This is a genomic window from Nonomuraea sp. NPDC049152 (genome assembly GCF_040648355.1).
GTDB lineage: Bacteria > Actinomycetota > Actinomycetes > Streptosporangiales > Streptosporangiaceae > Nonomuraea.
In genome coordinates, this window is the sequence record NZ_JBEZDO010000019.1 from 1 (window position 1) to 45,447 (window position 45,447).

Annotated in this window: 46 protein-coding genes and 2 pseudogenes; 29 read left to right on the plus strand and 19 right to left on the minus strand. The window is 70.1% G+C overall.

Going from position 1 to position 45,447, the window contains the following annotated elements; all coding sequences use genetic code 11:
- The first annotated feature begins 216 nt into the window (after positions 1–216).
- Positions 217–564, plus strand: coding sequence for a DoxX family protein (locus AB0B45_RS30150; protein WP_358137313.1), 348 nt, complete (start codon positions 217–219; stop codon positions 562–564).
- A gap of 70 nt (positions 565–634) precedes the next feature.
- Here AB0B45_RS30150 and AB0B45_RS30155 read toward each other — a convergent pair whose 3' ends face one another.
- The gene (locus AB0B45_RS30155; protein WP_358137316.1) at positions 635–925 is read right to left on the minus strand and encodes a hypothetical protein; all 291 of its coding nucleotides are present in this window, start codon (positions 923–925) and stop codon (positions 635–637) included.
- Positions 926–1,461: 536 nt separating this feature from the next.
- Between AB0B45_RS30155 and AB0B45_RS30160 the strand changes: the two genes are divergently transcribed.
- Complete coding sequence (locus AB0B45_RS30160) at positions 1,462–1,803, plus strand: Lsr2 family protein (protein ID WP_358137319.1); 342 nt, start codon at positions 1,462–1,464, stop codon at positions 1,801–1,803.
- Positions 1,804–1,961: 158 nt separating this feature from the next.
- Here the strand turns inward: AB0B45_RS30160 and AB0B45_RS30165 are convergent, their stop codons facing one another.
- The 4 genes from AB0B45_RS30165 to AB0B45_RS30180 are packed head-to-tail and all read right to left on the minus strand — an operon-like array spanning position 1,962 to position 3,325.
- Positions 1,962–2,141, minus strand: a complete 180-nt coding sequence (locus AB0B45_RS30165) for a hypothetical protein (RefSeq protein WP_358137322.1) — start codon at positions 2,139–2,141, stop codon at positions 1,962–1,964.
- A 17-nt stretch (positions 2,142–2,158) separates the two neighbouring features.
- Complete coding sequence (locus AB0B45_RS30170) at positions 2,159–2,749, minus strand: hypothetical protein (protein ID WP_358137324.1); 591 nt, start codon at positions 2,747–2,749, stop codon at positions 2,159–2,161.
- Positions 2,679–3,101, minus strand: coding sequence for a S8 family serine peptidase (locus AB0B45_RS30175; RefSeq protein ID WP_358137327.1), 423 nt, complete (start codon positions 3,099–3,101; stop codon positions 2,679–2,681). Before AB0B45_RS30175 ends, AB0B45_RS30170 begins: the two co-directional genes overlap by 71 nt.
- On the minus strand, positions 3,098–3,325 hold the full coding sequence (locus tag AB0B45_RS30180) for a hypothetical protein (RefSeq protein ID WP_358137330.1): 228 nt from the start codon (positions 3,323–3,325) through the stop codon (positions 3,098–3,100). Before AB0B45_RS30180 ends, AB0B45_RS30175 begins: the two co-directional genes overlap by 4 nt.
- Positions 3,326–4,160: 835 nt before the next feature.
- Here AB0B45_RS30180 and AB0B45_RS30185 point away from each other — a divergent pair.
- Together AB0B45_RS30185 and AB0B45_RS30190 are read left to right on the plus strand one after the other, a co-directional pair.
- Complete coding sequence (locus AB0B45_RS30185; RefSeq protein ID WP_358137333.1) at positions 4,161–6,254, plus strand: PEP/pyruvate-binding domain-containing protein; 2,094 nt, start codon at positions 4,161–4,163, stop codon at positions 6,252–6,254.
- On the plus strand, positions 6,251–7,498 hold the full coding sequence (locus tag AB0B45_RS30190; protein ID WP_358137336.1) for an MFS transporter: 1,248 nt from the start codon (positions 6,251–6,253) through the stop codon (positions 7,496–7,498). Before AB0B45_RS30185 ends, AB0B45_RS30190 begins: the two co-directional genes overlap by 4 nt.
- A 1,358-nt stretch (positions 7,499–8,856) precedes the next feature.
- Here AB0B45_RS30190 and AB0B45_RS30195 read toward each other — a convergent pair.
- A complete protein-coding gene (locus tag AB0B45_RS30195) occupies positions 8,857–9,447 on the minus strand; it encodes a hypothetical protein (protein WP_358137339.1) in 591 nt (196 codons plus the stop codon).
- On the minus strand, positions 9,444–10,835 hold the full coding sequence (locus AB0B45_RS30200; RefSeq protein WP_358137341.1) for a selenium-binding protein SBP56-related protein: 1,392 nt from the start codon (positions 10,833–10,835) through the stop codon (positions 9,444–9,446). The genes AB0B45_RS30195 and AB0B45_RS30200 overlap by 4 nt, the downstream gene beginning before the upstream one ends.
- A gap of 202 nt (positions 10,836–11,037) precedes the next feature.
- On the opposite strand from AB0B45_RS30200, the gene AB0B45_RS30205 reads away from it, so the two are divergent.
- Entirely contained in the window at positions 11,038–11,565 is a 528-nt protein-coding gene (locus AB0B45_RS30205; RefSeq protein ID WP_358137344.1) for a VanZ family protein, read from the plus strand.
- A gap of 50 nt (positions 11,566–11,615) precedes the next feature.
- Here AB0B45_RS30205 and AB0B45_RS30210 read toward each other — a convergent pair whose 3' ends face one another.
- On the minus strand, positions 11,616–12,044 hold the full coding sequence (locus AB0B45_RS30210) for a hypothetical protein (RefSeq protein WP_358137347.1): 429 nt from the start codon (positions 12,042–12,044) through the stop codon (positions 11,616–11,618).
- A 35-nt stretch (positions 12,045–12,079) separates the two neighbouring features.
- On the opposite strand from AB0B45_RS30210, the gene AB0B45_RS30215 reads away from it, so the two are divergent.
- The 3 genes from AB0B45_RS30215 (at position 12,080) to AB0B45_RS30225 (ending at position 14,324) form a co-directional block, all read left to right on the plus strand.
- Entirely contained in the window at positions 12,080–12,352 is a 273-nt protein-coding gene (locus AB0B45_RS30215; protein ID WP_358137349.1) for a hypothetical protein, read from the plus strand.
- Positions 12,353–12,463: 111 nt separating this feature from the next.
- Positions 12,464–13,702, plus strand: coding sequence for a hypothetical protein (locus AB0B45_RS30220; RefSeq protein WP_358137352.1), 1,239 nt, complete (start codon positions 12,464–12,466; stop codon positions 13,700–13,702).
- Positions 13,695–14,324, plus strand: a complete 630-nt coding sequence (locus tag AB0B45_RS30225) for a hypothetical protein (protein WP_358137355.1) — start codon at positions 13,695–13,697, stop codon at positions 14,322–14,324. The genes AB0B45_RS30220 and AB0B45_RS30225 overlap by 8 nt, the downstream gene beginning before the upstream one ends.
- On the opposite strand, the gene AB0B45_RS30230 is transcribed toward AB0B45_RS30225, so the two are convergent.
- The 3 genes from AB0B45_RS30230 to AB0B45_RS30240 form a co-directional block, all read right to left on the minus strand.
- A complete protein-coding gene (locus AB0B45_RS30230) occupies positions 14,308–14,712 on the minus strand; it encodes a carboxymuconolactone decarboxylase family protein (RefSeq protein ID WP_358137358.1) in 405 nt (134 codons plus the stop codon). The two genes, AB0B45_RS30225 and AB0B45_RS30230, sit on opposite strands and share 17 nt — an antisense overlap.
- 118 nt (positions 14,713–14,830) lie before the next feature.
- Positions 14,831–16,219: a DHA2 family efflux MFS transporter permease subunit gene (locus AB0B45_RS30235; RefSeq protein WP_358137361.1), complete on the minus strand. Its 1,389-nt coding sequence runs from the start codon at positions 16,217–16,219 to the stop codon at positions 14,831–14,833.
- A 25-nt stretch (positions 16,220–16,244) separates the two neighbouring features.
- A complete protein-coding gene (locus AB0B45_RS30240; RefSeq protein WP_358137364.1) occupies positions 16,245–17,087 on the minus strand; it encodes an NAD(P)H-binding protein in 843 nt (280 codons plus the stop codon).
- Positions 17,088–17,402: 315 nt separating this feature from the next.
- Between AB0B45_RS30240 and AB0B45_RS30245 the strand changes: the two genes are divergently transcribed.
- From AB0B45_RS30245 to AB0B45_RS30315, 15 genes and pseudogenes are all read left to right on the plus strand, one after another.
- Positions 17,403–20,897 (plus strand): S8 family serine peptidase, encoded by a 3,495-nt coding sequence (locus tag AB0B45_RS30245; RefSeq protein WP_358137367.1) that lies wholly within the window; start codon positions 17,403–17,405, stop codon positions 20,895–20,897.
- A gap of 173 nt (positions 20,898–21,070) precedes the next feature.
- Positions 21,071–21,661 carry a TetR/AcrR family transcriptional regulator gene (locus AB0B45_RS30250; RefSeq protein ID WP_358137370.1) on the plus strand — a complete coding sequence of 197 codons (591 nt, stop codon included), beginning with the start codon at positions 21,071–21,073 and terminating at the stop codon, positions 21,659–21,661.
- A 76-nt stretch (positions 21,662–21,737) separates the two neighbouring features.
- The gene (locus AB0B45_RS30255; RefSeq protein ID WP_358137373.1) at positions 21,738–22,772 is read left to right on the plus strand and encodes an ABC transporter substrate-binding protein; all 1,035 of its coding nucleotides are present in this window, start codon (positions 21,738–21,740) and stop codon (positions 22,770–22,772) included.
- Positions 22,757–23,593 (plus strand): ABC transporter permease, encoded by an 837-nt coding sequence (locus tag AB0B45_RS30260; protein WP_358137376.1) that lies wholly within the window; start codon positions 22,757–22,759, stop codon positions 23,591–23,593. The genes AB0B45_RS30255 and AB0B45_RS30260 overlap by 16 nt, the downstream gene beginning before the upstream one ends.
- Positions 23,590–24,369, plus strand: a complete 780-nt coding sequence (locus AB0B45_RS30265; protein WP_358137379.1) for an ABC transporter permease — start codon at positions 23,590–23,592, stop codon at positions 24,367–24,369. The genes AB0B45_RS30260 and AB0B45_RS30265 overlap by 4 nt, the downstream gene beginning before the upstream one ends.
- Positions 24,366–25,349 (plus strand): ABC transporter ATP-binding protein, encoded by a 984-nt coding sequence (locus AB0B45_RS30270; RefSeq protein ID WP_358137382.1) that lies wholly within the window; start codon positions 24,366–24,368, stop codon positions 25,347–25,349. Before AB0B45_RS30265 ends, AB0B45_RS30270 begins: the two co-directional genes overlap by 4 nt.
- 9 nt (positions 25,350–25,358) lie before the next feature.
- Positions 25,359–26,525, plus strand: a complete 1,167-nt coding sequence (locus AB0B45_RS30275) for an acyl-CoA dehydrogenase family protein (RefSeq protein ID WP_358137385.1) — start codon at positions 25,359–25,361, stop codon at positions 26,523–26,525.
- Positions 26,522–28,561, plus strand: a complete 2,040-nt coding sequence (locus AB0B45_RS30280) for an acetate--CoA ligase family protein (protein ID WP_358137388.1) — start codon at positions 26,522–26,524, stop codon at positions 28,559–28,561. The genes AB0B45_RS30275 and AB0B45_RS30280 overlap by 4 nt, the downstream gene beginning before the upstream one ends.
- Positions 28,558–30,114 carry a 5-guanidino-2-oxopentanoate decarboxylase gene (locus AB0B45_RS30285; protein WP_358137391.1) on the plus strand — a complete coding sequence of 519 codons (1,557 nt, stop codon included), beginning with the start codon at positions 28,558–28,560 and terminating at the stop codon, positions 30,112–30,114. Before AB0B45_RS30280 ends, AB0B45_RS30285 begins: the two co-directional genes overlap by 4 nt.
- The gene (locus AB0B45_RS30290; RefSeq protein ID WP_358137394.1) at positions 30,111–31,232 is read left to right on the plus strand and encodes a Glu/Leu/Phe/Val dehydrogenase dimerization domain-containing protein; all 1,122 of its coding nucleotides are present in this window, start codon (positions 30,111–30,113) and stop codon (positions 31,230–31,232) included. Before AB0B45_RS30285 ends, AB0B45_RS30290 begins: the two co-directional genes overlap by 4 nt.
- A gap of 90 nt (positions 31,233–31,322) precedes the next feature.
- Positions 31,323–32,186, plus strand: coding sequence for an alpha/beta hydrolase (locus tag AB0B45_RS30295; protein WP_358137397.1), 864 nt, complete (start codon positions 31,323–31,325; stop codon positions 32,184–32,186).
- Between the two features lie 2 nt (positions 32,187–32,188).
- A complete protein-coding gene (locus AB0B45_RS30300; RefSeq protein ID WP_358137399.1) occupies positions 32,189–32,782 on the plus strand; it encodes an NAD(P)H-binding protein in 594 nt (197 codons plus the stop codon).
- Between the two features lie 116 nt (positions 32,783–32,898).
- Positions 32,899–33,861: an ABC transporter ATP-binding protein gene (locus AB0B45_RS30305; protein ID WP_358137402.1), complete on the plus strand. Its 963-nt coding sequence runs from the start codon at positions 32,899–32,901 to the stop codon at positions 33,859–33,861.
- Positions 33,786–34,058: pseudogene (locus tag AB0B45_RS30310) on the plus strand (response regulator transcription factor); the annotation flags it as partial. The gene AB0B45_RS30305 and the pseudogene AB0B45_RS30310, both read left to right, overlap by 76 nt.
- A gap of 25 nt (positions 34,059–34,083) precedes the next feature.
- Positions 34,084–34,908, plus strand: a complete 825-nt coding sequence (locus AB0B45_RS30315; RefSeq protein WP_358137404.1) for an alpha/beta hydrolase — start codon at positions 34,084–34,086, stop codon at positions 34,906–34,908.
- A gap of 3 nt (positions 34,909–34,911) precedes the next feature.
- Here the strand turns inward: AB0B45_RS30315 and AB0B45_RS30320 are convergent, their stop codons facing one another.
- From AB0B45_RS30320 to AB0B45_RS30340, 5 genes and pseudogenes are all read right to left on the minus strand, one after another.
- On the minus strand, positions 34,912–36,321 hold the full coding sequence (locus AB0B45_RS30320; RefSeq protein WP_358137406.1) for a hypothetical protein: 1,410 nt from the start codon (positions 36,319–36,321) through the stop codon (positions 34,912–34,914).
- 39 nt (positions 36,322–36,360) lie between these two features.
- On the minus strand, positions 36,361–37,224 hold the full coding sequence (locus tag AB0B45_RS30325; protein WP_358137840.1) for a haloalkane dehalogenase: 864 nt from the start codon (positions 37,222–37,224) through the stop codon (positions 36,361–36,363).
- An 11-nt stretch (positions 37,225–37,235) separates the two neighbouring features.
- Positions 37,236–37,484, minus strand: coding sequence for a hypothetical protein (locus AB0B45_RS30330; RefSeq protein ID WP_358137855.1), 249 nt, complete (start codon positions 37,482–37,484; stop codon positions 37,236–37,238).
- Positions 37,485–37,557: 73 nt separating this feature from the next.
- Positions 37,558–37,623: pseudogene (locus tag AB0B45_RS30335) on the minus strand (hypothetical protein); the annotation flags it as partial.
- The gene (locus AB0B45_RS30340) at positions 37,620–38,078 is read right to left on the minus strand and encodes an NAD(P)H-binding protein (RefSeq protein ID WP_358137409.1); all 459 of its coding nucleotides are present in this window, start codon (positions 38,076–38,078) and stop codon (positions 37,620–37,622) included. The gene AB0B45_RS30340 and the pseudogene AB0B45_RS30335, both read right to left, overlap by 4 nt.
- Before the next feature lie 273 nt (positions 38,079–38,351).
- On the opposite strand from AB0B45_RS30340, the gene AB0B45_RS30345 reads away from it, so the two are divergent.
- From AB0B45_RS30345 to AB0B45_RS30360, 4 genes are all read left to right on the plus strand, one after another.
- A complete protein-coding gene (locus tag AB0B45_RS30345; protein WP_358137412.1) occupies positions 38,352–39,059 on the plus strand; it encodes a DUF2071 domain-containing protein in 708 nt (235 codons plus the stop codon).
- A gap of 38 nt (positions 39,060–39,097) precedes the next feature.
- Positions 39,098–39,619, plus strand: a complete 522-nt coding sequence (locus AB0B45_RS30350; protein WP_358137415.1) for a hypothetical protein — start codon at positions 39,098–39,100, stop codon at positions 39,617–39,619.
- A gap of 76 nt (positions 39,620–39,695) precedes the next feature.
- On the plus strand, positions 39,696–40,247 hold the full coding sequence (locus tag AB0B45_RS30355) for an RNA polymerase sigma factor (protein WP_358137418.1): 552 nt from the start codon (positions 39,696–39,698) through the stop codon (positions 40,245–40,247).
- A 14-nt stretch (positions 40,248–40,261) separates the two neighbouring features.
- Entirely contained in the window at positions 40,262–41,137 is an 876-nt protein-coding gene (locus AB0B45_RS30360) for a hypothetical protein (protein WP_358137421.1), read from the plus strand.
- A gap of 46 nt (positions 41,138–41,183) precedes the next feature.
- Here the strand turns inward: AB0B45_RS30360 and AB0B45_RS30365 are convergent, their stop codons facing one another.
- The 3 genes from AB0B45_RS30365 to AB0B45_RS30375 all read right to left on the minus strand — a co-directional run bounded on the left by AB0B45_RS30365 (position 41,184) and on the right by AB0B45_RS30375 (position 43,831).
- The gene (locus AB0B45_RS30365) at positions 41,184–42,188 is read right to left on the minus strand and encodes a hypothetical protein (protein ID WP_358137424.1); all 1,005 of its coding nucleotides are present in this window, start codon (positions 42,186–42,188) and stop codon (positions 41,184–41,186) included.
- Between the two features lie 383 nt (positions 42,189–42,571).
- A complete protein-coding gene (locus AB0B45_RS30370; RefSeq protein ID WP_358137426.1) occupies positions 42,572–43,303 on the minus strand; it encodes a DUF427 domain-containing protein in 732 nt (243 codons plus the stop codon).
- Positions 43,304–43,339: 36 nt separating this feature from the next.
- Positions 43,340–43,831 carry a DinB family protein gene (locus tag AB0B45_RS30375; protein ID WP_358137428.1) on the minus strand — a complete coding sequence of 164 codons (492 nt, stop codon included), beginning with the start codon at positions 43,829–43,831 and terminating at the stop codon, positions 43,340–43,342.
- A gap of 136 nt (positions 43,832–43,967) precedes the next feature.
- On the opposite strand from AB0B45_RS30375, the gene AB0B45_RS30380 reads away from it, so the two are divergent.
- Both AB0B45_RS30380 and AB0B45_RS30385 read left to right on the plus strand, forming a co-directional pair.
- On the plus strand, positions 43,968–44,807 hold the full coding sequence (locus AB0B45_RS30380) for a sulfurtransferase (protein WP_358137431.1): 840 nt from the start codon (positions 43,968–43,970) through the stop codon (positions 44,805–44,807).
- 238 nt (positions 44,808–45,045) lie between these two features.
- A partial coding sequence (locus AB0B45_RS30385; RefSeq protein WP_358137433.1) for a carbohydrate-binding protein occupies positions 45,046–45,447 on the plus strand: 402 nt, incomplete at its 3' end.

Below are 45,447 nucleotides of genomic sequence, written 5' to 3' on the forward strand. Positions count from 1 at the left end.
TCCCAGCACACCCGGACCCGCCTATTGGCGGTAACGCTACAAATCCCCTCGATCACACTGCGGCATCACGGGCAGAGGCTCGCGTAACGCACTCTGAGGAAATCGTCCGCCGCCCTGTCACACTCACGCGCCGCGCGGGGTCGACGTATCAGAGACGCAAGACACCCCGCCGGAGCAAGCCCGCACCGGCATCCCCCCTGATGAGGAGCGCTTCTGATGTCCACCACCTATGTCGTCATCACCATCCTGGCCGCCGCCTGGGTGGGTTTCTCGGCCGCCTCCATCTTCTTCCGCGCCAAGTGGGTCGTGGAGCCCTTGGTCGAATACGGTGTCCCCCGCGCGTGGTGGTCCTGGCTCGGTACGGCCAAGGCCGCAGGGGCGGCGGGCCTGCTGGTCGGCCTGTTCGTGCCGGTCATCGGCGTCCTGGCCGGGATCGGCCTGGTGCTGTACTTCACCGGGGCCGTCGTCACCGTGGCCAGGGCGCGCTCGTACTCGCACATCCCGTTCCCTCTGCTGTACCTGGCGCCGGTGGTCGTCTCCATGGCGCTGGGGTTCGCCGCTTGAGCTGCCCGCCCTGTTCATGGGTGTGGAATGCGACCCAGCACACCAGCAGGGCCGGCGCGAAGACCGTCAGTCAGGCCAGCCGGAGCCGTCGGGGACGGTGTGCAGCCCGTGCACCGGGGCGGCGCAGCGGGTCGAGCAGCAGCAGGGCCGCCCCGCACTGGGCGAGACCGAAGGTGACGGCCGCGAGGGTGGGCGGGGTCGCCGCCGTCAGCGCCGCGAAGCCCAGCAGGAACCACAGCGGCGACCACACCAGCTTGGCCGGGGCGTTCACGGTCCCCGGGTCCGCGCCGGAGGCGAGCATCACCACCGCCACCACGCTCCACACCGCCAGGACGGCGGCGACCGGCCGAAACAGCCGCAAGCGGGAACGTGAAGTGCTGACCCTCCTCGGACGCGGCCTGTCCAACGCCGAGATCGCCGCCGATCCGTTCGTCAGCGCCGCCGCCACCGTCAAGGCGTAAGCGACACGGCTGCTCGCCGCGCTCGACGCGCGCGACCGGGTCCGGCTCGTCATCATCGCCTACGAGGCGGGCCTGGCGTCCCGTACCGGACCGGTGGGACAGCGGAATCGTCCGTGCGGCCGCCTCGCTGACGTCAATACCGAGCCGCCCCAGTCGGTTCTTCCTTCAGATCGAGCCGAGGTCGAATACCCGCGGATGCGAACTGGCGCCACCGGCCAGGCGTTCGCGCCAAAGACGACTGGCATGCATTGGCACACGCGATGGAGCGGCGTTCGATATGGTCCGTACTGCTGGCCGGCAGCAGACAACCAGGCCTGCGGGGATAAGGTTCGTACGACATGCGCGTGACTGCCGAAGTATGCCGACCTGCGACGCCCACGTCCGGTGACGAAAGCGTCCGAGTTCGTCTTCACGTATAGATTTGGGAGCATGATCGATGGCTAAGCAGATCATAGAAACCTTCGTCGATGACCTCGACGGCAGCACCGCCGAGAGGACCACCAAGTTTGCCCTCGACGGCGAGAACTACGAGATTGATCTCTCGGCGGAAAACGCCGACAAGCTGCACGCGGCGCTCGCCCCGTTCATCATTAAGGCCCGGAAGGTCGTTCAGCCCCGCAGCGTGCGAGCCGGGCGGGGCGGGACTCGCGGTAGCGCCGCCATGAGCCGTGAGAAGAGCGCCGAAATTCGCCAGTGGGCCAAGGCTCACGGCCTCCAAGTCAGCGAGCGGGGCCGTATCTCCTCCGCAATCGTCGAACAATACGAAGCCGCCCACTAGTCCTGACGATGCGCGGCAGAACAACTCGTCAAAGCCTGACGGCGCTTGAAATTCAAGAGTAGGCATCGCGCGCCACGCGGTCAGCCGTGGTCATCTCGGCGCAGGCCGCGTTCACCGGGCCGAGGCCCGGCTCCACGTAAGGGAGCCGGGCCCGGTTGTCAGCCGACGGCGTAGGCGCGAATGATCGTTTGCGTCAGTGCGGCACCTGCGGTGTCGGTCGCCATCGCACGGAGCGAGACGAACCCGGGCGTGCGCGGGTTCGGCACGGCGGCGGTCCAGCCCGTGCCGGTGCGGACGACCGGGATCCGGTGCCAGGTGGTGCCGTCGTCAGTGGACACCTCCAGCCGGACCGACGTCACCTCCGCTTGAGCGGAGCCGGGGTTGCGTCGAAGACGAGGGACGTGCCGACCTCGAGACCGCTCTCCCATTCCAGCCCGGGGGTCCGGTAGTGGGTGAGAGTGCCGGGCAGCTTGATCTCCCCGACCAGCCATCCCAAGGAGTGGGCCGGCCAGTCGGTGAAGCGGAATCCGGCGAGGGGCCTGCCCGTTGCCGCCACCCCGGAGGCCCGGTAGGTCGCGGTCACCTTCGCCAGGTCCTTCTGCCTGGCGTTGTAGGTGGGGTCCTCGGGGATGCCGTCGGCGTGGCGGTGGACCAGCGCGATCTTCGCCGGCTTGCCCTCGCGGGCGTCCACCGTCACCTGCTGGTCACCGCCATCGACCTTCACCGGCTGGTCGGCGATCGTCGTGATCCACTTCCCGTCGACCTTCTCGGTGGTCTCGGTGAAGAGGTTCCAGTCACCCTCGGGCAGCCGGATCTTGGCCACGCCGTTCTGCACGGCCAGCGGGTGGACGATCCCGGTCTTCGCGTCGTAGACCTCACTGACCCTTGGGTCGACCGGCTGCCCCTGTCTGCCGGTCGCGGTGATGGAGGCTGACCGGGGCGTCACCGCTGTTGGCGTAGGTGATGGTCTTGGTCGCCACCCGCTCGCCCGTGCCGTTCCACGGGAAGGCCGCCCACACGTTGCCGGATGTGGCCGCGACCTGCTGCTTGAGCCCGCGGACCAGGTCGACCAGCCCCGCGCCCTGCTGGTAGAGCGTGGCGTCCCGCACCGGCTTGGCGCTGCCGACGAGCGCCGCCTTCAGCCGCGCGCCCGTCCAATCGGGGTGACGCTGGGCCAGGATCGCGGCCGCTCCCGCCACATGCGGCGTAGCCATCGAGGTGCCGCTCATCGACCGGTAGGGGCCGTCGGCGGTGCCTGACGCCGCGGCGGCCACGACGTCCACACCGGGCGCGGTCACGTCCGGCTTGATCGCACGTCCCTGCCGGGGCCCGGCTCGACGCGGTGCAGGCGGCCGGTGACGATGACGCGGTCGCCGGTGATCAGGGTCACGCTGTTCGCGGCGCCTGCGCCACCTGGTTGCTCGGTGCTCACCTGTCGCGGTTCGTCCGGAGGACCCGAGGGCGGCGTGATCCCGGCCGCTCCAGCCAGGAGAACAGCGATGAGCGACTTGCCTAACGTCATGAGCTACCTCACGCGGGAAAGACGATCTTTCCTCTTGTACGCCGAAGGCCCCGATCGAGTTCTCGCCCCCACCGCCCGAGCATCAGGACCACGCTCAGCGGACCCGCCGAGAATCGTGTCCCGAACCCGCGGCGACGATATCCCACGCATCAATGCAAATACGCTCGGTATACAGGGAAGCGCGTTCTTCCGCTGATCCGCCCCAGGATCTTAGTAGTCGCCCATGGCAAAGGCAAATCACGGCACCTCTTATGGGAATCGCTCCTAATGGGGACTGGGCCGTGGAACCGTCTCCGCGTTATGTCCAGCACAATTACCCAGTCATTAGATGACCGGCTCCGGACGCCAAGAAGCCGATAAACACCCAGGTCAGCGGCAGTATGTTCCGCTACACAGCCTCGGCGGGACCCAGATACGGGCACAGGGATTTTTCCTTCCAGGGCGCCGTGTGTATTGTCGTACCTGGCTCCGGAGCGCAGATGTGATTGACGAGGACAAGGTTTAAGGTTGCATGAGATGGGATGGAGAAGAGTGACGAGTCCGCTACTGACTTGTCGTTTAGTTAATTGACCGCATCGCCTCTATTTCACGCTATCCGCTAGGTAATTCTGGGCACAGTACGAACGGCCCGTCCTTGCGCTCGCCGTAAGGGTTCGACGCGCGCCGCGTCGCCCACGAGCCTCGTGCCGTCGCCGAGCCGATCGAGGGGCGCCCGCCCCGGCCACCGCGGCGAAGGAGTCCCTCACACTGACCATTTGGCAGCGGGGTGCCGCCCGCGCGGTGCGCGTTCGGCGCCCTCCCGCGTGCCCGCACGCGGTTGCCGACAGGAGTTCACATGAGAAGAACGCACATGACGCAGAACGTCGACCGGGAGAGCCCGGTGTTCCGGTCGATCGCCGAACGAGTGACCACCATCGACCAGGCCGTCCCGCGCATGACCGTCGTTCCCGCCACGTTGGACACGCCGTTGACCGTCCCGGCGTTCCTGGAACTGGCCGGCAGCCTGGCCGGCTTCCCCTTCGTGAAGGTCGTGGTGGACCTCGACGAGTCGCGGTTCCACTTCATCGACAGCACCGGCAATCCGCTGCACGTGCAGTACATCGCCGAGCACATCCTCGGCGAGCCCGTCGAGGATGTGCTGCGGGACATCGACACCTTCAACCACAACGTCTACGTCCGTCCCGACCGGCGTTTCCTGCTGGGGCTGATCGCACTGCACAGGCGGCCGGACGAGGACGACGGCGAGGAGCAAGTCCTCCTGTCGCTGGAGACGGTCGAGGCCGACACCATGCCCGCGGACCTGCTGCTGTCCTTCTACCGGTATGTCCGCGAGCACCTCCACCCGTCGGTGCCGCTGTTCCTCAAGCCGGCCAACCATCTGCAGGAAGCCCATGTCGCCGACATCCCGAGGGAGGAGTTACCTCGCCTCCTCGCCCACGAACTGCTGTCGCAGGCGCCGTTCGTGCCGCTCAACCCCGGCACCGTGTACGGCAGGCTCCGGGTGTTCCGGTCGGCGGCCGACTATCGGGCGGCGGCCGACACCGTGGAATGGCACGACGTCATCGTCATGCCGCGCGTGCCCGACGACATCCCCCGGGTGTCCGGACTGATCAACACCGAGCACACCACCCCGCTGTCCCACACCAACGTGCTGGCCACCGGGTGGGGCATCCCCAACGCCATCCAGACCGACTTCCTCGACCGGCTCGACCACTCCGGCCTGGACGGCCGGTGGGTGAAGTACGAGGTTGACCCGGGTGCCGCCGAGGTCCTCGTCGAGGCGGCCGAACCGCCCGCCGCCGTCGACTCGCGACCGCCCTGGACAGCCGAGCGCGTCACGCTGGAGAGACCCGAGACGGGCGCCACCGCGATCACTCCGCTGTCGCGGCTGCGCGTGGGCGACCACTACCGCTTCGGCACCAAGGCCGCCAACCTCGGCGAGTTGTGCCACGTGCTGGAGCACGGCTCCCGCCGCTGGCTCGGCTTCTACCAGATCCCCCGCCCGCCGAGGGCCGATCTGCTCGGCTATCTGGCCCGGCGCCTCGACGTCTCCGGTCCTGCCGACGAGGCCGCGCTGTCCGCCGCCGCCGAGCGCCTCCTCAGGCGGCACGTCGAGGTGCCGCGGGGCATCGCGCTGCCGTTCTCGCTGCAGCAGGAGTTCCTGGAGTCCTCGCCGCGGATCCAGCAGACCATCGGCCGCATGAAGATGGCGCTGGAAGCCGGCACCGACCACGTCGACGCGCTCTGCGCGGAGTTGCAGCGGCTGATCACCGAAACGCGGCTGCCCGAGGACATTCGGCAGCAGATCGATGACGCCATCGTCGCCCACTTGTCGGGCGTCGGTCAGTTCGTGGTGCGCAGTTCGTCCAACGCGGAGGATCTGGCGGGCTTCTCGGCGGCCGGGGTCTACGAGTCCGTCCTCCACGCGCGCACGCTGGACGCGATCGCCGACAGCGTCAAGGAGGTGTGGTCCTCACTGGTGTCGGCGCGCAGCGTGCGGCTGCGGCAGCAGGCGGGCATCCAGCTGGAGGACTGCTACATGGGTGTGATCGTCCAGGAGTTGGTGGACGTTCCCCTCGGCGGCGTGCTGGTCACGTGCAACCCTGCCGACCTGCGGGACTTCCGGAATGTCTACGTCAACATCTCCGCGGGCTCGGTCGTCGACGTCGTCGCCGGGACGGGAGCGCCCCTGCAGCACCTCTACAACACAGTCGAAGGTGGCGGCCGGACGATCTCGCTCGGGTCGGCGCGGTCCGATCTGGACGCCGACACGAAGGACGCTCTCGCGCGCCTGGCGCTGATCGGCCGCCTTCTGCAGTCTCATTTCTCCCCTGACTACCTCTACGGGGTTCCCGTCGACATCGAGTGGGCGCTGGACGGCGAACGGATCCGGCTGCTGCAGATCAGGCCCTACCGGGCCGGGTCATGACGGCGGGCGTCGCGCCGGCCGCCCAGCGGGTCATCAGGACCTTCAACGGGTTCAAGCTGTTCACCGGCCTGCTGTGGTGGCTGCCCGTCTTCTACGTCTACCAGCGCGACAGCGGCCTGTCCGATGCGCAGATCTTCACCATCCAGAGCATCTACTACCTGGCCTTCTGCCTGCTGGAGATACCGACGGGCGCGCTGGCCGACCGCTTCGACTACCGCCGTTTCCTCCAGGCCGGAGCCGCTGTGCTGACGGCGGCCAACCTCGTCCCCGTCCTGTGGCCCTCATACGCCGGATTCCTGACCCACTTCCTGCTCATCGCGCTCGGCAATTCGCTGGTCTCCGGCGCGGGCAGCGCCTACCTGTACGAATACCTGCAGCGCAGCGACTCCGTCGCCGCCTACCAGCAGGCCGAGGGCAGCGGACGCGCCTACACCCTGACCGGCCGCATCGTCTGCCTGCCGGCCGCCGGCGTGCTCATGCAGTGGTACGCCCCCTCGCCGTACTGGCTCTCGGCCGCCTGCAGCGCCGTCGCCGTGGTGCTCGCACTACGGCTGCCCGCCTTGCCCCCGGGCGGCGGCGAGCGCGGCGCAGAACCGCGGCGGTCGCTCCGCGAGCAACTCCTCGCCGGCAGGGTGCTCCGGCGGTCTCCGGTGCTGGTGCTGCTCATGGCCCAAGGGGTGGCGGTCTTCACACTCGTGCGAATCGGCCAGGCCAACCTCTTCCAGCCCATCCTGACCGTCAAGGATCTCCCGCTGGCGGGATTCGGCGTCGTCATGGCGGTGACCACGGTCTTCGAGCTGGCGGGGGCGACCCGCTCGACCTGGCTGCGGCGTTTCGGTGATGTTCGGGCCGTGTTCGCGCTCACCGCGGTCATGGCCGCAGCCCTGGCCCTGCTGGTGCCCGCGGGGCTGACCGGCACGCTGATCTGCCTGTGCGTCTTCTCGCTGGCGTCAGGCCTGATCTTCCCCATCCAGCGGCAGTTGATCAACGGCGCCATTCCGGACTCGCGGCACCGCGCCACGCTGCTGTCCCTGGAATCGCTCGTGGATCGTTCCGTCTGCGCCCTGGTCGTGCTCGCGCTGGGTGGATACCTGTCCCGGGGCGCGATGAACCTGTTCCTGATCCATGTCGCCGTCGGCACGATCGTGCTCATGGCGGCGCTGGCCGTACTGGTCCGTCTGATGCGCCGGCGGCGGCACACCGCCGCGGAGCCGCACACGGCCGCGAAGGAGAACGTCGCGTGAACAAGATTCTCTACGTCTACGCCAAGGGCGGCGCTCCGCTGGAGCACGCCTTCCCGCGCATCGCCGCCTGCGGCGAGCTGCACGTGCTGGCGCTCATGCCGCTGCCGGCAGCGGGCGAGGAGCGTTGGCGTCCGTGCTGCGCGAGCATCACCGAGGCCCACTCCGGCGTCGCCCGGGGCGACGTCGTCACCGAGGAGATCGTGCGGCACGCCAAGGCCATCGGGGCCGACGCCGTCGTGACGCTGTCGGAGTTCGCGGTACTGGCAGTGGCGCACGCCGCCGACCGGCTGGGTCTGGCCGGCGCCGGCGCCGTAGCCGCCGAAGGGGCGCGCGACAAGCGGCTCATGCGTGAGATCTGGGCGGCCGCCGGGGTCCCCGTCCCCGGATTCCGGCGGGTCTCCTCCGAGGAGGACCTGCGTACCGCGCTGACCGAGCTCACGCCACCGGTGCTGCTCAAGCCGGCATGGGGCGCCGGATCGATCGCCCAGCTGGTCCTCTGTTCGCCCGGCGACGTGTCCGCCGCGTGGGCGCAGGTGGGCGCGGCCCTGGACAAGGGCAAGCAGGTGGGGATGAGGGAGCTGTACGAGACGGAGGCGGATCACCACCTACTCGCCGAGGAGATCGTCGACGGTTCGACCGACGGCTGGTATGACGGTCCTGGCTACGCCGACTACGTGAGTGTCGAGGGGATCGTCGCCGACGGGGTCTACCACCCGCTGTGCATCGCGGCGCGGCTTCCCCCGATCCCGCCGTTCAACGAGGTGGCCAGCTCCATGCCCTGTGTCCTGCCCGAGCCGCTGCAACGCAGGATCGAGGAGGTCTCCCGTCGGGCCGTGGACGCCCTGGGGCTGGGCACCTGCGGCACGCACACCGAGCTGAAGCTGCGCGCCGACGGGCAGCTGACCGTCATCGAGACCGGCGCGCGATTCGGCGGCGTCATGATCATCAAGCAGATCGAGGAGGTGTTCGGGCTCGACCCGATCGCCATGCTCGTACGGCAGCTCCTCGGTGAACGGGTCGTCTATCCCGACCGGATGCTCACAGCGGGAAACGGCGCGGCCGCGTCCGTGGTCGCCGTCCCCGCCGACGCCGCGGGAAACCCCTGGCGCAGCACGCCGGTCTGGTCGCCGCGCACGGTGAACTGGCCGGACATCCTGTCGCCCGGCAGCGCCATCGAACCGGTCGCGGCCTTCGACCTGCCTGCGGGCAAAGCCGTCCCGGCCTATGACCCGGCCGCCGGCGTCGCCAACTGGCTGGGCGTCTTCATGCTCACCGCCGTTGACGCCGAAACGCTGCTGCGTGACTGCAACGCCGTGCTCAACGGCCTCGAAGAGGGCCTCAACCGGTCCGCTCTCGCGTCAGGCGGCCTGGGCGAGCGTGATGATCCCCGCTCCCACGAGGGCCGCCGCCCACATCCTGTCCACGTTGAACCAGGCCCGGCGCAGGAAGGTGAGTCCGGCCACCTCGTAGACGACCACCGCGACGGTGCCGGCCACCGCGAACATGGCCAGCGTGTGGAGGGCGGCCACGCCCAGCCCGCCGGAGATCGCGTGACCTCTGTGCAGTCCGGTGAAGACCGGGATCAGCATCAGCCCGGCGCCGTGGGCGGACGACATCAGGAAGGACCACGCGGCGAGCTGGGGCAGTGACAGTCGCATGCCCACCCAGCGGAAGTGCCGCTTGGACAGGAGCCGCCACAGCCCGAAGCCGACCAGCAGCACTCCCCCGGCGACCGACAGCACGGTGCCGGTGACCAGCGAGCCGGTGGCGCCGACGACGAGCGCGACCAACGCCACCGACGCGAGGTGGCCGGCGGCGATGACGGGGAGCGACTGCAGCAGCTGGTCCCTGCTGCGCTCCTGCAGGCCACGCGCCACGGCGAAGAGCCAGCCCATGGCCGGGTTGAGGCCGTGGAAGGCGCCCAGCAGGATGACTGCCGCGATCGTCATGGATAGCAGTAGGAGTCGGAGGAGGCGTCGCCTCCCTGCAGCCGCACCTGGTGGACGCGCAGGCCGCGGAAGTCGTCGCCGTGCGGGAAGAAGCGCTCGTCGAAGGTGAACGAACCGGTGTCGATCTTCGCCATCCAGGCTCCCACTCCTTCGGGGTAGAACTGGTCGTCCCAGGAGCTGTAGAGGGAGTTGCTGACGTAGACGCGCTGCCCGTCGCGACTGACCTCGACCATCTGCGGGCCGCCGCGCAGGGGCAGTTCGGGAGCGGCGGGGTGGGCCGCCTGCCGTACGATGCCGCCGATCTTGAGCGAGGCGGTCTCGACGGGATGGAAGGGGTCGGAGACGTCGAACCGCTTGAGCTCGCCGGTGCCCCAGCAGGAGACGTACAGGGACGAGTCGTCGACCGCGAGGTCGATGTCGGTGATCAGCGGCGGCACCGCGCCGAACGGCTTCAGCACCGGCGGCAGGTCGTCAGGAGAGGCGGGCTCGGCGGGGATCTCGATCACCTTGCGCACGTGCCAGCGGCCGCCCTCGTCGAACCAGAGCCAGACCGAGGCGGACAGGTCCTCCACGCTGATGACCACGGAGGCGAACCCGTAGGTCTTCGTCGGGTCGTGCGCGGGCCGCAGCTCCAAGGCGATCTGGTGTTGGTCACCGAGATCGACCTCCTGCACGTGGCGGCGCTTGCGGAGGTCCCAGAAGTGCAACCTGTGGCCATATTTCCGGCCGAGCAGCAGCTCCCCCACCAACCCGTCCTCGAACATCGAAGGAGTGCCCCACTCCGAGCTGATGAGGACGTCGTGGGTGATGTGCCACCAGAAGTCATAGGCGAAGTACTGCGGCCCGCGATCGACCTCCCAGCGGCCGAGCACGTCGAAGGAGTTGTGGTCGAGGATCGCTATGCCTCCGGGCCCGTCCTCGCCGTTGGCCCCGCCCATCGCGGAGAGGTAGATGCCTTCGGGGCCGCAGTGCACGGTGTGCGGGCGTGAGTAACCGGCGCGCTTGGCCAGCTCGCCGGGCTCGATCACCTTCACGATCTCCGGGCTCACCCTGTCCTTGGTGTCGAGGATGTAGATCCGCGACGAACGCAACCCGGGGACGACCAGGAAACGGCGCTCGATGTGCGGGTGCGGCGCGTAGGGACACAGCGCGCTGCTGCAGGCGTTCCACCCGAAGTGGTGCAGCTCGTCACCGGTGTACGCCATCTCCGTCCAGCCGACGACCGTGCCGTAGTCGGCGGAGCCAGGATCGGTGTCCAGTACGGCTATCGCATCGGGCCTGGCGGCCGAGCGATCCAAGGCCGCGACATAGGCGAGCCGCTCGGGAGGGGCGTCCGCCGCGTCCCGAGCCGATGGATAGAAGGTCGGATCAGGTGTCCAGAGGGCCATGACTCCAGCGTCCCTCCATTCCCGGGCCGACCAGGTAAATTTCTCGTCTGGACGGAGGCCGGGGCCCGACGCTGACCGGGCCGCGCCTGGATGGGTGGGAACCGCCGCACGACCGGGCTCCTGGAGAACCTCTCGGTGTCAAATCGTCCCGCAGGGGCAGATGAGGCGACGCGCCCAGCGACCAGCAGTTATGGAGCCATACGTGCCGATCTTAAGTCGCCGTCCCGTGCCGCCCAGGGAGCCTGACCAGGAGAAGCATGCCCCCAGAGCGGGCACGACGTGGAAGCGGATCGTGGTGGCGTCGCTCGCCCTGGCCGGCCTGGCGGTGTTCGGGGCGGTGCTCGTGAAGCTGACCCTGACCCCCGTGCCGGGCGCCGCCGACGAGGCCACCGGCAACGTCGAACCCGGCGCGAGCCTGCGGCTCTACCTGGACCGGCCCAGCGTCAAGGCCGCGCTGACGCAGGTCGGCGGCAACCTGGCACTGATGATGCCACTGGGCGTCATCCTGCCGGTGTTGTCGAAACGACTACGCGGCCCCGTCCGCCTCGCTCTGATCGTGGGTCTCTTCTCGCTGTCCATCGAGGTCGTTCAGGGCTTCGTCGTCATCGGCAGGGCCTTCGACGCCGACGACGTCCTGCTCAACGCCGCCGGTGCCGTACTGGCCTACTTCCTCGTCGGGCGCAGGCTGTCCCGCCGGCTCCGCCCCGGGTCCGAACCGTCCGACCCATGACGGCTCGTTCGCTCGCTCGAGCTCGGATCGCGGAGTCGGGGATCGGGCGCTCAGTCGGGGAAGCCCCGGAAGACGCCGTCGTCGTCCACGTTGTCGGCGAACTCGGAGAAGTCCATGTTGGCGATGGAGAGGTTGGCCTGGATCGACGGGAGTTCGGCGGGGATGACACGCATGGTCCGACCGTGCTCTTCGACCAGGTCGATGACCAGAAGCGGCAGCTCGGCCGATGCGGTCGTGGTCTCGTCGACCACGACGAGGATCGAGTTCTCGTAGCCGTCAGGGACCAGTGCCAGGATGTCCTGGGGCGCGAGGTCCTGGTAGGCGGCGTCTTCGAGGACCCGCACCTCGTCCATGTACTCCTCGACGAAGCCGCCCGTACCGGATACGCCGATCGCCGCGCGGACGGCCTCCCACGCGTCCTGACGGGAGAAGTCGGTGCGCAGCACCAGCATGGCTTGGGCCTCGGGCAACACGTCCATCGACTGATCTTCCTCCATTCGGGGCGCACGACGAGATGAAGCGGACCGTCAGGGCGACCGGCCAGGAGGTGGTCTGGCCCGGCGCCCGCTACGGGCTCGGGATCGGCTCACGCCCGCTGTCCTGCGGCGGCGTCTACTGGCACCACGGCGGCGACGACTACGGCTACAAGACCAGGACGGGCGTCACGGCCGACGGCAGGCGCGGCGTCGTGGTCTCCATGAGCACGCAGCTGGGCGACAGGCGTTCGCTGGAGCAGGAGAAGGCCGCGGGCGACCTGATCGACCGCGCCCTCTGCGACCGCCCCTGAGTTCCCGCCCGAGGCTCCGGTTACGAGGATGGGCGACGAACCGTCCGGGCGGCGTGATAGATCTTGCGGACCCGAAACCGTGATCAACAACGCTCGGACGGTGAGTCCAAGATGAAGATCAAGAAGGTCGCTCGCGCCGCCGCGCGGCTGGCGGTCGACCCTCCCGAGTGGCTCGACCGGTTGCGCGCCGATGCAGGCGCCACAGCCCTCGGAGTCACGTGGCTGGACGCCGACGCTCTCCGCGAGGAGACCGCGGAGAGCGAGGAAAGCGTCTTCGACGGCATCATGCACACCGAGGCGACGCTGCGGCACGTCCACGAGAACCGCCCGCACATGATGCGCGTCGCGTCGGGGCCCGAGTACGCCGGCAAGCAGGGCTTCGAGACCAAGGCCGCCTGGTACGTCGACACCCGCGACCCCACCGGGCTGCTGCTCGCCGCGTCGAGCTCCTACCCCACGTTCCTGTGGATCCCGGCTGACGGCACCGTCGAAGGGATGCGCCGCGCGCTCGGCGGGCTCTTCCCGTCGCCCCGGCCGACCCGCGCCACTCTGCCCAGGACGGCCAGGGGCTTCATGGGGTACGCCGACCAGATCGGCGTGCCGAACGTCTACAACGGCGAGTTCGTGCCCATCGACGGCCTGGAGCTCGACCGGTACTACGCGATGAACACCTTCACCGAGGTGCATTCGTGGGGCAGCGGGGTGTCCGACGACCCCTACCCCGAGGAGTTCCTCCCGCCGATCCAGTTCCTCGGGCTCAGTGAGGGCTACATGAAGCAGAGCCCGGGTGTGCCGTCGATGACCTGGCGCACCTCGGCCTCCGGCTCGTACCTGAGCATCGAGGCGCACATGGGCAAGCTTTTCGTCGCCGAAGCGCGCTACCGCCCCAACCCGAACCCTGAGGTGATCGAGAAGCTGAACGCCGAGTTCGGCTCGACGTTCCCCGTCGATCTGCCCGTCGACGTGGTGGGCGCCCTGCTCGGCTTCGACTTCCGGCCCCTGGAGCTGTGGGAGGAGGAGCTGGCCGTGGAGGAGGATCCCGGTCACGTGCTCGGCCAGATGGAGATCGCGATCGCTCTCGCCCACGGGGATCTCGACGCCGTCGACCGGCTCAGGCCGTACTTCTCGCACGAGACTCCCGGCGTCCGGGTGCACCTGCTGAACTACGCACGGCAGTACAACCTGGAGTTCCTGCTGGAGGAGCTCGTGCTCGCCGAGGACGACCCGACGCTGATCGAACAGATCAACCGGAGCCTCGACAAGGGCACCGGCGACGCGCATCCCGACATCTTCGAAGAGGGCACTTACCGGGACGACGACGAGGAAGAAGACGAGGACGAGGATGAGTGAGCGACCCGGCATCTGGACGGGAGGGACGCTCCCCGCCGGGAGCACGTCCGCGAGCGTGCGCGAGTTCGCCGCCGCCGAGGGCTGGACCCTGGAGGACGACCAGCCGCGCACCGTCGCCGGCCCACGCTACTGGCTTTGGCGCGCCCCCGAGGGGCAGGCCGGCCTGATCGAAGACCACCGCACCGGCCTGCGCTACGTGGAGGCCAGGCCCGCGTCGTTCACCGTACGGCTGGCGGCCGCGTTGCGCCTGGAGTCCGTCGCCGACCTGCTCGACAGGGCCCGCACCGCGGCCGGCCCGCTGGAGCGGATGCGGGCGCTGCGCGCGCTGGCCCTGGGACAGCACACCGCGGCCTACGAGGCCGCGGCGACCGCACCGGAAGACCAGGACCATCCGGGGTACGCGTTGTTGCCGGACGACCCCCGCTACCTGGAGGCGTTCGAGCGGGCGCTCGACGACCCCGCGCCTGGCGTGCGCAGGGCCGGGGTGGACGGTCTCGCGTACGGCCCGTGGCCTGGCTCCCGCGAGATCCTCCGCCGCCGGCGCGACGACCTGCCGCAGTTCGCGGAGCTCATCGAGGAGCAGCTGAACGGCGAGCCGACACGGTTCAGGAAGTACGGCTAGTCACCGGCAGGAGGTCGCGCTCGGCGAAGACCTTCTTGGCGACGAAGGTGGCGTTGAGCGCCCGGGGCATGCCGCAATAGACCGCGGAGTGCAGGAAGGTCTCGACGATCTCCTGCGGGGTGAGGCCGACGTTGAGCGCGGCGTTGATGTGGACCTCGAGCTGGGGCTCGCAGCCGCCCAGCGCGGTGAGCTCGCCGAGGGTGACCAGCTCGCGGTCCCGCGGCGGCAGGCCGCGGCGAGCGTAGATGTCGCCGAAGGCCCAGGCGACGATCTGATGGCCGAGCTCCGGCGAGATGTCGGCCAGTGAGTCGATGACCTTCTGGCCGGCCTCGCCGTCGATCTGCTGGAGCACCTTCAGGCCGTGCTGGAACTGCTCGTCGCGGGTCATGATTCCTCCAGGAAGGTTCTCGTCCACGATGGTCGGCGCGGAGTTTCCGCTGGTGGAGACCACGCTAGGAGTTGGAGCGCGCTCCAACGCAAGTCAGCGCCCCGACCGCCTTCCTTCCTCAGTGGTGCTGCTGCTGGGCGTTGCGGGGCAGGAGCCAGACCAGGCCGCAGCAGAGCAGGACGACGGCGGCCACGACCACGAGACTGCGGGTCGCGCCGTCGGCCTGGCTCTGGAAGTAGACGGTGGTGACGGCGGCGGCGCCGATCGCGTTGGCCAGTTGCTGGACGGCGGCCAGTGAACCGCTGGCGCTGCCGGACTGGTCGGGGTCGATGTCGCCGATCGTGACGTCGTAGACGGTGCCGAAGCAGGTGCCCATGCCGAGGCCGATGATCAGGGCGGCCGCGGGAACGGCCCAGCCGTTAGGGGAGCCGGCGGAGAGCAGGACGAGGGCGAGCGTGGTGCCTGCCAGGGTGATGAGCAGGCCGATGAAGATGAGCCTGCGGCCGAGCCTGCCGATGAGACTGTGGCAGGCGATGGAGGCGATGACGATGCCGGCGGCCAGCGGCGCGAGACTGAAGGCGGCCTGCTTGGGGGTGTAGCCCATGGTGTGCTGCAGGTACAGCGAGAGCACGTACAGCAGGCCGGAGACGGCGGCGAAGAAGGCGACGCCGAGGAGGAGTCCGGAGGTGAAACCGCGGTTGCGCAGCAGGGACGGCTCGATGAGCGGGTGGGCGGCGGTGATCTGGCGGCGGCAGAACAGCAGGAAGAAGCCCAGTCCTGCGGCCATGCTGAGCCAGGGGACGAGGGCCCAGCCGTGAGCGGAGCCGTCGATCAGGCCGTAGAGCAGCCCGATCATGGCGGCGCCGAGGAAGGCGGAGCCGAGGGCGTCCACTGACGCGCCCGGCCTGCCGCCGTCCTTGGGCAGGAGCTTGACGGCGGCGATCAACGCGGCGCCGCCGAGCAGGATGTTGATGAGGAACATGGCGCGCCAGCCGAAGCCCTCGATGAGGAATCCGGCCAGGATGGGGCCGCCGACGGCGGACAGGCCGAGGACGGGGCCGAAGACGCTGAAGACCTTGCCGAGCTGGTCGCGGGGGAAGACGGCGGCCAGGATGCCGAAGCCCTGGGGGATGATCAGCGCGCCGAAGGCGCCCTGGACGAGGCGGGCGACGACGATCGAGCCAGGGTCGGGGGCCAGTCCGCAGGCGACGGAGGCGAGGGTGAAGCCGGTCAGGCCGATTAGGAACAGGTGCCGCCTGCCGTACCGGTCGCCCAGCCGCCCGCCGACGACGAGCAGGACGCCGAGGGACAGCGCGTAGCCCGCGCCGAGCCACTGGATGAGGGGCTCGCCGCCGTCCAGGTCGGCGGCGATGGTGGGGGCGGCGATGTTGGTGATGGTGGAGTCGAGGAGGTCGAGGACTTCGGCGGCCAGGATGACCGCGAGGACGGCCCATGACCGCGCCTGCGAGGTGGCTCGCGGCGGGGCGTGGGAGGTCGGGGTGGACATGTGCGGGGGCCTTTCGGAAAGAGGGTCAGAAGGCGGCGAGGTTCTCGCGCGCCCACTGCTCGAAGGTGCGTGCGGGGACACCAAGGAGGGTGTCGGTGGTGTCGGTGGTGTCGGCGACGGGGGCGGGGCCATCGGCTGCGACTGCCCAGTAGTCGAGCAGCGAGGTCGCGACCTCGACGGGCACGTGCTGGACGAGCTGCCGCTCCGCCTCGGCGCGGGTGATGTGCTCGACGGTGATGTCGCGGCCGAGCAGGCCCGAGATGATCGCGAGCTGCTCGCGGAAGGTGAGCGACTGGGCGCCGGTGAGGACGACGGTCTGGCCGGTGAGGGTGTCGCCGGTGAAGGCTTCGACAGCGATGTCGGCGATGTCGTCGGAGTGGATGGGCGCGACGCTGGCCTCGGGGTAGGCGAGCTGGACGGGCAGCTTCCGCCGGATGACGTGGCTCCAGGCGAGGGCGTTGGCGGCGAAGGCGTCGGGGCGTAGGACGGTGGCGGTGAGGTTCGAGGCGGCCAGGGCGCGCTCGACCAGGACGCTGGGCCTGGCCAGCCCGTTGTTCTCGGCGTCGGGGGAGAGCACCGCGGAGGAGGACAGCAGGACGATGTGCTTGACGCCGGCGGCCTCGGCGGTCCTGAGGAACTCGTCGATGCCCTCTGGCTCGGGGTAGAGGAAGACCTGGCTGACTCCGCGCAGGGCGGACTCGAAGGTGCCGGGGTCGTTGAGGACCAGCTCGACGGCCTCGACGTCGGCGGGGACTCGCAGGTCGGCGGGGTTCTTGCTGGCGGCGCGTACGGCGTGGCCCGCGGTGTGGAGGCGATCGAGGACGGCGCGGCCGACCTTGCCGCGGGCGCCGGTGATGAGGATGGTCAAGGCGGATTCCTTTCGTTGTCGAAGACATATGTATGTTGGCATGCATATAAGTTCGCGTCAACACATGCCTGTCGGTCTTCATGTAAGCAAGGTGGAGGCATGGCGAGCGAGCACTCCTACACCGACGCCGAGGCGCGCTACTGGACGCCGTCGGTCCCGCCTTCTCCAGGGGCCTCGCCAAAGACGCGTGACGCGGCAGGCAGGCGCGATCCGGTAGGTCACATTTCCCACATATGCCGCACTGGCCCCTTGAAAAGCTAACTAACCGCAGTCACGCTTCGTCCACATGGAGGTAAAGATCGCCTAGGAGCGCCTGTGACCCACACCCCCCGGCACCGGCGAGCGATCCTTTCAGGGATCCTCGCGGTGCTCGCCCTCCTTCTCCCTCAAGGCGTCGCGTACGCCGCGCCAGACCCGCAGAAGATCAGCGAGGCCGTCCGGGCCGACCTGGTCAAGGACGACAAGGCCACGTTCTGGGTGCGGCTGAAGGGCGAGGCCAGCCTCAGCGCCGCGCACCGGGCCGGGACCAAGGACGACAAGGCCAAGGCGGTCTTCACCGCCAAGACCCAGCACGCCAACGCCTCCCAGGCCGGCCTCCGCAAGCTCCTCGAAGCCCGGCACGCGGAGTTCACCTCCTTCTGGATCGTCAACGCGGTCACCGTGACGGCCGACGCCAAGCTGGCCGCCGAGATCGCCGAGCTGCCCGAGGTCACGGCCATCGAGCCGGTCAGGACCCTGTCCCTGCCCAAGCCCGTTCCCGGTACGGCCGAGGCGAAGGTCAACGCGGTCGAGTGGAACGTGGACCGGATCAACGCCCCCAGGGTCTGGAACGAGCTCGGCACCCGCGGCGAGGGGGTCGTGGTCGCGCACATCGACACCGGCGCCCAGTTCGACCACCCGGAGATCGCCGCGCAGTATCGGGGCAGGCTCTCCGGTGGCGGCTACGACCACAACTACAACTGGTTCGACCCCGCCAGGGTCTGCCCCAGCCCCGCTCCCTGTGACAACAACGGCCACGGCACGCACGTCATGGGCACCATGGTGGGCGCTTCCGGCATCGGCGTCGCGCCCGGCGCCACGTGGATCGCGGCCAAGGGCTGCGAAGGCCAGACCTGCACGGACGTCTCGCTGCTCGCCGCCGGTCAGTGGGTGCTCGCGCCCACGGACCTGACCGGGGCCAACCCGCGCCCCGACCTGGCCCCCGACATCGTCAACAACTCCTGGGGCGGGGCGGGCTTCGACCCCTGGTACAAGGCGACCGTCGACGCGTGGATCGCGGCCGGCATCTTCCCCATGTTCGCCAACGGCAACGAGGGGCCGGCCTGCCGTACCAGCGGGTCGCCGGGGCAGTACGTGGCCAGCTACAGCACCGGCGGGTTCGACGTGAACAACGTCGTCTACAACCGCTCCAGCAAGGGCGAGGGAGAGAACGGCGAGATCAAGCCCAACATCTCCGCTCCCGCCGTGAACGTCCGCTCCTCGGTGCCAGGCGGTGGCTACAGCAGCTTCACCGGCACCTCGATGGCCTCCCCGCACGTCGCGGCCACGGTGGCGCTGATCTGGTCGGCCTCTCCCCGCCTGCGGGGTGATATCGCGGCCACGCGGCCGCTGCTCGACAGCACCGCGATCGACGTCAACGACACCAGCTGCGGCGGCACGGCGGCCGACAACAACGTCTGGGGCGAGGGCAGGCTCGACGCCTTCGCCGCGGTCAGCGCCGCGCCGCGCGAGGGACTCGGCGAGCTCAAGGGCACGGTCACCGCGGCGAGCGCACCGCTGGCGGGGGCCACGGTCTCGGTCACGGGCCCGATCAGCCGTACCGCCACCACGGCACAGGACGGCGCCTACAGCCTGCCGCGCCTGGTGCCGGGCGACTACCAGATCACCGTGAGCAGGTTCGGCTACGAGCAGGCCACCGCGACCGCCACCATCGTGGCCGAGCAGAGCGTGACCAGGGACGTGGCTCTGACCCCGAAGGCCTCGGGTGTCGTCTCGGGCACGGTCGCCACGGCCGGTACGCCGGAGGCGGGTGCCACCGTGGCCGCGTCGGGCACGCCGGTCAGCGCGGTCACCGACGCCGCCGGCAGGTACCGGCTGACGCTGCCGCACGGCTCCTACGAGCTGACCGTCACCCCCACGTCCCGCTGCTCCAGCGGCACGACCGCTCAGGTCACCGTCGCGGGCGACGTGACCAAGGACATCGAGCTGCCGCTGCGCGGCGACAACTTCGGCTACACCTGCAGGAGCGGCTCCGAGGCCTACGTGGCAGGCACGGAGAAGCTGGCGCTCACGGGTGACGACGAGGCGATCCAGGTGACGCTGCCGTTCACCGTCCCCTACTACGGCGCCGGGCAGTCGCGCGCGTGGGTGACCACCAACGGCCTGGCCACCTTCGCGGCCGACCGGGTCACCACGGGCAGCAACGGCACCCTTCCCACGACCGCCACCCCCAACCTGGCGGTCTACCCGTTCTGGGACGACCTGGTGGTGGACGCCCAGGCGGGCGTCTACACCGCGACGGGCGGCACCGCTCCGCACAGGACCTTCGTGATCGAGTGGCGGAACGTCACCTTCTACTCCGACGCCACCCAGCGGATGTCGTTCTCCGTCGTGCTGGGCGAGGACGGCTCGGTCGGCTACCGCTACAAGGACGTGGAGAGCGAGCGCGAGCAGGGCTCCAGCGCCACCGTCGGCATCGAGAACGCGGGCGGCACCGACGCCCTGCTCTACTCGGCCAACGCGGCGGCGATCGCGAACGGGCAGAGCCTGGCGATCACCGCGAGCAGGCACGGCCTGGCGATCGGCACCGTCACCGACGCCAACGACGGCGATCCGCTGGCGGGCGCGCAGGTGAAGATCGGCGACGTCGCGACGTTCACCACCGGCGCCGACGGCGCGTTCTACGGGCAGGTGCCCGCAGGCGACTACACGGTGGAGGTGTCCAGGGAGCACTACGGCACCTTCTCCAAGCAGGTGACGATCGCGCCGGGGTCGCTGACGAGGATCGACACCGCCCTCGTCACAGGCCGGGTGAGCGCCTCGGTGGCCGAGGTGACCGTGGTGATGCCCGCGGGGGCGAGCAGGAACCGCACGGTGCAGCTCACCAACCTGGGCTCGCCCACCGCCTACACGGCCACGACCGACGCGGCCTGGCTGACCGTCACTCCGGCCGCGGGAGACCTGGCCAAGGGACAGTCGGCGGCGCTGAAGCTCAGCGCCTCCAGCGCCGGCCTCCAGCCGGGCAGCGTGCGGACGGGCAAGCTGACGGTCCGCTCGGCCAGCGGCCGCCTGCCGGTGATCGAGGTCACGGTGACGGTCGCGGTGCCCAAGCTCCAGGTGGCCGTGGACGCGGGCGGCACCAAGGCACTGGTGGACGGCGAGGGCGACGCGTGGACCCCCGACAGGAAGTACGCCCAGGGGGCGCACGGCTACGTCGCCAACTCGACCTCGACGCACACCACGACCAGGACCATCACGGGCACCACCGAGCAGGAGCTGTTCAGGCGCGTCAGGGAGAACATGCTGGAGTACCGCTTCGACAACGTCCCGTCCGGGACGTACACCGTGGAGCTGGGCTTCGCGGAGACCAGGTCGGTAGGGATGGGCAAGCGGGTCTTCGACGTGATCGTCGAGGGCCAGCTGGCGATCCCCGCGCTCGACCTGGCGCTGGAGGCGGGCACGTACACCGCGGTGACCAGGCAGCACACGGTGAAGGTGACCGACGGGCAGCTCAACGTGCGCTTCGCGGCACGCAAGGGCGCGCCGATCGTCAGCTTCGTCCGCATCTCGGAGCGGCCTGACAAGCCCTGATTCCCACCCTCTCGCCCCCTCCGCGGAGGGGGCGAGAGCCTCCCGTCATGGCAAGGGGCGTCCACGCGCCTGCCCGCTGCCGTCGTAGCCGCGGCGCGCGCGGCTACGACAGGCGTTCAAGGCCGGATATCGTTCGATGTTGACTGACCGATCAGATATCCAGGAGGCCGCGCATGCCCCGTCCCAGCGTCGAGGCCGAGCGCCGCGAGCAGATCCTGCGTGCGGCCTGCGAGGTGATCGCCGAGGTGGGCCTGCGGTCGCTGCGCGTCTCCGACGTGGCCAAGCGGGCGGGCACCAGCAACGGCACCGTGCACTACTACTTCGCGGGCAAGCGCGAGGTGGTGCACGCCGCGTTCGAGTACAACTTCCAGCGTTCCATCGACCGGCGCAGGCCGATCTTCGAGGGTGAGGACGACCCGAGGGCCAGGCTGCTGGCGTTCGTCCGCTCCTACCTGCCCAGCGGGGAGGAGACCGTACGGGCGTGGCGCGTCTGGATGGCGCTGTGGGGCGAGGCCTTCCGCGAGCCGGAGCTGCAGGATCTCAACGAGCGCGTCTACGGCGAGTGGCGCAGGATCGTCGCCGCAGTGATCCGCGACGGCCAGGACATGGGCGTGCTGCGCGAGGGCGACGCGGTCGAGTACGCCAACCGGCTCATCGGCATGATCGACGGCCTGGCCATCCAGGTGCTGGTGGGCTCGCGGGCGATGACGGTGGAGCGGATGAGCGCGGTCTGCGAGTCGTTTTTGCAGGAGCTCGAGAAGTAGCCCATTGACATATGAGGGTGATTCAGGACACAGTCCTCCATAAATAACTGGCCCGCCAGTCAATTATGGAGGCGGCATGTCACCCAGAGGTCTGGCGCTGATGGGCGCGCTCACGCTCGCGCTCACCGCCTGCGGCAGCGCGGCAGGCAGCGGCGCCGACAAGCAGCTCACCGTCGTCATGTGGGGCGGTGACGACCAGAAGAAGGCGGTGGCCGCCTACGTCGAACCGTGGGCCAAGGGCAAGAGCGTCACCGTGAAGCAGGACTCCCCCACCGACTACGCCAAGTTCAGGGCGCAGGTCGAGTCCAAGAAGGTGAGCTGGGGCGTCGTCGAGGTGGAGCCCAACTTCGCGGTCACCGCCTGCAAGAACGGCTGGGCCGTCAAGCTCTCCAAGGTCGACACCTCGGCGGTGAAGAAGGAGCTCGTCGGCGAGTGCGGCATCCCCGTGCTGGAGTACGCGTTCACGATCGGCTACAACACCAAGTCGTTCACCGCCGACAACCACCCCAAGTCCTGGGCGGAGTTCTTCGACACCAAGAAGTTCCCCGGCAAGCGCGGCTTCTGGAAGTACGCCACAGGGGCGATGTTCGAGGCCGCGCTCCTGGCAGACGGGGTGCCCAAGGACAAGCTCTACCCCCTCGACCTGGACAGGGCGTTCAAGAAGCTCGACACGATCAAGCAGGACATCGTCTTCTACGAGACGGGCGAGCAGCAGCAACAGCTGGTCTCCAGCGGCGAGGTGCCGCTCATCCAGGCGTGGAACGGGCGCGTCTTCGCCGCCGCCAAGGACGGCCAGCCGGTGGCCAACGAGTGGAACGAGCACCTGCTCTCCTACGACCAGCTGGTCATCCCCGCCGGGTACAAGGGCGCGGCGCTGGCCGAGGAGTGGATGAACGCCTTCCTCGCCGACGCCAAGGGCCAGGCCGCCTACACCAACCAGAGCGCGTACGCGCCGGTCAACCCCAAGGCGCTGGAGTTCGTCCAGCCCGACGTGCGCAAGGAACTGCCCACCGAGCACGAGGCGCAGCGCGCGGCGATCATCGACTACACCTACTGGGCGGAGAACTACGACAAGGTCACCGAGCGGATGAACGCATGGATGGCCGGATAGCGGGCCGGCGGTGGGGGAGCCTGCTCCTCCCCCTCGTCGCCTTCCTCCTCGTGGTGTTCGTCTACCCGCTGGTGGGGATGCTGGCGCGCAGCGTCACCGACCCCGAGCCGGGCATGGGCAACTACACCGCGTTCTTCGACTCCCCCGTCTACGCCGGCGTGCTGGCCAACACCTTCCTGACCGCCGGCCTGGTCACGCTGGTGACGATCCTGCTCGGCTTCCCCTACGCCTACCTGATGACGCTGGCCACGCCGTTCTGGCGGGGCGTGCTGATGGCCGCGGTGCTGGTGCCGTTCTGGACGAGCCTGCTGGTGCGGACCTTCGCCTGGATGCTGGTCCTGCGGGACACCGGCGTGGTCAACGACGTGATCACGGCGCTCGGCGGCGAGCCTGTGCCGCTGCTGCGCAACCTGGCCGGGGTGCTGATCGGCATGGTGCAGGTGATGCTGCCCTTCGCGGTGCTGCCGATCTACGCCACGATGCGGACCATCGACCGCAGGCTGCTGCAGGCCGCGGAGGGGCTGGGCGCGCGTCCCGTGTTCGCCTTCTGGCGGATCTACGCGCCGCTCACGCTGCCCGGCGTGTCCGCGGCCACCCTGCTGGTGTTCGTCTCCTCGCTCGGCTTCTACGTCACCCCCGCGCTGCTGGGCGGGCCGAAGAACGTGATGATCGGCGAGCTGATCGTGCAGCAGCTGTCCGGCGTGCTGCGCTGGGGCTTCGCCTCGGCGCTGGCGGTGATCCTGCTGGTGGTCACCGGCGTCCTGCTGCTGCTGGCCGCGCGCGTGGTAGACATCCGCAGGATGCTCGGAGGCGGCCGATGACCCGCGTCGGCCTGTGGGCGCTGGTCGCCCTCACCGCGCTGTACCTGGTGCTGCCGGTGTTCGTGGTGATCCCCACGTCGTTCTCCGACAGCGCGTTCCTGGAGTTCCCGCCGAAGGACTGGTCGCTGCGCTGGTACGAGAACTTCTTCACCGACCTCACCTGGCTGGACAGTGCGCTGGCCAGCGTGCGGATCGCGGTGCTGGTGACGCTGGCCTCGCTGGTGCTCGGCACGGCGGCCGCGCTCGGCGTGGTGCGTGGCCGCTATCCCCTGCGGGCGCTGGTGTCGGGGCTGGTGATGGCGCCGGTGCTGGTGCCGTACGTGATCATCGGTCTGGCCGTGTACGCCACGTTCCTGGACCTGGGGCTCACCGAGACGACGCTGGGGTTCGTGCTCGTGCACACGGCGCTGGCCGTGCCGTACGTGGTCATCACCGTGTCGTCGGCGCTGATGTCCTTCGACCGCCGGCTGGAGCAGGCGGCGATGAGCCTGGGCTCGGGCCCTGTCACCACGTTCGCCAGGGTGACGCTGCCGCTCATCGCGCCGAGCCTGGCCAGCGGCGCGGTCTTCGCGTTCGTCACCTCCTTCGACGAGGTGGTGACCAGCGTGTTCCTGTCCGGGCCCGACCTGACCACGCTGCCGGTGCAGATGTGGTCGGGCGTGCGGGTCCAGATCGACCCGACGGTCGCGGCGGTGTCGAGCATGCTGCTGCTCCTCACTCTGTCGCTGTTCGCCGCCGCCGGGCTCGCCCGGCTGATCCGACGGAGGAAGTCATGAAGGGCACGGTCGACGTGCGCGGGGTCTGCAAGAGGTACGGCGAGGCGGTCGCGCTGGACGACGTGACGCTTCACGTCCGGCCTGGCACGTTCATGACCCTGCTCGGCAGCAGCGGATCGGGCAAGTCGACCCTGCTCAACGTGGTGGCCGGCTTCACCGAGCCGACCTCGGGCACGGTCGAGGTGGACGGCGAGGACATCACCAAGGCCCCGCCGTACAAGCGGGATCTCGGCATGGTCTTCCAGCACTACGCACTCTTCCCGCACATGACCGTCTTCGAGAACGTGGCCTTCCCGCTGCGGCGGCGGCGGGTGCGCGGCGCCCAGCTGGCCAAGAAGGTGCAGGACGCGCTGGACGTGGTGGAGCTGGGCGCGCTGCGCGACAGGCGGCCCGCCCAGCTGTCCGGCGGGCAGCAGCAGCGCGTGGCGCTGGCCAGGGCGATCGTGTTCGAGCCGCGCGTGCTGCTGATGGACGAGCCGCTCGGCGCGCTGGACAAGCGGCTGCGCGAGCAGCTCCAGCTGGAGATCAAGCGCCTGCACAGGGAGCTCGGCATCACCTTCGTGTTCGTCACGCACGACCAGGAGGAGGCTCTGACCATGTCCGACAGCATCGCGCTGCTGCGCGAGGGCAGGATCGTGCAGATCGGCACGCCCGAGGACCTCTACGAGCGGCCCGCCTCCCGTTACGTCGCCGAGTTCCTCGGCGAGTCGAACCTGCTCGGGCCGCTGCTGGTCAGGCCGCAGAAGGTACGGCTGAGCGCCCAGGGCACGGACCTGCCGCCCGGCCATCAGGCGCACGACGGGAAGGTGCTCGAGGTCATCTACCTCGGCAGCGGTCTGCGTGTGGAGGTGGAGCTGCGCGACGGCACCAGGGTGGTCGCCCGCACCGAGACCAGGCCCGATCAGCCGCCCAGGCCGGGCGACGCGATCGTCGCGCACTGGAGCCCGCAGGACTGCGTCACCGTTCCCGATCTTCACTAGGAGGCCGCCATGCGTTCCATCAGAGACGGCGTCGAGCTGAGTGCCGAGCAGCGGGAGTTCGTGGCGCTCGCCCGCGACTTCGCCACCCGCGAGATCAGGCCGAGGGCCAGGGAGGTGGACGACGCCGACCACGAGTCGCCACTGGACCTGTGGGCCAAGGCCGCCAAGCTGGGCCTGACCTCCTTCATGTTGCCCGAGGAGTACGGCGGAGGCGGCGTCCGCGACCTGGTCACCCAGGCGCTGGTCTCGGAGGAGCTGTGTTACGGCGACATCGGGATCGGCAACCTGCTCACCTCCAACGGCTTCTTCGCCGCGCCGATCGAGGCGCTCGGCTCCGCCACGCAGAAGGAGAGGTGGCTGGCGCCGCTGGCGGGCGACGACCCGCCGCTGACCGCGCTGGCGGTGACCGAGCCGGACGTGGGCTCGGACGCGGCCTCGCTGCGCACGCGTGCCGTACGGGATGGGGAGTCGTATGTCCTGACCGGGCAGAAGACGTGGATCTCCAACGCTCCCTACGCGAAGTGGATCGTCGTCTTCGCCACCGTCGACCCCGGGCTCGGCTCGCGAGGGGTGACCGCGTTCGTGGTCGACGCCGACGCGCCGGGCATGCGGATCGGGCGGGCGCTGCCGAAGATGGGGCAGCGGGCGATCGTCAGCGCGGAGGTGTTCCTCGACTCCGTGCGGGTTCCGGTCGAGAGCCGCCTCGGCGAGGAGGGGCAGGGCTTCTACGGGCTGATGCGGACCTTCGACTCCGCTCGCATCCTGCTGGCGGCCGCGTGCACGGGGCTGTCGCGGGCGGCGCTGGACACGGCCGTGGCGTACGCCAAGGAGCGGGTGCAGTTCGGCAAGCCGATCATCGAGCATCAGGCGGTGGCGTTCCGGCTGGCCGACATGGCCGCCAAGACCGATGTCTCACGGCTGCTGACGCACCGGGCCGCCCGGCTCTTCGACGCGGGCGAGCCCGCCGCCGAGGAGTCGGCGATCGCCAAGCTGACCGCCTCGGAGAACGCCATGTGGTGCACCTGGGCCGCCCTGCAGACCCATGGCGGCTGGGGCTACTCCCGCGAGCTGCTGCTGGAGAAGTGGATGCGCGACGCGAAGCTGGAGGAGATCGAGGAAGGCACCTCCGACATCCAGCGCCTGATCGTCTCCCGCTCGCTGGCCAGGTCGGCGTGAGCTTCTCCGACCCGTCGTCCGTGGCGGTCGTCGGCGCCTCCGCGAACCCGGCCAAGTGGGGATACTGGCTGGCTCGTGGGGCACTGCGAGGCGCGCACCGGCGCAAGGTGTACCTGGTGAACCGGTCGGGCGCGGTCGTCGACGGCGTCGCCACCTCGCCGAGCCTGCGCGACCTTCCCGAGGTGCCGGAGCTGGCCGTGCTGTGCGTGCCGGCCGAGACGCTGCCCGAGGTGGTCGACGAGGCGCTGGAGCTCGGCGTGCGCGGCTTCCTGGGGATCACCGCGGGCCTCGGCGTGGAGCGCGAGTCCCGCATGGTCGACCGGATCCGCGCGGCGGGGGCGCGCATGGTCGGGCCGAACTGCCTCGGCGTGTACGACGCGGCCACCGCGCTGGAGCTGGCCTGGGGCAACTTCACCCCCGGCGCCCTCGGCATCGTCTCCCAGTCGGGCCAGCTGGGCCTCGAGCTGGCCGGGCTGGCGGGCGAGGCGGGCATCGGGGTGTCCAGGTTCGTGTCGGTGGGCAACCAGGCCGACGTCACCGCCGCCGAGATGGTCGCCGGCCTGGCCGGGCACGATCGCACGGCCGTGGTCGTGCTGTACCTGGAGAGCTTCATGGACGGCAGGCGGCTGGTGGAGACGCTGGCCGAACTGCGGTCGGCGGGCAAGCCGGTGATCGTGCTGACCGTGGGAACGAGCCAGGCGGGGCGGGAGGCGGCCCTGTCCCACACCGGGGCGCTCACCTCGGGCACCGAGGTGGTGGAGGCGGCCTGCAGGGCGGCGGGCGCGATCCTCGCGCAGACGCCGGCCCAGGCGGTGGACGTGGCTCAGCTCCTGCTTGACGCGCCCGCGCCGGTGGGGCGGCGGATCGCGGTGGTCGGCGACGGCGGCGGGCAGGGGGCGATCGCGGCCGACGTGCTCAGCCGCCATGGCCTGATCGTCCCGCCGCTGGGCACGGCGTCCTGCGCCGAGGTGTCGGCGCTGCTGCCCTCCGGCGCGGGCGTGCGCAACCCCATCGACCTCGCGGGTGCGGGCGAGCGTGACCTCTCCACGTACTCCCGCCTCGTGGAGGTGCTGCTGGGCAGCGGGGAAGTGGACGGGGTGGTGCTGACCGGCTACTTCGGCTCCTACGGCGCGGACGCCCCGTCGCTGGTGGAGGCGGAGCTGAAGGTGGTCGACGAGCTGGGCGCGCTGGCGCGGCGGCACGCGATGCCCGTCGTGGTGCACAGCATGAGCCGCGACTCGGCCGCGGTACACGCGCTCAGGGAGCACGGCGTCCCGACGTACGCGACGATCGACCAGGTCGGCTGGTCGCTGGGGCCGGCCACCGAGCTGTCCCTGCGCACTCCGCGCCCGCTGACGACCGCCCCTGGCCTGCCGGGCGCCCCGGCGGACGAGAGCCCGGACGGCTACCTGGCCGCGCGGGCCGTCATCGCGGCCCTTGGCGTGGCCTTCCCAGGCGCGGCGCGCGTCCGCACGGCCGGGGACGTCCCGCTGGCCGCCGCGGGGTTGCGCCCGCCGTACGTGGTGAAGGCCGCGTGGCTGGCGCACAAGACCGAGGTGGGCGGGGTCGTCGTCGGCCTGCGGAACGCGGAGGAGGCGGCGTCCGCGCTCGACGGCCTCCGCGCGAGACTGGGCGAGGGCGACTACGTGCTGGAGGAGATGGACGACCGCCCGCACACCGTGGAGCTGATCGTGGGCGGACGCAGGGACCCGGCCTTCGGTCCCGTGGTGCTCGTGGGCGTCGGAGGGACGGTGAGCGAGCTGCACCGCGACATCGCCGTGGAGCTCGCGCCGGTGACAGAGCAGGAGGCGGCGCGGATGCTCCGAGGGCTGAAGGCCTTCCCGCTGCTGGACGGCTGGCGCGGCGCGCCGCGCACTGACCTGGCCGCCGCCGCGGCGGCCGTGGCGGCGGTGTCCAGGCTGGTCGCCGACCGGCCCGACCTCGCCGAGTGCGAGGTCAACCCCCTGCGGGTCGGCCAGGACGGCGCGCTGGCCGTGGACGCCCTCGTGGTGCAGGCGACGGAGGAGAAGGCATGACCGGCGGGCAGGCGCTCGTGCGGGCGCTGGCCGGGCACGGCGTGGACACGGTCTTCGGCATCCCCGGCACGCACAACCTGGAGATCTACGCCGCGCTGGCCGCGCACGGGATCCGGCACGTCGGCACCCGGCACGAGCAGGGAGCCGGTTACGCGGCCGACGGCTACGCGAGAGTCACGGGGCGGCCCGGCGTGGCCGTGGTGACGTCGGGGCCCGCCGTGCTCAACGCCGCGGCGGCGATCGGGCAGGCGTACTCCGACTCGGTGCCGGTTCTGCTCGTCTCCCCCGGGATGCCGCTGCGGCATCCGGGCGCGGGCAACGGGCTGCTGCACGAGACCAGGGAGCGGGCGATGGCCGCCGTCGCCGCCCGCAGCATGCGGGTGACCAGCGTGGCCGAGATCCCGGTGGCGGTGGCGCAGGCGTTCGCCGAGATGACCTCGGGCCGACCGCGCCCCGTCCACCTTGAGGTGCCCTTCGACGTGCTGGAGGAGGAGGGGACGTCCTTCGACGTCGCGCCGCTCCCCCGCACTGTCCACCGGCCCGCCGACGCCGACCTCGACGCCGCCGCCGCGTTCCTGGAGCGGGCACGACTGCCGCTGATCATCGCGGGCGGAGGGGCGAGGGCCGCGTCCGCGGAGCTGCTGGAGCTCGCCGGACTGCTCGGCGCGCCCGTGGTCACCACCGCGAACGGCACGGGCGTCGTGCCCGGCGACCACCCGCTCGCGCTCGGCGCGGGACCGCATCTGGCCGCCGTCGCTGCGGCGGCGCGTGAGGCGGACGCGGTGCTGGTGGTGGGCAGCGAGCTGGCGCCCGCCGACCTGTGGAACGGGCCGCTGCCGCTCGACGGCAAGGTGGTGCGGATCGACGTCGACCCGGTCCAGACCGTCACCAACGTCCGGCCCGAGGTGGCGCTCGTCGGCGACGCGGGCGCGGCCCTCGAAGGGCTGCTGGCCCGCCTCCATGGGCCTGGCCCGCGCGCCCTGCCGCCGCAGGTGGCTCGCTGGCGGGAACAGCTGCGGGCCGAGGCGGAACGGGAGGGCGCGCGGTGGCTGGGGATCGTGCGCGCGCTGGCCGCGGCGCTCGGCCCCGATGGGGTGGTGGCCGGGGACAGCGCGATGGCCTGCTACTACGGTGCGCTCCCCAACCTGCGCGGACGCCTGCTCTACCCGGCCGGTTTCGGCACCCTCGGGTACGGCCTGCCCGCCGCGATCGGGGCGGCGGTCGCCAGGCCCGATCTCCCCGTCGCCGCGCTCATGGGCGACGGAGGGCTGATGTTCACCGTGGCCGAGTTGGCCACCGCGGTGCAGCTCGGACTACCGCTGCCCGTGGTCGTCGTCGACAACGGCGGCTACGGTGAGATCCGCGCGGAGATGGCGGCCAGGCACGACCCCGTGCACGCGGTCGACCTGCCGTCCCCCGACTTCCCGCTGCTGGCCCGCGCGCTCGGCGCGTACGGCACGGCCGCCGACGACCCCGACGGCCTGCGCGAGGCCCTGGTCACGGCGCTCAAGGCGGACCGTCCCACGCTCATCCATGTCAGGGAGGACGCATGAGCCTGCTGGAGATCACCTGGACCGACCCCGTCACCGCGCGGCGCGGTTACGTGGTCATCGACAGCCTGGTCCGCGGCATCGCCAGCGGCGGCTTGCGGCTGCGCGAGGGTTGCACGCTGGAGGAGGTGCGCGGACTGGCGCGTGGCATGTCGCTGAAGGAGGCGCTGGTCCACGACCCTGGCGACCGTTACGTCCCGATGGGCGGCGCCAAGGGCGGCATCGACATCGACCCGGGCGATCCTGAGGCGCGCGGGGTGCTCAAGCGGTTCGTCACCGCCGTGCTGCCGGTGATCAGGGAGCAGTGGAGCACCGGCGAGGACTTCGGCCTGCGCCAGGAGACGCTGGACGAGATCGCGGCCGAGCTCGGCCTCGCCTCGACGGTGGAGGCGGCCTTCGCGCTGGTCGAGGACGAGGACACGGCCCGCGGCCGCCTGCGCGCCGCGATGGCCGAGGTGGTGGAGGGCGTCCCGCTCGCCGACCTGGTGGGCGGGTACGGCGTGGCGCAGGCCGCGCTGGCGCTCGGCCCCCACGAGACGGCGGTCGTGCAGGGGTTCGGCTCGATCGGCGGTGCAGCGGCCCGCTACCTGGCCAGGGCGGGGGTGCGGGTGGTGGCGATCGCCGACAGGGAGGGGCTCATGCGCTGCCCCGACGGGCTCGACGTGGAACGCATGCTCGCCGCCAGGGACGGCGGCGGCGTCGTGGACCGGGCCTGCCTGCGCCCGCAGGACTCGACCGGGCCGCGCGAGGCGTGGCTGGAGGTCGAGTGCGATCTCCTGGTGCCCGCCGCCATGTCCTACGTCATCGGCCCCGACGAGGCGGCCAGGGTGAAGGCCAAGGTGGTGGTCGAAGGCGCGAACCTGCCGACGCTGCCCGAGGCCGAGGCGGCGCTGACCGCCCGCGGCGTCCTCGTCGTGCCGGACTTCCTGGCGAACGTGATGACCAACGCCTGGTGGTGGTGGGTGGTGTTCGGCGACATCGGGCCCACTCCCGAGGCTGCGTTCTCGAAGATCGCCACGACGATGCGGCGGCTGGTCGCGACAGTGTCGGCGGAGGGCGTGCCGCTGCGCAAGGCGGCGCTGGCGCTGGCGGAGCGGAACGCCGCCGCGCTCATCAGGTGACCCGTCCACTTCTAACGGGACAGACTCCCATTGACGCGTTAGAAGTCTGCCCGCTATAACTAATGCATCTTCTCGTCCAGGAGGCATTAGATGAACATCCCCGCGGTGCACCACCGGTTCGTGGACGTCGAGGGCGTGCGCGTCTTCTACCGCGAGGCGGGCCCGGCCGACGCACCCGTCCTCCTGCTGCTGCACGGCTTTCCCTCCGCCTCGCACCAGTTCCGGCGGTTGATCGACGCGCTCGGCACCGACTACCGGCTGATCGCGCCCGACTATCCGGGCTTCGGGCACACCGAGGCGCCCGCCGACTTCGTCTACTCCTTCGAGCGCCTGGCCGACATCACCGAGGGTTTCGTCCAGGCGGTGGGGCTGGAGCGCTTCGTGCTCTACGCCTTCGACTTCGGCGGCCCCGTCGGGTTCCGGCTGGCCACCCGCCACCCCGAGTGGATCGCCGGGCTGGTCGTGCAGAACGCCAACGCCTACGAGGAGGGCCTGTCCGACCTGGCCAGGGACTTCATCGCCAACCGGCCAGGCGTGCCCGGCGCCGAGGAGGCCGTCGCCCAGATCCTGGTCCTGCCCATGACCAGGGGACAGTATGAGGGCGGCACCACCGACGTCAGCCTGATCGCGCCCGACGGCTGGACCCTCGACCAGCACTTCCTCGACCGGCCCGGCCGCAAGGAGGCCCAGATCGCGCTGGCTCTCGACTACCACGCGAACGTCGACCTCTACCCGGTCTGGCAGCGGTGGCTGCGCGAGCACCGGCCGCCCACCCTCGTCGTGTGGGGCGACGGCGACCCCTTCTTCACCGAGCCGGGTGCCAGGGCGTACCTCCGCGACCTGCCGGACGCCGAGCTCCACGTCTTCCCCACCGGCCACTTCGCGCTCGAGGAGAACCTTCCCGAGATCGCCCCGCTGATCGCCTCGTTCCTCGACACGACCTGGAAGGACTGACCATGAAGATCGCAGTCATCGGCGCCACCGGGAACCTGGGCGGCGCCGTCGCCCGCGAGGCGACCACCCGCGGCCACGAGGTCACCGCCCTGTCCAGCCGTGACGTCGACGTCCTCGACCCGGCCTCGATCAAGACGGCCGTCGCCGGTCATGACGCCGTCGTGGCCTCGGTCAAGGGGGCCGACCACCTGGTGCCCAGAGGGTTGGCCGCCCTCCTGGACGCGCTGCCGGACGCGGGCGTCGACCGGCTGCTGTTCGTCGGCGGCGGCGGCAGCCTGACCTCGCCGGAGGGCGGCCGGTTCGTCGACTCTCCCGGCTTCCCCGCGCAGTACCTCGAAACGGCGCTGGACCAGGCGGCGGCGCTCGACCTCCTGCGCGCCGCCGACACCACGGTCGACTGGTCATACGTGAGCCCGCCGCCGGTGCACCTGGTGCAGGGAGACAAGACCGGCGGCTACCGGGCCGAGGCCACCGACACCCCGCTGACCGACGGCCGAGGGGAGAGCCGGATCAGCACCGGCGACTTCGCGTCCGCCATCGTCGACGCCCTCGAGCGGCGCGCCTTCGTCCGGCAGCGCTTCACCGTCGCTTACTAGGCTCGACGCCGTGTCCGCCATCAACCGATCGGTGGATTCCCGGGTCAGCAGCATCAACGGACGATCGTGGCCGCGCGGCCGATTCGCCGCGTGAGCCCGCGAATCATGCTTGTCCCATGGCAGTCATCGAAGTCACGGACCTCACCAAGAAGTACGCGGACCTGACGGTCCTGGACAGGGTGTCGTTCTCCGTGGAGGAGGGCGAGATCTTCGGCATCCTCGGCCCCAACGGCACCGGCAAGACCACCACCGTGGAATGCGTGGAGGGCCTGCGGCGGCCCGACGGCGGGTCGATCAGGGTGCTCGGCCTCGATCCGATCAAGGATGGGCGCGAGCTGCACGAGCGGATCGGCGTGCAGCTCCAGCACACCCAGCTGCCGGAGAACATCAAGGTCTGGGAGGCGCTCGACCTCTACGCCTCCTTCTACGCCAAGCCGCGCGACTGGCGGGAACTGCTGGACCAGTGGGGGCTGGCCGACAAGCGCGACGCCCGCTTCGGGAAGCTGTCGGGTGGCCAGAAGCAGCGGCTGTTCATCGCCCTGGCCCTGGTGGGCGATCCGCGGGTCGCCTTCCTCGACGAGCTCACGACGGGACTCGACCCGCAGGCCCGCCGCGCCACCTGGAAAGTGATCAAGCAGATCAGGGCGTCCGGCGTGACCGTGGTCCTGGTCAGTCACTTCATGGACGAGGTGGAGGAGCTCTGCGACAGGGTCGCGGTCTTCGACCACGGCACCGTCGTCGCGCTCGACACCCCCGCCGGACTGATCGCCGGCGTCGACGCCGAGCACCGGATGCGCTTCACGCTCATGGCGGGCGACTCCACCGACCCGGTCGGCCTGCTGGGCGCTCTCCCCGGCGTGTCCGGCGTGACCAGGAACGGCGACCAGGTGACCGTCACGGGCAGGGGCGACTTCGCCACGGCCGTCACCGCGACCCTGGCCCGCAACCACGTCCTGGTCGCCGACCTGCGCATCGACAAGCGCACCCTCGACGACGCGTTCGTCGCGGCGAGGCCGTCCTCTCCCCGTCGGTCGCCACCCGCCTGCTCGGCCGGGTACGCGCCCCCGTCGACCCGTTGAGCGCCAGGGAGCTGGAGATCCTGCGCCTGATCGCCCAGGGCACGACCAATCGCGAGGCGGCCGCGCGCCTGTTCATCAGCGAGGCCACGGTGAAGACCCACGTGCTGCACATCTACACCAAGCTCGGCGTCAACGACCGCGCGGCGGCGGTCGCCGTCGCCTACCAACGCGGACTCCTCACCGTGGACAACGGCTGAGCGGCAGGACCAGGGAGGGGAAGCGTTGCGCGACTGGCAGCTGACCAGGACCTTCGACAGCTCCGCGGGCGAAGTCCGCTGGGACGTGCACGGCGACCAGGCGGCGCCGCCGGTGGTCCTGCTGCACGGCACGCCGTTCTCCTCCTACGTCTGGCGCGATGTCGCCCGCGCGCTCGCCACGCGCCATCGGGTCTTCGTCTGGGACATGCCGGGCTACGGCTCGTCGGCGAAGTTCGCGGGCCAGGACGTGTCGCTGGCCGCCCAGGGCCAGGTCTTCACCGAGCTGCTCGACCACTGGAGCCTGGCCGAGCCCTTCGTCGTGGCCCACGACTTCGGCGGCGCGGTCGCGCTGCGGGCCCATCTCCTGCACGGCAGGCCGTACGGGCGGCTCGCGCTCGTCGACCCGGTCGCGCTCGCGCCCTGGGGGTCGCCGTTCTTCCAGCTGGTCGGCACGCACTCCGCGGTCTTCGAGCAGCTCCCCGCGCACCTGCACCGCGCTCTCGTGCGCGAGTACGTGAGCTCGGCGAGCAGCCAGGGACTGCACCCCGTGGTCCTCGACCGCCTGATCGGCCCCTGGCTCGACGAGGCGGGCCGGCCCGCCTTCTACCGCCAGATCGCCCAGGCCGACCAGCGGTTCACCGACGAGCTCGACGGCCATTTCGGGTCGATCGGGATCCCCGTGCTGGTGTGCTGGGGCGAGGACGACGAGTGGATCCCGGTCGCCAAGGGCAGGGAGCTGGCCGCTCGTATCCCGGGCGCCCGGCTGTTCGTGCTGCCGGGGGCCGGTCATCTGGTGCAGGAGGACACACCGGCCGAGCTCACCGCCGCCCTGCTGGGCTTCCTCGCCTGACCGCTACCTGAGGACCTCGGTCCTGCGGGACGAGCCAGGGAAGACCATGACGAGGAACCGCTGGCGGGCGTCGCCGTCGTCCTCCATCGCGGCCGCGCTGCCGCGCATGTGCACGCGGACCCGGTAGCGCCCCGGACCCTTCAGGAGCGCGTTCGGGAGGGTGGATTCGGCCTCGACCCAGGCCAGCTCACCCTTGGGGCTCGCGTAGCCGATCTCGACGACCTTCTCCCAGCCCTTGCGCTCGACGGGCGGGCGCGTGCCGTACCCCTCGACCGTGACGCAGACGTGCATCGCCTCGTCGGCGGTGAGGATGGCGACCTCGCCCTTGTCTGCGCCCACGAGGTCGTTGCCGAACGCCTTGTCCAGCGCCGCTCCCTCCGGTGGTTCCTCGCCCTCGAAGGCGCTCACCGCGCCGTAGTCCGACCACATCGACGCCGTGCCCCGCACCGCCGGCCTGATCCGTGGCCGGTGCGGAGGGACGCTCGCGCAGCGCTTCTTCGCGGTCGCGATGAACGCGTCGTTCTCCGCGTCCTGCCGCTTGTCCTCGGCCTGCTCGCGCGCGTCCACCTCGGGACAGAGCAGCGTCAGCGCCTGCGTCGTCTCGACGGCGCCGACGGTCACGCCGCTCTCGCCACGCAGGCGTTCCAGCTCCTTCGGGTCGGCGCGCATGCTCACCCCGCACAGGTTCCTGCCGAAGGCGACCAGCTCGGCGTCGGGCAGGTCGCGGAACCTCCGCGGCAGGACGTACTCGTCTCCCCGCGCCACGCAGACGAAGGCGCTCTCCCTGTCCGTACGACTGACCGGTCTGGTGCCGTAGCGCAGGTCCCAGGGGCGGCACTTCTCCTCGGCCGCCTCGGTCACCTTCCCCACGGTCCTGTCCCCGGTCTGCAGGCCCAGCAGGAGGAGCACGGCGAGGACGGCGACCGCCGTACGGGAGATCCAGCCACGCGGGGTCGCGCGGCGCACCCTCACCGCGACGAGGATCAGCGAGAGCGTCAGCACATCGCCCGCCATCCACCCGACGGCCATGGCGCCCCGGAAGAACGGGGCCCACGTCTGCCCGCACCCGTCTTTCATCGCCAGGTCCAGCGCCGCGAACCCGAGCGTGAGGAGGGTGGGCCAGGTGACGCCCAGCGCGGCCAGCCATCCGGCCGCGCGGCCCCACCGCGGCATGCCCCTCCGCACGAGGAGCAGCCAGAGTCCGAATCCGACGAGGGCGATCAGCGGCTCGGGCACCGCGTACAGCGGCAGGAGGGCCATGCTGACATCGGTGTGGAGCTCCCAGCCCGGGCACATCCCCATCATCGCGACGTCGATGAAGCCGGACTCCCCGATCCAGAACGAGATCACGTAGGGAAGCGCGGTCAGCGCCAAGGCCAGCGCCCACAGCACGAGTGATGATCGCCGTAACATGGGCCGTCACCCTAGCGCGCGTGACCGACATCGCGGCGATCAGCGAAGTCCGTGCCTGTCCGCCCACCCCGTGACGGCGGAGGCGATCAGGAGGGGCTGGTCCTCGGGCGTGTGATGCCCGGCGACCACGTCGTGCCGTTCGATCTCGAGGCCCGCCATGTTCGCCGCGCACCAGTCGACCATCTCGGGGCTCATCATCGTTCCCGGACCAGGCTCGAACACGAGCTGGAGCTTGGGCACGTCTTCGCTGGTCGCCAGCCACTCGTCGTAGGCCTCGATCCTGGCGACGACGTCCGCGGGCTCGCCGTCCAGCGGCATCGACCGCGGCCACCGCAGCAGCGGCAGCCTGCTCTCCCTCGTCGGGTACGGCTTGCGGTAGACGTCGATGTCGCCCTGCCGCATCGGGACGGCGACGGTGGCGGGCAGTCCCTGCTCGAGGAAGACGTTGTCGTCGAGGATCATCGCCTCGCCGACGCCCTCCGTCTTGATCGCCTGGAACAGCGGCCGGCCGCCCTCGGGGAACTCCTGCCAGGTCATCGGCTTGACGATGGTCTCGGTGAACGCGATGCCGCGCACCCGTCCCGGATGGCGGGCCGCCCAGTCGAAGGCGAGGGCGCCGCCCCAGTCGTGCCCGACGAGCACCACGTCGTCAAGGGCGAGCGCGTCGAACCAGGCGTCCAGGTAGCGGGCGTGGTCGGCGAAGGTGTAGTCGATGGACGGCTTGCCCGACTCGCCCATGCCGATCAGGTCGGGAGCCAGGCGGCGGCCTGGGTCGCCGACGGCGGGCAGGACGTGCCGCCACAGGTACGACGAGGTCGGGTTGCCGTGCAGGAAGACCATGGGAGTGCCGGTGCCGAGCTCGCGGTAGAAGATCGTCGAGTCGAGCACATGTTGGATGGGCATGGTGAGTCCTTTCAGACGTTGAGGTTCATCACGCGGTCCACCGCGATCTCGACCACGACCCGGTCGGGCGGGTCGGGCGGCGGGGACCAGTAGCGTTCGGCGTAGCGGCGCGCCCCTTCGGCCACGCGCGCGCTGTCGGTGCGGACGACGGCGGGCCCTTCGAGCGTGACCCAGCGGAAGCCGTCGACCTGGCAGAGGGCGGCGCGGCCGCCGGGGACGGCGAGCAGGTTCCTCGCCTTGCGGGAGGAGGCGACCGTCATGACTCTGGCCAGGCCCGCGGCGCCGTCCCATGAAGCGCACGGCCACCACGTGCGGCGAGCCGTCGGGCCTGAGAGTGGTCAGGGTGGCCACGTGCTGCTCGGCGAGGAAGGCCTCGACCCGCTTCGGCAGGGCCCTCATCGGAAGGCGGCGAGGTTGCGCGCGGCCCAGTCGGCGAAGGAGCGCGCAGGGCGGCCGAGGAGCCGTTCGACGTCGGGGCTCACCTGCTGCTCGGCGGCCGACGGCGTGCCGAGGATGGCGAGCGTGCCCTCCACGACGGGCGCGGGCATGACGCGCGACATCTGCGCGCGGGCCTCCTCGCGGGTCTGCTCGACGAACCGCCGGACTCCGCCCGCCTTGGCGGCGTCGAGGATGGCCTGCGGGTTCTCGCCCGCGACGAGCAGGAAGAGCGCGTCGGCTCCGTCGAACGCCCCGCGCAGGCCGGCGGGCTCGGACAGGTCGGCCTGCCGGTGCTCCACACCCTCCGGTTGCCGCGCGGGCTGCCGGGAGACCGCTGTCACCTTCTCCCCTGCCGCAGCGAGGGCTCCCACGAGCTCCCGACCCACGTTTCCTGTCGCACCGGTCACCACGATCATGATGGCTCCATCTGAGTTAGTTGTCTGACTCAGTGAGACCATAGCCGCCAGGAAGGGCATGTGTCTATAGTTAGACAGTTGACTGACTCAACGAATGTCCGGCAGCGGCCGGGCAAGCGGGAGCGGCTGGCGACGGCCGCGGCCCAGGTGCACGAGACTCATGGCGACCGAAGGCCGCAGGCTGGAGCGCTGGATCGACTCGCTCGGCTGACGGCTCGCAATCCCCGTCGCGCCGCGAGTTATCCCGGAGCGCCCCTTGGGTAGCGACCGGTGATGAAAGCACCGGCGTCTCCGCACGTCGCCTGGCCGGTGATGTATCACCACTGGTCGACGATGACCTTCCTGCACTGGCGGTATCCACCCGCCCTCGTCCAGTCCCTGGTCCCCGAATCCCTCACCGTCGAGACCTTCGACGGTACGGCCTGGGTCGGGCTGACGCCGTTCCTCATGGAAGGCGTGAGGTCACCGGGAATGCCCGTACTGCCCTGGCTGTCCCGCTTCCCCGAGACCAACCTGCGGACCTACGTTCGCGACGATCGGGGCCGCAGCGGGATCTGGTTCCTGTCGCTGGACGCCGGACGGCTTCCGGCCGTGATCGGCGGGCGGGCCGGCTACGGCCTGCCGTATTTCTGGTCGGACATGTCCGTGGACGCCGACGACGCGCTCGTGCGGTACCGGTGCCGCAGGAAGTGGCCCGAGCCGAGCGGCGTGCGGTGCGACGTGGACGTCGAACCGGACACGGAGCCGGTCGACGACGAGCTCGCGCACTTCCTGACCGCCCGCTTCCGGCTGTTCACCCTGATCGCGGATCATGTCGCCTCGGCCGAGGTGGAACATCCGCCCTGGCCGCTGCGCCGCGCGGGCCTGGTGTGGCTGAACCAGAACCTGGTCGAGGCGGGCGGGCTTCCCGCCCCCGACCACGCCCCCATGCTGCACGCCTCCCCCGGCGTACCGGTGAGGGTCGGCATGTGGCACTGGTGAGCCGGACGCTACGTTGATCGTCCATGAGGAAGAAACCGATGATCGCTCTCTTACTCGCACTGACCGCCTGCTCGTCCCCGGTCGCCGACCCGATCCTGAAGGACCCGGCGAGCTGGCCGCTGGCCACACTGAAGTCGGTGGGCACCATGGAGGACGACCTGGCGGAGGGGGCGGACAAGGTACTGGCCCGGATCCAGGTCGGCTCCCACGACCTGACCCCGTGGATCAACACCAAGGGCACCTGCGGGCTTGCCGAGCACGGCGGAAGCGTAGGGTGGAACCTCTCCATCGAGCTGGGCCAGACCAGCGGCACCAGCACCAGCGGCGAGGAGGGCTTCGCCGGACCCGCCGAGCCTGCGGCCCTCACCGCCTGGGAAGGCACCGGGTACCTGATCTGCACGCCGACCCGCATGATGGTCAAGGTCAAGACCCGTGAGACGAAGGTCGAGCTGACGGGCAACGCGAGCGCACAGGTGGGCAACGGCTTCGTCGCGGTCGTGATCGGTACCCCGGAGGCGCGCGCGGAGTCGCTCCCCCAGGCGACCATCACCGGCAAGTAGACGAACGAACGGGTGAAACAACCCGGCCCAGCCGTACATCTCCTCAGGTGTGTCCACCAACCGGAAGGAACACCACATGGGGCCACCGGAGCCAGAACATCGCTTCGAGGAGATATACACGGCGCACTACCCCGCCGTCTCTGCGTATGTCAGACGGCGGACCGACTCGCCTGACGACATGGCCGACGTGATCGCGGAGACGTTCACGACCGCCTGGCGCAGGCTGCAGGAGGTTCCCGAAGGTGACGAGGCCAGATTCTGGCTCTACGGCGTCGCCAGACGAACTCTCGCCAACCACTTCCGCTCCGAGGAGCGCAGGGTCGCGCTGGCCTTACGGCTGCGCGAGGAGCTGACGGCCTGGGCCGGCTTCGTCGTGGACGGGGACCACGACGAGGCGCGCCAGGCGTTCCAGCGGCTGTCGCCCGACGACAGGGAGTTGCTCGCGCTGGTCGGCTGGGAGGGCCTCAGCACCGGCGAGGTGGCCAAGGTGCTCGGCTGCTCCAAGGGCGCCGCGCGCCTCCGCCTGCACCGCGCCCGCAAGCGGCTCGCCAGGGCGCTGTCCGCCGCCGATCTCGATCTCAGCAGGTACGGCTCACGTGCCGTCTCACTCGCCGAGGGTCACTCATGAACGGAGGGTCACTCATGAACACCGACATCGATCGCGTCGTCGCACACCTCGCACCCGACCCGGGACCTGGCATGAGCGAAGGCGCGCGTCAACTCATGCACGAGATCATGGAGGGCGACCCCGCGCCGGCCGCCGGGCTCGCCGACCGGCGCAGGAAGCTCGGCCGACGGCCTCGGCTCGCCGCCGTCGGCCTGATAGCGGCCGCCGCCATCGGGGTGAGCTGGCTGGGACCGTCCGGTTTGGGCCTCGGGCCCGCTCCGGTCGCCGCGCTCGACATCAAGCAGGAGGACGGCTACTACGTCGTCACGGTGAAGGACCTCTACGCCGACCCCGACAGCTACGAGGCGCAGCTCGAGGCCGTCGGCCTCGACATCTCGATCAGGGTCAAGCCGGTCTCCGCCGCCTTCGAGGGCATCGTCTTCCCCACGTCCGGTGAGAGATACGTGGACGAGTTCGAACCCATCGAGGCACCCGGCACCTGTGACAAGGCCGGCGGCTGCCCCGTCGGCCTGAAGATCCCGATCGGCTTCAAGGGGTCGGCCGACATCTCGCTCGGGCGGAAGGCCCGGCCTGGCGAGCAGTACCAGTCGACCACCTCGTTCGACGCGCTCGGCGAGCCGATGCACTGCGTCCCCTACATGAACAAGCCGGTCGGCCAGGTGCGGGAGATGCTGCGACAGCGTGGGATCTCCGTCAAGGAGTTCATGGTCGAGGACCCCAACAGCAAGTCAGACGACTACGAGGTGAAGGACTCCGTGCCCGACTCCTACCTCGTCACCGGCGGTTCGCTGAGCGAACCCGGCAAGACGATGCTCTCGGTGTCGACCACGCCCATGAAGGCGGAGTACGTGAAGAACGTGGAAGAGGCCAACGGCTGCTCGGTCTCCTGACAGTCGGTCTGGAAAGCGGGGCGACCATGCGCCGCAGGCGCCCCGCCTAGCGCCCGGCGAGACGCCGGATCGCGAGGGAGAGACGACCAGGCCGTCGAGCGGGAGCGACACCGTCACCGATGATCGCGAGGTACACGGTGCGCACCGCCAGCGCCCGCTCGAGTTCGCGGATCACCGGCGGGAAGAACTGCTTGCGGTAGTGCGGGTCGACCATCGTCGAGACGACGAAGTACATGCTGGAGAAACCCGCCAGGAGCAACGACACCCGCAGCAGTTCGCCGGGCACGGCAGGCAGGAGGTGTGACGGGCTGGGCGGCGAACCGATCCACTGATGCATCGTCTCCGGATCGATGAGGACCAGGCCCATCGAGACGAAGAACAGGAACATGCCGATGCCGACCACGGTCGCCTGGGCAAGTTGCCTGCTGGCCAGCAGAAGCAGAAGGTTCAGGCTCTGCGTACGGGTCAGCGGGGCCGCGGCGCGCCACTCGGACAAGCAGGCGGCGGAACCTTCGAGCGGGGTGCCACGACACGCGGTGATCACGACATCGGTGGAGAGACCGTCCTCGATCTGCGCTATCTCGTCACGCAACCGGGCGCCCGACGTGAACACGGTCACGGTCGCGAAGATCGCGATCACGAAGCTCTCGCGCCCCCATGTCAGCCTGCCGGCCAGTTGCCACAGCTCACCGGTGAAGAAGAAAAAGAGGGTGAGGAAGAGCAGCATGGGCATGCTGCGGGCCTGCAACTGGAAGCTGTTCCTCAGGTCGCGGAGGGTATGGACCAGCGCGCGACCGGCCAGCGGCACCAGCCCGAAGGCGGTGCAGAAGGAGGCCAGCAGAACGAACAAACCGAAGAACAGGATGGCCCCGACGATGACGAAAATGGACTCCGTCTCGGCTACGGACGCATCTATCTGCATCGAGACGCCGGCCACGCCGAAGCCGTACAGCACGACACACGCCAGCGTCGCCAACCTGACGATCGTGGTCCGGCGGGTGACACTGATCCAGTGGCGCAGTCCGAGCGCCGCGACGGCGGCCAGGACCATCGGGATCGCTTCGAACCCGGGCGCCAGCAGGAAGACGCCCCCGAAACCCAGCAGGGGCGCTATTCTGGCCGGCGTATCGCCGCGCCGATGCCGGAGCCTGGGCAGCCCCTGGCGGACGAACCACCGCTCGGCGTGGGTGACCCGCTGTGCCGTCGCCTGCTTCTCGGTCGCGACCGGTTCCCGCGTGTACGTCATCGGCACCTCCTCAGGGCTCCGGGCCACTATGCGGAGGACCGATTGACGCTCACTTGCATCGCACTAGGGATGACCAGCGCAAACGCCGATGATCTAGCTGAACTTGGTCGTAGGGCGCGTCGCGGCAAGGTGCTCGGCGAGCGCGGTGCACCCGCCCCATCAGGCTCGTCAGATGAGCAGGGCATCCCTCACGCGAACTTCGACTTGGGGCGCTCCTCCAGCACCTCGTCGACGTAGACGTCGAGCTTCTCGTTGTAGAAGGCGATCAACCCGGCGATCCGCCGGCTCTCCTCCAGCGGGGTCCGGTAGGACCAGGCCAGGTCCGTATGGCCGTTCACCGACCAGTACTCGGCCGTCCCCTTGTACGGGCACTGGGTGGAGGTGTCGGTCGGCGTCAGGAGGTCCAGGCGGACGTCCGTCTTCGGCAGGTAGTAGCGCGCCGGCAGGCCGGTCTCGAACAGGATCATCGGGCGCGAGGAGTCGGCCACGGTGACGCCGTCGACCTCGACCCTGACCCGGCGGGAGCTGGGCAGGATGTCGACGCGGGTGTACGGGCTGCGAGGGTGGACGTAGACCTCCTCGTCCTCCTCGAACCAGGCGTCCATCGCCGCCCAGTCGAAGCGGACGTGGTCCTTCAACTCCTCGATCGGGGAGTCGGGATAGGTGAGGGCGGCGTCGGCCGCCTCCTTGCCGCCCGCGGTGACGGTGTGGACGACGCCCTCCCCCCGGCTGGGCGAGTGCGCGGTCGCGCCGGTCGGCTTGAGCACCGCCTGGTCGACGTCGGCGAGGGGCAGGTAGTAGGTAGGGTAGTACGGGCTCTCCCAGACCAGGAGCGCCTTCGTCGTGTCGGCTATCTTGAGGCCGCCGAAGTAGGTGCGTACCCGCTTCGCCGTCGGCTCGACCTTCAAACGGCTCTTCATAGGGGCGGAAACCGTCCACCCGGGCGCGCTATTCCGTCAGGCCGGTGGGTGGTCTCCGGTCGCTCCGTCGATGAGCTCGCGCATGATGTCCATGTGGCCCGCGTGCCGTACGGTGTCCTCGATCATGTGGATCAGCACCCAGCGCATCGACACGGTGGTGCCGTTCCACGAGGTGCCGAGGTCGTCGAGCCCGATCTCCTCGATCGCCTTGTCGGCGGCGGCCCTGGCCCTGCCGTAGAACGCCACGATGTCGGCGGTGCTCTCGTCCGGCGCCGCCGCCATGTCCTCGGTGATGTCGAACCAGAGCGGCTCGATCTCACGCCCGAACGTGGTGCAGAACCACCCGTACTCCACCGTCGCCAGGTGCTTCACCAGGCCGAGCAGGTTCGTCCCCGACGGGGTCATGGGTCGCCGCAGCGCCTCGTCGTCGAGGCCGTCGAGCTTCCACAGCACCGCGTCGCGGTGCCGGTCGAGGCTGATGTGCAGGCTCTCCTTCTCGCTGCCGGTGTACGGCACGCGTCTCATCATGCGCCGACCCTACTGGCCACGCCTTTCCCTCCGGACGACACACGATCTCCCCTCGTTACCGCTACCGGGGCGACGGGCGTGCGAGCCTGTCAGTGACGGGCGACCCGCCCGGCCACTCTGACCAGGAGGTTCACCCATGAGCCGTTCCGCCGCCCTGGTGGATGCCGACTGGGTCGAGGCCAACCTCGACTCTCCCGGTGTCGTGCTCGTCGAGGTCGACGAGGACACCAGCGCCTACGACAGGAGCCATATCCGCAACGCTGTCAGGATCGACTGGCAGGCCGATCTGCAGGACCCCGTCCGTCGTGACTTCGTCGACAAGGCGGGTTTCGAGGCGCTGTTGTCGGAGCGCGGGATCGCCAACGACGACCTCGTGGTGCTCTACGGGGGCAACAACAACTGGTTCGCGGCTTACGCGTACTGGTATTTCAAGCTCTACGGTCATTCCAACGTCAAGCTGCTGGACGGCGGGCGCAAGAAGTGGGAGCTGGACTCGCGTGAGCTGGTGACCGACGTCCCTGCCCGCCCGGCCACCACCTACAGGGCCCAGGAACAGGACACCGCCATCCGCGCCTTCCGCGACGACGTCCTCGCCTCGATCGGCGAGCTCAACCTGGTGGACGTGCGCTCGCCCGACGAGTTCACCGGCAAGCTGATGGCTCCGGCGCATCTTCCGCAGGAGCGGGCGCAGCGCGCGGGTCACGTGCCGACGGCTCGCAACATCCCGTGGTCGAAGGCGGCCAACGACGACGGCACGTTCAAGTCCGACGAGGAGTTGGAGGACCTGTACTCGGGTGCGGGTGTCGACTTCGGCAAGGACACGATCGCCTACTGCAGGATCGGGGAGCGTTCGGCGCACACGTGGTTCGTGCTGCACGAGATCCTCGACCAGGCCAACGTGAAGAACTACGACGGTTCGTGGACCGAGTACGGCTCGCTCGTGGGCGTACCGATCGAGCTGGGGGAGGCTCACTGAGGGCCGGCGGCCGCGGGGGAGGCCCTCCTCCCCCGCGCCTGACGCCCTCCCCTGGGCGAACGACCAGCTGAACGCGGGCCTCGCCGTACGGTCTCCGGCGAGTGCGCGCGAGTGTATTGACGCTGCCGCAGGTAGAGGTTAACGTCATCTCAAAATTAAAAGGAAACCTTACTAATAGTTTCCTGCAAGCCTCCCATCCCACACCCCCGTTCACCCCCCAACCGGATGTCGGAGCATCATGAGACACACCATCCTGAGCAAGGTCCTCGCAGGCCTGGCGGCGTTACTGATGCCGCTCACCGCGGCCGTCGTCGCCCCCTCCAGCGCGTACGGCGCCGCCACGTCCAGCACCTCGGCGGCCGTCTTCGCCGCGTGGGCTCCGTGGACCGCTTACACGGCGGGCACCCGCGTCACCTACAACGGCGTCGAGTACGAGTGCGTCCAGAGCCACACCTCCCAGCCGGGCTGGGAACCGCCCAACGTCCCCGCGCTGTGGAAGACCACGGGCGGCGGAGGCGGTGACACCACCGCGCCGTCGGTACCGGGCAACCTCCGCTCCACCGGCGTCACCGCCGGCAGCGTCTCCCTCGCCTGGAACGCCTCCACCGACAACGTCGGCGTCACCGGCTACGAGATCTAC

Coding starts and splice junctions, on each gene's coding strand:
- AB0B45_RS30150 (WP_358137313.1), top strand. CDS start 217: ATGTCCACCACCTATGTCGTCATCACCATCCTGGCCGCCGCCTGGGTG.
- AB0B45_RS30160 (WP_358137319.1), top strand. CDS start 1,462: ATGGCTAAGCAGATCATAGAAACCTTCGTCGATGACCTCGACGGCAGC.
- AB0B45_RS30180 (WP_358137330.1), bottom strand. CDS start 3,325: ATGACGTTAGGCAAGTCGCTCATCGCTGTTCTCCTGGCTGGAGCGGCC.
- AB0B45_RS30185 (WP_358137333.1), top strand. CDS start 4,161: ATGAGAAGAACGCACATGACGCAGAACGTCGACCGGGAGAGCCCGGTG.
- AB0B45_RS30190 (WP_358137336.1), top strand. CDS start 6,251: ATGACGGCGGGCGTCGCGCCGGCCGCCCAGCGGGTCATCAGGACCTTC.
- AB0B45_RS30195 (WP_358137339.1), bottom strand. CDS start 9,447: ATGACGATCGCGGCAGTCATCCTGCTGGGCGCCTTCCACGGCCTCAAC.
- AB0B45_RS30200 (WP_358137341.1), bottom strand. CDS start 10,835: ATGGCCCTCTGGACACCTGATCCGACCTTCTATCCATCGGCTCGGGAC.
- AB0B45_RS30210 (WP_358137347.1), bottom strand. CDS start 12,044: ATGGACGTGTTGCCCGAGGCCCAAGCCATGCTGGTGCTGCGCACCGAC.
- AB0B45_RS30215 (WP_358137349.1), top strand. CDS start 12,080: ATGAAGCGGACCGTCAGGGCGACCGGCCAGGAGGTGGTCTGGCCCGGC.
- AB0B45_RS30220 (WP_358137352.1), top strand. CDS start 12,464: ATGAAGATCAAGAAGGTCGCTCGCGCCGCCGCGCGGCTGGCGGTCGAC.
- AB0B45_RS30225 (WP_358137355.1), top strand. CDS start 13,695: ATGAGTGAGCGACCCGGCATCTGGACGGGAGGGACGCTCCCCGCCGGG.
- AB0B45_RS30230 (WP_358137358.1), bottom strand. CDS start 14,712: ATGACCCGCGACGAGCAGTTCCAGCACGGCCTGAAGGTGCTCCAGCAG.
- AB0B45_RS30235 (WP_358137361.1), bottom strand. CDS start 16,219: ATGTCCACCCCGACCTCCCACGCCCCGCCGCGAGCCACCTCGCAGGCG.
- AB0B45_RS30250 (WP_358137370.1), top strand. CDS start 21,071: ATGCCCCGTCCCAGCGTCGAGGCCGAGCGCCGCGAGCAGATCCTGCGT.
- AB0B45_RS30255 (WP_358137373.1), top strand. CDS start 21,738: ATGTCACCCAGAGGTCTGGCGCTGATGGGCGCGCTCACGCTCGCGCTC.
- AB0B45_RS30260 (WP_358137376.1), top strand. CDS start 22,757: ATGGATGGCCGGATAGCGGGCCGGCGGTGGGGGAGCCTGCTCCTCCCC.
- AB0B45_RS30265 (WP_358137379.1), top strand. CDS start 23,590: ATGACCCGCGTCGGCCTGTGGGCGCTGGTCGCCCTCACCGCGCTGTAC.
- AB0B45_RS30270 (WP_358137382.1), top strand. CDS start 24,366: ATGAAGGGCACGGTCGACGTGCGCGGGGTCTGCAAGAGGTACGGCGAG.
- AB0B45_RS30275 (WP_358137385.1), top strand. CDS start 25,359: ATGCGTTCCATCAGAGACGGCGTCGAGCTGAGTGCCGAGCAGCGGGAG.
- AB0B45_RS30285 (WP_358137391.1), top strand. CDS start 28,558: ATGACCGGCGGGCAGGCGCTCGTGCGGGCGCTGGCCGGGCACGGCGTG.
- AB0B45_RS30290 (WP_358137394.1), top strand. CDS start 30,111: ATGAGCCTGCTGGAGATCACCTGGACCGACCCCGTCACCGCGCGGCGC.
- AB0B45_RS30295 (WP_358137397.1), top strand. CDS start 31,323: ATGAACATCCCCGCGGTGCACCACCGGTTCGTGGACGTCGAGGGCGTG.
- AB0B45_RS30300 (WP_358137399.1), top strand. CDS start 32,189: ATGAAGATCGCAGTCATCGGCGCCACCGGGAACCTGGGCGGCGCCGTC.
- AB0B45_RS30305 (WP_358137402.1), top strand. CDS start 32,899: ATGGCAGTCATCGAAGTCACGGACCTCACCAAGAAGTACGCGGACCTG.
- AB0B45_RS30320 (WP_358137406.1), bottom strand. CDS start 36,321: ATGTTACGGCGATCATCACTCGTGCTGTGGGCGCTGGCCTTGGCGCTG.
- AB0B45_RS30325 (WP_358137840.1), bottom strand. CDS start 37,224: ATGCCCATCCAACATGTGCTCGACTCGACGATCTTCTACCGCGAGCTC.
- AB0B45_RS30330 (WP_358137855.1), bottom strand. CDS start 37,484: ATGACGGTCGCCTCCTCCCGCAAGGCGAGGAACCTGCTCGCCGTCCCC.
- AB0B45_RS30340 (WP_358137409.1), bottom strand. CDS start 38,078: ATGATCGTGGTGACCGGTGCGACAGGAAACGTGGGTCGGGAGCTCGTG.
- AB0B45_RS30345 (WP_358137412.1), top strand. CDS start 38,352: ATGAAAGCACCGGCGTCTCCGCACGTCGCCTGGCCGGTGATGTATCAC.
- AB0B45_RS30350 (WP_358137415.1), top strand. CDS start 39,098: ATGATCGCTCTCTTACTCGCACTGACCGCCTGCTCGTCCCCGGTCGCC.
- AB0B45_RS30355 (WP_358137418.1), top strand. CDS start 39,696: ATGGGGCCACCGGAGCCAGAACATCGCTTCGAGGAGATATACACGGCG.
- AB0B45_RS30360 (WP_358137421.1), top strand. CDS start 40,262: ATGAACACCGACATCGATCGCGTCGTCGCACACCTCGCACCCGACCCG.
- AB0B45_RS30365 (WP_358137424.1), bottom strand. CDS start 42,188: ATGGTCCTGGCCGCCGTCGCGGCGCTCGGACTGCGCCACTGGATCAGT.
- AB0B45_RS30370 (WP_358137426.1), bottom strand. CDS start 43,303: ATGAAGAGCCGTTTGAAGGTCGAGCCGACGGCGAAGCGGGTACGCACC.
- AB0B45_RS30375 (WP_358137428.1), bottom strand. CDS start 43,831: ATGATGAGACGCGTGCCGTACACCGGCAGCGAGAAGGAGAGCCTGCAC.
- AB0B45_RS30380 (WP_358137431.1), top strand. CDS start 43,968: ATGAGCCGTTCCGCCGCCCTGGTGGATGCCGACTGGGTCGAGGCCAAC.